Annotated in this window: 37 protein-coding genes and 1 tRNA gene (2 of these 38 running past the window's edge); 11 read left to right on the top strand and 27 right to left on the bottom strand. The window is 46.1% G+C overall.

Annotation, left to right across the window (positions count from 1 at the left end; translation table 11 throughout):
- The 3 genes from KE626_RS10560 to KE626_RS10550 all read left to right on the top strand — a co-directional run.
- Positions 1 to 3,284, top strand: partial view of a T9SS type A sorting domain-containing protein gene (locus KE626_RS10560; protein WP_211972865.1) — the end only. 4,765 nt of this gene lie to the left of the window's left edge; only the last 3,284 of its 8,049 coding nucleotides appear in the window; its start codon lies off the left edge, out of view; its stop codon occupies positions 3,282 to 3,284.
- A 91-nt stretch (positions 3,285 to 3,375) separates the two neighbouring features.
- Positions 3,376 to 3,822 (top strand): DUF4402 domain-containing protein, encoded by a 447-nt coding sequence (locus KE626_RS10555; protein WP_211972864.1) that lies wholly within the window; start codon positions 3,376 to 3,378, stop codon positions 3,820 to 3,822.
- Positions 3,823 to 3,836: 14 nt separating this feature from the next.
- Entirely contained in the window at positions 3,837 to 6,491 is a 2,655-nt protein-coding gene (locus KE626_RS10550; protein ID WP_211972863.1) for a hypothetical protein, read from the top strand.
- 83 nt (positions 6,492 to 6,574) lie between these two features.
- On the opposite strand, the gene KE626_RS10545 is transcribed toward KE626_RS10550, so the two are convergent.
- The 6 genes from KE626_RS10545 to KE626_RS10520 all read right to left on the bottom strand — a co-directional run bounded on the left by KE626_RS10545 (position 6,575) and on the right by KE626_RS10520 (position 23,739).
- Positions 6,575 to 7,498, bottom strand: coding sequence for a PorP/SprF family type IX secretion system membrane protein (locus KE626_RS10545; protein WP_211972862.1), 924 nt, complete (start codon positions 7,496 to 7,498; stop codon positions 6,575 to 6,577).
- A gap of 19 nt (positions 7,499 to 7,517) precedes the next feature.
- A complete protein-coding gene (locus KE626_RS10540; RefSeq protein ID WP_211972861.1) occupies positions 7,518 to 18,089 on the bottom strand; it encodes an Ig-like domain-containing protein in 10,572 nt (3,523 codons plus the stop codon).
- A gap of 9 nt (positions 18,090 to 18,098) precedes the next feature.
- Complete coding sequence (locus KE626_RS10535) at positions 18,099 to 19,262, bottom strand: ABC transporter substrate-binding protein (RefSeq protein ID WP_211972860.1); 1,164 nt, start codon at positions 19,260 to 19,262, stop codon at positions 18,099 to 18,101.
- A gap of 8 nt (positions 19,263 to 19,270) precedes the next feature.
- On the bottom strand, positions 19,271 to 19,867 hold the full coding sequence (locus KE626_RS10530) for a phage tail protein (RefSeq protein ID WP_211972859.1): 597 nt from the start codon (positions 19,865 to 19,867) through the stop codon (positions 19,271 to 19,273).
- A 53-nt stretch (positions 19,868 to 19,920) separates the two neighbouring features.
- Positions 19,921 to 21,120, bottom strand: coding sequence for a Gfo/Idh/MocA family protein (locus KE626_RS10525; RefSeq protein ID WP_211972858.1), 1,200 nt, complete (start codon positions 21,118 to 21,120; stop codon positions 19,921 to 19,923).
- Between the two features lie 384 nt (positions 21,121 to 21,504).
- Positions 21,505 to 23,739: a glycoside hydrolase family 95 protein gene (locus tag KE626_RS10520; protein ID WP_211972857.1), complete on the bottom strand. Its 2,235-nt coding sequence runs from the start codon at positions 23,737 to 23,739 to the stop codon at positions 21,505 to 21,507.
- Positions 23,740 to 24,049: 310 nt separating this feature from the next.
- Here KE626_RS10520 and KE626_RS10515 point away from each other — a divergent pair, with 310 nt between their 5' ends.
- Positions 24,050 to 26,176: a family 20 glycosylhydrolase gene (locus tag KE626_RS10515; protein ID WP_211972856.1), complete on the top strand. Its 2,127-nt coding sequence runs from the start codon at positions 24,050 to 24,052 to the stop codon at positions 26,174 to 26,176.
- A gap of 179 nt (positions 26,177 to 26,355) precedes the next feature.
- Here KE626_RS10515 and KE626_RS10510 read toward each other — a convergent pair whose 3' ends face one another.
- The 4 genes from KE626_RS10510 to KE626_RS10495 form a co-directional block, all read right to left on the bottom strand.
- Positions 26,356 to 27,288 (bottom strand): ADP-ribosylglycohydrolase family protein, encoded by a 933-nt coding sequence (locus KE626_RS10510; RefSeq protein WP_211972854.1) that lies wholly within the window; start codon positions 27,286 to 27,288, stop codon positions 26,356 to 26,358.
- A 93-nt stretch (positions 27,289 to 27,381) separates the two neighbouring features.
- On the bottom strand, positions 27,382 to 28,113 hold the full coding sequence (locus KE626_RS10505; protein WP_211972852.1) for an SDR family oxidoreductase: 732 nt from the start codon (positions 28,111 to 28,113) through the stop codon (positions 27,382 to 27,384).
- Positions 28,114 to 28,211: 98 nt separating this feature from the next.
- A complete protein-coding gene (locus tag KE626_RS10500) occupies positions 28,212 to 29,141 on the bottom strand; it encodes a helix-turn-helix domain-containing protein (protein WP_211972851.1) in 930 nt (309 codons plus the stop codon).
- Positions 29,142 to 29,272: 131 nt separating this feature from the next.
- Positions 29,273 to 29,464, bottom strand: a complete 192-nt coding sequence (locus KE626_RS10495) for a cold-shock protein (protein WP_211972850.1) — start codon at positions 29,462 to 29,464, stop codon at positions 29,273 to 29,275.
- A gap of 465 nt (positions 29,465 to 29,929) precedes the next feature.
- Between KE626_RS10495 and KE626_RS10490 the strand changes: the two genes are divergently transcribed.
- The gene (locus KE626_RS10490) at positions 29,930 to 30,673 is read left to right on the top strand and encodes a hypothetical protein (RefSeq protein WP_211972848.1); all 744 of its coding nucleotides are present in this window, start codon (positions 29,930 to 29,932) and stop codon (positions 30,671 to 30,673) included.
- 20 nt (positions 30,674 to 30,693) lie between these two features.
- Here the strand turns inward: KE626_RS10490 and KE626_RS10485 are convergent, their stop codons facing one another.
- From KE626_RS10485 to KE626_RS10410, 16 genes are all read right to left on the bottom strand, one after another.
- On the bottom strand, positions 30,694 to 33,072 hold the full coding sequence (locus tag KE626_RS10485) for an ABC transporter permease (protein WP_211972847.1): 2,379 nt from the start codon (positions 33,070 to 33,072) through the stop codon (positions 30,694 to 30,696).
- 297 nt (positions 33,073 to 33,369) lie between these two features.
- Positions 33,370 to 33,795, bottom strand: a complete 426-nt coding sequence (locus tag KE626_RS10480) for an SRPBCC family protein (RefSeq protein ID WP_211972846.1) — start codon at positions 33,793 to 33,795, stop codon at positions 33,370 to 33,372.
- A 190-nt stretch (positions 33,796 to 33,985) separates the two neighbouring features.
- Positions 33,986 to 35,161 (bottom strand): sialidase family protein, encoded by a 1,176-nt coding sequence (locus KE626_RS10475; protein ID WP_211972845.1) that lies wholly within the window; start codon positions 35,159 to 35,161, stop codon positions 33,986 to 33,988.
- A gap of 13 nt (positions 35,162 to 35,174) precedes the next feature.
- Entirely contained in the window at positions 35,175 to 36,392 is a 1,218-nt protein-coding gene (locus KE626_RS10470; RefSeq protein ID WP_249207394.1) for an MFS transporter, read from the bottom strand.
- Entirely contained in the window at positions 36,382 to 37,539 is a 1,158-nt protein-coding gene (locus tag KE626_RS10465) for a tRNA wybutosine-synthesizing protein 4 beta-propeller domain-containing protein (protein ID WP_211972843.1), read from the bottom strand. The genes KE626_RS10470 and KE626_RS10465 overlap by 11 nt, the downstream gene beginning before the upstream one ends.
- Before the next feature lie 50 nt (positions 37,540 to 37,589).
- Positions 37,590 to 38,510: a dihydrodipicolinate synthase family protein gene (locus KE626_RS10460; protein ID WP_211972842.1), complete on the bottom strand. Its 921-nt coding sequence runs from the start codon at positions 38,508 to 38,510 to the stop codon at positions 37,590 to 37,592.
- A gap of 137 nt (positions 38,511 to 38,647) precedes the next feature.
- Positions 38,648 to 39,343, bottom strand: a complete 696-nt coding sequence (locus tag KE626_RS10455) for a FadR/GntR family transcriptional regulator (protein WP_211972841.1) — start codon at positions 39,341 to 39,343, stop codon at positions 38,648 to 38,650.
- 62 nt (positions 39,344 to 39,405) lie between these two features.
- Positions 39,406 to 40,038 (bottom strand): patatin-like phospholipase family protein, encoded by a 633-nt coding sequence (locus KE626_RS10450; protein WP_211972840.1) that lies wholly within the window; start codon positions 40,036 to 40,038, stop codon positions 39,406 to 39,408.
- A gap of 37 nt (positions 40,039 to 40,075) precedes the next feature.
- A complete protein-coding gene (locus KE626_RS10445) occupies positions 40,076 to 41,524 on the bottom strand; it encodes a hypothetical protein (protein ID WP_211972838.1) in 1,449 nt (482 codons plus the stop codon).
- A 120-nt stretch (positions 41,525 to 41,644) separates the two neighbouring features.
- Positions 41,645 to 43,240, bottom strand: coding sequence for a RagB/SusD family nutrient uptake outer membrane protein (locus KE626_RS10440; protein ID WP_211972836.1), 1,596 nt, complete (start codon positions 43,238 to 43,240; stop codon positions 41,645 to 41,647).
- Between the two features lie 17 nt (positions 43,241 to 43,257).
- On the bottom strand, positions 43,258 to 46,644 hold the full coding sequence (locus KE626_RS10435; RefSeq protein WP_249207393.1) for a SusC/RagA family TonB-linked outer membrane protein: 3,387 nt from the start codon (positions 46,642 to 46,644) through the stop codon (positions 43,258 to 43,260).
- A gap of 33 nt (positions 46,645 to 46,677) precedes the next feature.
- Positions 46,678 to 47,646, bottom strand: a complete 969-nt coding sequence (locus tag KE626_RS10430; RefSeq protein ID WP_211972835.1) for a FecR family protein — start codon at positions 47,644 to 47,646, stop codon at positions 46,678 to 46,680.
- Between the two features lie 47 nt (positions 47,647 to 47,693).
- A complete protein-coding gene (locus KE626_RS10425) occupies positions 47,694 to 48,293 on the bottom strand; it encodes an RNA polymerase sigma factor (protein ID WP_211972833.1) in 600 nt (199 codons plus the stop codon).
- A gap of 360 nt (positions 48,294 to 48,653) precedes the next feature.
- A complete protein-coding gene (locus tag KE626_RS10420; RefSeq protein ID WP_211972832.1) occupies positions 48,654 to 48,917 on the bottom strand; it encodes a UBP-type zinc finger domain-containing protein in 264 nt (87 codons plus the stop codon).
- 11 nt (positions 48,918 to 48,928) lie between these two features.
- Complete coding sequence (locus KE626_RS10415; protein WP_211972830.1) at positions 48,929 to 50,587, bottom strand: NAD(P)/FAD-dependent oxidoreductase; 1,659 nt, start codon at positions 50,585 to 50,587, stop codon at positions 48,929 to 48,931.
- A 10-nt stretch (positions 50,588 to 50,597) separates the two neighbouring features.
- A complete protein-coding gene (locus KE626_RS10410) occupies positions 50,598 to 51,998 on the bottom strand; it encodes an ATP-binding protein (protein ID WP_211972829.1) in 1,401 nt (466 codons plus the stop codon).
- A gap of 88 nt (positions 51,999 to 52,086) precedes the next feature.
- Between KE626_RS10410 and nfi the strand changes: the two genes are divergently transcribed.
- The 6 genes from nfi to KE626_RS10380 all read left to right on the top strand — a co-directional run bounded on the left by nfi (position 52,087) and on the right by KE626_RS10380 (position 55,495).
- Positions 52,087 to 52,755 carry a deoxyribonuclease V gene (gene nfi / locus KE626_RS10405; RefSeq protein WP_249207392.1) on the top strand — a complete coding sequence of 223 codons (669 nt, stop codon included), beginning with the start codon at positions 52,087 to 52,089 and terminating at the stop codon, positions 52,753 to 52,755.
- A gap of 73 nt (positions 52,756 to 52,828) precedes the next feature.
- A tRNA-Asp gene (locus KE626_RS10400) sits at positions 52,829 to 52,902 on the top strand.
- Between the two features lie 266 nt (positions 52,903 to 53,168).
- Positions 53,169 to 53,915: a hypothetical protein gene (locus KE626_RS10395; protein ID WP_211972827.1), complete on the top strand. Its 747-nt coding sequence runs from the start codon at positions 53,169 to 53,171 to the stop codon at positions 53,913 to 53,915.
- A gap of 66 nt (positions 53,916 to 53,981) precedes the next feature.
- Positions 53,982 to 54,323 (top strand): helix-turn-helix domain-containing protein, encoded by a 342-nt coding sequence (locus KE626_RS10390; RefSeq protein ID WP_211972826.1) that lies wholly within the window; start codon positions 53,982 to 53,984, stop codon positions 54,321 to 54,323.
- Positions 54,324 to 54,525: 202 nt separating this feature from the next.
- Positions 54,526 to 54,807, top strand: coding sequence for a hypothetical protein (locus KE626_RS10385; protein WP_211972824.1), 282 nt, complete (start codon positions 54,526 to 54,528; stop codon positions 54,805 to 54,807).
- Positions 54,794 to 55,495 (top strand): ATPase, encoded by a 702-nt coding sequence (locus tag KE626_RS10380; protein ID WP_211972823.1) that lies wholly within the window; start codon positions 54,794 to 54,796, stop codon positions 55,493 to 55,495. The genes KE626_RS10385 and KE626_RS10380 overlap by 14 nt, the downstream gene beginning before the upstream one ends.
- A gap of 143 nt (positions 55,496 to 55,638) precedes the next feature.
- On the opposite strand, the gene KE626_RS10375 is transcribed toward KE626_RS10380, so the two are convergent.
- Positions 55,639 to 57,671, bottom strand: partial view of a metallophosphoesterase gene (locus KE626_RS10375; RefSeq protein ID WP_211972821.1) — the 3' portion only. 1,057 nt of this gene lie beyond the right edge of the window; 2,033 of the gene's 3,090 nt are visible here — the last part of the coding sequence; its start codon lies off the right edge, out of view; its stop codon occupies positions 55,639 to 55,641.

The following is a 57,671-nucleotide window of genomic DNA, read 5'->3' as shown; positions in this document are numbered from 1 at the left end:
ACACAGCAGGCGTTACCCCGAATACCAACTGGAATATAAACGGGGACCTGCACATCAACGGAGGCGCCATTTTCAACGCTGGCAGTAACACCTTTACGGTGAACAATGATATTGAAAGTAATGGTACGCTCAACGGCGGCACTTCTACGTTTAACATGACATCTCCCTCCGGAACACTCACCGGCAGCGATGGCACTACGTTCTACAATCTTATTATCAACGGCACTGTACTAACGGATGCAGATTTTAATATTGAACACAACTTCACCATCAACGGCGCTTTCGACGCCTCCATCGGAACCCCTACCATGACCGGCGCCACAGCGGCTGTTATCGGGGGAACGGCGAGTCCGTTTAACCTGGCGCAGCTGGAGGTACAGAAGGCAACTACTGCCACCGTTACCCTTGCAAGAAGTTTGCGGCTGATGACATCGCTGGCAATAACCGGGGGCACATTGGATGCCGGAGATTCTACTATTATACAGGATCCGGCCGGGGGCGGATTGCTTTCAATAGACGACAGTACCCGCCTTATTGTGAGAGGTGTTTTTAGTTTGCCCGCATTCGACAGTTACCTGCTGGATACGCTAAGCACGGTGGAATATGCCGGCAGCACACAAACGGTTTCTTCGGCCACCGCCTATGGCAACCTGACTATTTCCGCCGCAGGCACGAAAACAGCAACCGCCGCGCTCACGATCCTGAATGATTTCACCCTGAGCAACGGTACTTTTGTGCCAGGCAGTTTTACCGATACCTTAAGAGGCAACTGGAACATGACCGGCGGAACATTCACCAATACCGGTTCTGCCATTTACTTCTCCGGCAGCGCAGATCAAAGCGTTTCCTCAACAGGCGCTTTCAATCATTTCAAAGTAAACAAATCCACCGGGTTGGTTTCGCTGGCCGCTAACGCTACCATCAACGGCACCTTAACATTTATGGCCGGAAAGATCAGGACAGGAAGTAATACGGTTATCATTCCCGCCGCCGGAACAGTAACAGGTGCAGGGCAAAGTACAGGATGGGTATATGGCCGGCTGCAAAAGAATGTTGCTTCCGGCAGTAATATCAGCCGGCTTTATGAAATTGGTGACACGCTGAATTATACGCCGGCAACCGCATTATTCGCCAGTGTTAGTACAGCCGGGGATGTGCTCGCAACAGTGACTCCAGCTTCGCATCCCAATCTCCCGACATCTGGTTTAAATACCAGCAAAAAGGTGACCCGTTACTGGACGCTCACCAACAGCGGCGCGGTATTTACAACGGCAACAGTAACGCTTAACTGGGTAGCTGCCGATGTAGATGCGGGCGCTACCACCGCCAATTTTAAGGCAGCCAGGTACAGTGGAGGTACATGGACATTACCTGCTGTAAGCGCGCCTCTTTCCACCTCTATCCAGGTAACGGGGCTCACTGCTTTGGGTGATCTGGCGGTGGGTGAATTATCTACCGGTTCAATATGGACCGGCGCCGTCAGCACCAGCTGGTATGTTACCGGTAACTGGTCTTCAGCTGCTGTGCCGGTAAGTACCACCAATGTAACCATTCCCACTGGTCTTACTAACTACCCGCTGATCAATACGGGAACTGCTATTGCGAATAATATAACCATACAGACCGGTGCTACGGTAACAGTAAGCAGCGCCATACTCCGCATAGGCGGTGTAATATCCAATACCGGCACCTTTACCGCCACAGCGGGTACCATAGAACTGAATGGCGCAGGAGCACAAACAATACCTGCAGCAACCTTTGCAACGAATACGCTGAGTAATCTCATCGTCAACAATACTTCGGGTGTATCATTAGGAGGTACGCTTAACATCAGCGGTATATTGAAGATAACTGTCGGACAACTTACCACCGGCGGCAATCTCACCTTACTGTCCACCGCTACGCAAACCGCGCTGATTGATGGTAGCGGTGCAGGACAGGTAACCGGAAATGTTACCATACAGCGGTATATACCATCCGCCTTCGGCTATAAATATTTCAGTTCACCCGTTCAGGCCGCTACCGTTAATGAATTTGCGGATGATGTTAATCTCAATGCCACCTTCCCCTCTTTTTACCGGTATGTAGAAAACCGTACCTCTTCGGGATGGGTGGCTTATACCAGTACTTCCGGCGCGCTCACACCGATGCAGGGATATGCTGCGCAGATGGGGACTTCCAATACGCCGCTTACTGCCGACATCACCGGTGTAGTCAATAATCAAACAGTAACTGCACCTGCGCTCACCAATAATAATCAACCTTATACACAAGGCTTCAACCTGGTAGGCAACCCGTATCCTTCTCCTGTAGACTGGGATGCCGCTACCGGTTGGACACGGACCAATGTGGATAATGCGGTATACTATTTCAATGCCGGTACTGCCGATCAGTATACCGGCACCTACAGCTCATATATCAACGGCGTTTCCAGCGATGGTATCGCCAATAACCTGATTGGCTCTATGCAGGGGTTCTTTGTACATGTGAGCAACGGCGCTTTCCCGGTTACAGGTACTTTAGCTGTTAACAACAATGCAAGAGTGAATAACCTGTCGCCTGTTTTTCACCGTGTTCCGGTAAACTCGCCTATTCTCCGGCTTAGTGCAGCATTTGCTGATGATGGAGGCCCCGCAGATCCGCTGGTGGTATACTTTGACGCCGCTGCCTCCCCATCTTTCGAAAAAACAATGGACGCCCTGAAGCTGATGAATACCGCCACCACGGTGCCTAATGTCTATGCAATGGCCACCGATGGCTCCAGGCTTTCCATCAACGCCTGGCCACAGTATCCCGACAGTACGGATGTGATACCATTGGGACTGAAAACAGAAAGAACCGGCTGGATCACTTTCAATACAGTAGATATTGTGCATATGCCCGACCAGCTGCACATTTATTTAAAGGACGAAGTAACGGGTCATACAGAAGAATTACTCCAGTATTCAAAATACCGGGTCTACCTGGAAGCGGGCAGCTATGAAAAACGCTTCTCGCTCGTGTTCCGCAATGGCCGGGAAATAACACCGCCTTCCGAAGAACCGGTATTCCGTGCTTACAGCACCGGGAAAACATTGTACGGATATTTTGATAAAGTACCTGGTGAAAAATGCCGTATCAGTATATCCAATGTATCCGGGCAGATCCTGTGGTGGCGGGAGGTTACCGGCAACGGACAACAACATGTAATAGGCAGACAATACAGCAGCGGCATCTATATTGTTTCCTTTCATGCAAATGATAAAGTAGTGTCTAAAAAAGTAATTATCATGAATCAGCAATAATTTTTTTGAAATGTATTTTTTTAACGGGATAACAAAACATACAGGTTGGCACCGGTTGGCTGTGATAAGTATATTCGTTTTAACGGGATACGTGAAAACCCAGGCACAGGAACCACCGCCGCGCCCGATTGCCGTATACGTGAATCCCGCACAAGGACTTATATTCGGCGCTTTTTTCCAGGGGCTATCCGGTGGGACGGTGATCATATACCCGGATGGCTCCCGCTCCGTAACAGGCAGCGTTGTGCAGGCCAACCTCGGTTACCCGTTTTCACCCGCCATTTTTGAGATAGAAGCAAACAGGGGAACACTTATTTCAATACTAAACGGACCCGATGTAACCCTCACAGGCAGTAACGGTGGCTCCATAAGTTTACATATAGGGAGCGCCAGTACAGGGAGTTCATTTATTACTACTGCCACCCCACCGGCAAGAAACCTCGTAAAGATCGGAGGTACGCTCACGGTAGGCAGTCCTCCCGCTAATCCATCGGGTAATTATAGCGGTCTATTTAACGTCACGTTTATACAGGAATAATCCGGATACATATAATGAGAGTTGAAGGTGAAAATAAAATTACGAATGGTGTTTACCGCATGTACCGGGCAATAGCCCTCCCGGTCATGCTGGCACTGCTGTTTTTTATTTCCCCTCAAAAAGCCGCCGCGATAGAGCCGGAGCCTGTTTTTTATGAAACCTCTGTCTTTGTGGTGGTACAGGGAATTGGGGGAGCGGAAATATCGGCCATTATCAGCAATGATTCTGCCTATTTATCGGTAACAGACATGTTTAATTTTCTGAAGATAAAAAACACGGCTTCCCCTCACATGGATTCGGTATATGGCTTTTTTATTACGGAAAAAGCGCCCTTCCTGATAGATAAAAAGAATAGCATTATTCGTTACGAAGATCGGCTGATCCCCCTTAACCGGGATGATATGATCGGTACGGAAACAGGACTCTACCTGAGAACCGGTTGTTTCGCCAATGTATTTGGATTGTCGTGCCGGTTTAGTTTCCGTTCTCTTTCGGTTAAACTGGAAAGCAGGCAGGAACTGCCTGCTATCAGGGAAATGCGCCAGGAAATGATGCGCCGTAACATCAGCCGGTTAAAAGGAGAATTGAAAGCAGATACCATCATTGGTCCCCGGAGACCGATGTTCAGCGTAGGTACGGCCGACTGGTCTGTTGTAGCCACGCAGCGGCCGGAGATCAATGCCAATGATACCTGGGTAAACCTGGCGATGGGCGGTATGGTGCTGGGAGGAGAAACCAATGTATCGCTTAATTACAACAACTATGCAAAAAGTCAACTGGTTTACACACATGATAGCAGCAACACAGTAAAACCATTTGATCAGCGGCAGCAGTATTACAGGTGGCGTTATGTTAACAATGACCACAGCGCCCTGCGTCAGATCATAGCAGGAAAGATATTCGCGCCGTCTACTGCTTCTATCTTTGATCCGATTGTAGGCGTACAGTTCACCAATACACCCACCTCCTACCGGCGCTCCTATGGGTCCTATACCTTGAGCGACTATACCGATCCGGGATGGACCGTGGAGCTATACGTAAATAATGCATTGGTAGATTACACCACCGCCGATGCGGCTGGTTTCTTTACGTTCCAGGTTCCGCTGGTATATGGCAATTCAGTGGTGCGGCTCCGCTTTTATGGTCCCTGGGGAGAAGAAAGGTCGAGAGAGGAAAATATCAGCATCCCCTTCAACTTTTTACCACTGCATGAATTTGAATATACTGCCAGCGCCGGTATAGTGGAAGATGGCCACAACAGTTTTTTTTCACGGGTACAAATGAACTACGGCGCCAGCAGGAGCATCACACTGGGAGGTGGTATGGAGTACCTCTCGTCTATTACTAGCGGTAAAGCCATGCCTTTTGTGATGGCTTCCGCCCGTGTAGCGCCTAACCTGCTGCTGTCGGCAGATTATACCTATGGCGTACGCGCGCGTGGTATTATGACCTATCGCATGCCTTCCAACCTGCAGTTTGAATTATACTATACCAGGTATAAAAAAGGCCAGCAGGCCATTATCTACAACTATGTAGAAGAAAGGAAGTTTGTTGTTTCAAAACCTTTTATTTCAAAAGGATTTTCTTTTTTCAACCGTGTTACGCTTAACCAGATCATTTTACCGGAAACAAGGTATACCACGGCAGAGTGGTTGCTTTCCGGCGCCATTTTTCGTGTAGGCGTTAACATTAATACGTATGCCATCTTCCTGAAACCGGAACCTGCCTATGTATATACCAACCTGGCGCTTACCTGCCGGCTGCCGGGCTCCCTGATAGTTACGCCGCAGGTGCAATATGAATACAATAGTAATAGCCTGATGGCCTTCAGATGCGAGCTTGGAAAATATCTTTTCAGACATGGCTATATGAATGTTTCCTATGAACGTAACTATAAAAGCGATATTACCAATATAGGCATAGGCCTGCGTTACGATTTTGCTTTTTCCCAAATCGGGTTCGCTGCCTGGAAAGGCAATAATACCAGCACATTGGTAGAATCAGCCCGTGGCAGTCTCATTTATGATGATAAAACAAAATTTGCCGGTTTCAGTAACCGGACCAGTGTAGGCACAGGAGGCGTGGTGCTGTTGCCCTTCCTGGATCTCAATGGCAATGACCGCCGCGATCCGGGCGAGCCCAAAGCATATGGCCTGAAAACAAACTGCAACGGAGGCAGGATACTACAGAACAGGCAGGACACCACCATCCGGATCGTTAATATGGAACCCTACGAATATTACTTTATTGAACTCGGAAAAAACAGCTTTGAAAATGTGGCCTGGCAAATCAAAAAGCCCGCCATCAGCGTAGCCATAGATCCCAACCAGATGAAGCTGATAGAAATACCTGTTAGTATTATGGGAGAAGTATCTGGTAACGTACTGCTGGAAGACCCCGGCAGCGTAAAAGGCATCGGCCGCATATCAGTTCTTTTTTACAAAAATGATTCCATACCGGTGGCCCATACACAAACGGAATCCGATGGCTACTTCAACTATATGGGATTGCCGCCCGGCGCTTACACCGCCAGGATCGACACCGCCCAGCTGCAGAAACTTGGTATGGCCGCCGAGCCGGTAAAATTACCGTTCAATATGAAGCTTCGTATAGAGGGCGATGTAGTGGAAGGATTAAATTTCCGGCTTCGGAAAATAACAAAGGAATAAAGAAGTTGGTTGAGTACTAATAAAAACTAAACGGCCTGGGTTCAATACAATATCGAACCCAGGCCGTTTAAGAAAAACTAAAACTATCTGAACAGGTGAACGGTCACCCCTATTTCGTAGGCACCGTCCGTATAAGTTTTAATACCTCCCGTTTGCGTGGTGTACATTGCCTGTATACCCAGCACTTTCGCGATATTCACGCCAATACCAGCCGTTACACTTTTGGTGGTATGGTACATGGCCATTACATTGGCAACATCGTTCAGGAGAGATACGTTTACCCCTGCGTCGAAAATATTGTCAAAGCCACGGACACCGCGATAACAAACCTTAGGTTCTATGGAAGTGATGGCTTCACTTATCGCGAACCTGTAGGAAGCTGCTGTAAAGAAAATACCACCACCGTCCGCTTCCTTATCGTCTCCCGTAACCAGGCTTCTTACGTTAGGTACTGATGCCTGTATGGTTAGCTTCTTATCCGTATATGCCATACCGTACTCTGCTTCGAAGTAATCATCCCGGCGGTTGAATGCATTTACAGAAGGATCATTCGGATCTCCGTTCAGGTTCTTATAATCGATGCGTTGTACGTTCCATACCAGCGACAGGCCAAAGTGCAGCTGTTTTTCGGGGCCGGCCAGCGGCAGGTGATAAGCGTAGGTGAGGCCAATACGCGTTCTGTTGATCAGACCTGCCACATCGTTGAAGACGTGTAAGCCTGCGCCCACCCTGTTACCCACAGCATAATCAGCAGAGAAAAATTTAGTAACCGGGGCACCTTCTATCGCATTCCACTGGTTGCGGTAGGCTGCATTCAGGTGTAGTCCTTCTTCAGATCCCGCCATAGCTGGGTTAGCCAGGTACTGATTCTGGAAGTACTGGGTGCCGGATGGATCCAGTAACGCCTTTGCATTACTGAGCGACTGGGCACTGACCTGGCTGTTAATGCCAGCAGCCAATAAAAGGCTGCTGACAATGAACAAACGTATATTTAGTTTATTGCTCATAATAAATAGTGTTACCGGATTAATTTCTGTCTCTGATAATTGTGATATAACCTTTCGCTGTTTTCGCACCACCTTCGATCGTTAAGATGTAGTAGTAAGTGCCTTCAGCCAGCGGGCTGCCATTCATAGTACCATCCCAGTCATTGCTGTAATTCCTGCGGGTATATACAAGACGGCCTGCGCGGTCGAAGATCTTCACTTCATTATTAGGATAGCTGTCCAGGTTGCGGATCACCCATTTATCATTCTTGCCGTCACCATTTGGTGTCAGGAGATTCACCGCATCAACTTTGAAGTCTGTCACTACCGTGATAGTGATGTCGGCAGTGTTGGTACAGCCCAGGTTGTTGCTTGCGGTAACATGATAAGTGGTATTCTGCATTGGCCTTACTTTCAGTACAGCGCTCTGCTGACCGCTGATGATGCCATCGGCATTATCCCACCGGTAGCTGGTACCACCTGTTGCGCTGAGGTTTACAATATCTCCTTTGGAGATGCTGTTGCCTTTATCGCTGCTGATGGTGATGGTGCCCAATGTAGCTACTTCGATATTGAAGGAGCGGCGTAAGGTATCCGAAGCACCGTTTGCAGTACCGCCGTTATCCTTAATGGTAACAGTTACGGCAGATGTACCGGTTGCGCTGGTCTTCAGCTGATAAGTGATAACACCCGCTGCACTTACGCTCAGCTTATCGAAGTTGGCCGCTTTGTCTGTAACAATCGTAAAGCCATAGGTTTGACCCGGTTCTACCGCGGAGGCGCCTGTCAGCTGAATGGTATGTTCCTGACCGTCCGGACAGATCGTTACGTTGTTGATCGCATCGAGGGTCGGTGTCAGGTTCACTGATTTCACCTGCACTGTCACCGGTACGCCAATGCTGGTGTTCAATCCGTCGCTGACAGTAATGGTCAGGGTAACGGTGGTGTTCACCTTGCTATTCAGCTTAACCTGGTCAGCTACCAGGATGTTGCCATTGGCATCTATTGAGAAGGCGCCGTTGGAATCATCAGCAGTGATGGTCCAGTTCTGCAGTGTACCTGCTGCTTCGGTAGCGGTTACTTTACCTACCAGTGTGCCTACCGGGCTTCTTTCCAGTATTCCGAAGGCCAAACCGGCAGTGATAACCGGTGCAGTACCGTCATAAGTCACCGTCAGCGTGTTGGAAGCAGTGTTGCCATTAGCGCCGGTATTTACTGCTGCATCTGCTGGTATGCTGATGCTTACAGTTCCATCGGCGGCAGGTGTAACCAATACGGTGTAAGTGATATTGTTAGCGGTTTGCAGGTTGCTTACTGTTGCGTTTACAGCAGTAATATCGCCGGTAGTAAAGCCTGTTACGGCTTCGCTGAAGGTGACAGTCGCCGTGTACGGAGCATTCACTTTCGCCGCTGCATTGGTAGACAGTGTTACTCCCGGATGTTGTGTATTGACAAATACGCCGGAAGTATTGCCCACGTTGTTCAATGTGAGGATCGCATTATTCGTGGCGTTATCTTTAATGGTGCTGCCATTTAAGTGGAGTGCCGCACCCAATGCGATGCCATCCAGGTCCATATCCCCCGGTTGTACGGTATAGCTGAATGAGAGGCTGTTTGCGGAAGCGACTGTGTAAGCAGCTTTCACAACGCCTGAACCAAGTACAACATCCAGGTAAGGAGCACCGCCTGTAGTATTGAGGCTGATGTTTTCACTGAAGGATACTGTGAAGTTCAATACATCACCTGCTTTATAGTAACCATTGGCAGGCACGGATACTCCACTTACTACAGGCGCGGTAGCGTCGTAAGTAAAGTTGAGTGTATTGGAAGCAGTGTTACCATTGTTACCAATGTTCACCGCTGCATTGGCAGGGAGCTGTACGCTGACAGCGCCATCCGCACCTGGTGTTACGGTGAGGGTATAAGTGATGTTGTTTGTTGTTTGCAGGTTGCCGGCAGTACCGTTGGTCAGGGCGAAGTCGCCTGTCGTCAAGCCGCTTACCGCTTCACTGAAGGTGGCCGTTACCGTGAACGGAGCGTTCAGCAGCGCGTTGGCTGTAGATGACAGTGTTACCGAAGGACTGGCTGTATTCACTCTTACACCGGTGGTATTACCAACGTTGTTCAATGTCAGTACCGCGTTGTTGGTAACAGCGTCTTTTATGGTGGCGCCATTCAGCACAATTGCTCCTACAGTAATGCCATCCATATCCTCATCTCCGTTCACCACAGTATAACTGAAGTTCAGTTCTCTTGCTGTGGAAACGCCGGTATAGGCTGCATTCACTGTAGCGGTACCGATAGTGAGCGTGAGGTACGGGTTACCACCTGTTGTGTTCAGGATGATATCTTCATCGAAGCTAACGGTGAAGTTCAGCACCTCGCCTGCCCTGTAATATTTATCTGCCGGTACTGTTACGGAAGTAACAGCTGGTCCGGAGATGTCATAAATGGTGCTTACAGTGTTGGAAGCTGTATTGCCATTGCCGCCAATATTTGCAGCTGCGTCGGCAGGTACGTTTACACTTACTGCACCTTCTGCGGTTGGTGTCACCACTACGCTGTAATGCGCGTTGTCGATCACCGTTACAACACCCGCTGTACCATTTGTAACAACCACATCTGCGCTGGTAAAGCCGGTCACGTTTTCGCTGAAAGCGATATTAACAGTGAACGGTGCGTTTATTGTTGGAGCAGCCGTAGTAGTTAAGGTCACTGTTGGGTGAGCAGTGTTCACCAATACGCCGGAAGTATTGCCAACATTATTCAGTATTAATACCGCATTGTTGTCTGCCACATCTTTTATGATTGCTCCATTCAGCGCCAGCGTACCAATCGTGATGCCGTCCATATCCATATCACCATCCTGTACGGTATAGCTGAAGTCCAATGCGTTTGTACCGTTAGCGCCGGTATAAGCTGCATTAACAGTTGCAGTACCGATTGTGATACCCAGCGTTGGTGTACCACCGGTGGTATTAATGAGTACGTTTTCACCGAAGGTAACAGTGAAGTTCAACACGGTGCCTGTTTTATAATAACCATTTGCAGGAACTGCCACAGCTGTAACTACCGGCGCAGTACCATCATAGATATTGCTCAGCGTATTGGAAGCAGTATTACCATTGGTAGCGCCATTTACCGCTGCATCGGCCGGAACGCTGACGCTTACAGGGCCATCAGCCACAGGCGTAACCAGTACGGTATACGTAATATTATTTGTAGTAGCCGGGATACCAACTGTTGCATTTACTACACTGAAGTCAGCTGCGGTAAATCCTGTTACAGCTTCGCTGAAGGTGACCGTCACCGTGTACGGCGCATTCACTATTGAAGGCGCTGCAGTAGACAATGTTACCGCCGGATGCTGCGTATTAACAAATACAGCCGAAGTATTACCTACGTTATTCAGTGTGAGGATCGCATTATTCGTAGCGTCATCTTTAATGGTACTGCCATTTAAGCTGAGCACTGCACCCAATGCGATACCATTGATGTCCATATCTCCCGGTTGTACGGTGTAGCTGAATGACAGGCTGTTTGTGGTAGCGGTAGTATAAGCGGCTTTCACAACACCTGAAGTAAGTACAACATCCAGGTAAGGAGCACCGCCCGTTGTGTTGAGGGTGATGTTTTCACTGAAGGACACTTTGAAGTTCAATACACCACCTGCTTTATAATAGCCATTGGCAGGAACAACTACCCCGTTTACTACCGGCGCGGTAGCGTCGTAGGTAAAGCTGAGCGTGTTGGAAGCAAGGTTCGCATTGCCTCCGATGTTTACAACGCCATTGGCTGGCAGCTGTATACTTACCGCGCCATCCGCACCAGGTGTTACGGTGAAGGTATAAGTGATGTTGTCTGTCGATGATAAACCGGAAATTGTACCGTTGGTGACAGAGAAATCACTTCCGGTCAGTACAGTCACCGCTTCGCTGAAGGTCGCTGTTACGGTGAACGGCGCGTTGACCAGCGCGGTAGCCGTAGAAGACAGTACTACTGTAGGATTGATAGTATTCACTCTTACACCGGTGGTATTCCCGATATTATTGAGTGTCAGTACCGCATCGTTGGTAGCAAGGTCTTGTATGGTGGCGCCATTCAGTATCAGCGTACCTACGGTGATACCGTCCATATCCAGGTCTCCGTTCACTACAGTATAACTAAAGTTCAGTTCTCTTGCTGTGGAAACGCCGGTGTAGGCAGCATTCACAGTAGCGGCGCCAACAGTGAGTGTGAGATAAGGACTACCGCCTGTTGTGTTCAGCGTGATATCTTCATCGAATTTAACGGTGAAGTTCAGTACCTCTCCTGTTGTATAATATTTATTCGCTGGTACTGTTACTGAGGTAACAGTAGGTTGGGTGATATCATAAGTGATGTTCAATGTGCTGGAAGCAGTGTTGCCATTGCCGCCAATGTTTGCTGCCACATCTGCAGGGATGTTTACACTTACCACCCCTCCTGCGGTTGGTACCACCGTTATGCTGAAATGCGCATTATCGATCACCGTTACCGGGCTTGATGCGCCATTTGTAACAGTAACATCGGTGCTGGTAAAGCCGGTCACGTTTTCGCTGAAGGCGATATCAACAACGAACGGTGTGTTTACATTGGAAGCGGATGCAGTGGTGATGGTCACTGTTGGGTGCGTGGTGTTAACCAATACGCCGGAGGTATTGCCAACATTATTCAGTGTTAATACGGCATTGTTGGTGGCAACATCTTTTATGGTTGCACCATTCAGTGCCAGTGTACCCACAGTGATGCCGTCCATATCCATATCTCCATCCTGTACGGTGTAGCTGAAATCCAGTGCATTTGTTCCGTTAGCACCAGTATAGACTGCGTTAACAGTTGCAGCACCAATCGTGATACCCAGTGTAGGTGTACCACCGGTGGTATTAACAAGGATATTTTCGCCGAAAGTAACGGTGAAGTTCAGCGTGGTACCTGTTTTATAATAGCCGTTTGCAGGAACTGCCACCGCTGTCACCACCGGAGCGGTACCGTCATAGGTATTGCTGAGCGTATTGGAAGCAGTGTTGCCATTGGTGCCAATATTTACTGCTGCATCCGTCGGTACGCTGATACTTACAGGACCGTTGGCTGTAGGCGTAACCAGTACCGTATAAGTAATGTTATCAGTAGTGGTTGGAACGCCAACTGTTGCATTTGTTAAAGTGAAATCAGTTCCCGCAAAACCTGTTACTGCTTCGCTGAAGGTGACAGTCACCATGTACGGAGCATTTACGATTGCCGGTGCTGCGGTAGACAATGTTACCGTAGGATGCTGTGTATTCACAAATACGCCTGCCGTACTGCCAACATTATTCAAGGTCAGCACTGCATTGTTGTTAGCAACATCATGAATAGTACTACCATTCAACAGGAGGGCATTTACTGCAATACCGTCCATGTCCATGTCGCCATTCACTACGGTATAACTGAAGTTCAGCGCATCCGTACCTGAAATGCCGGTATAGGCAGCATTTACAGTTGAGGCTCCAATGACCAGGCTTAACTGAGGATTACCGCCGCCGGTATTCAGTGTGATGTTTTCACTGAAATGAACGGTAAAGTTCAGCGTGGTACCTGCATTGTAATAACCGTTCGCCGGCACATCTACTGCTGTAACTGAAGGAGCAGCAGCATCATAGATGCGCGACAACGTATTGGATGCGGTGTTACCATTTGCCCCTATGTTTTCAGCCACATCTGCTGCTATATTCAGCGTCACCGTGCCATCGACAGGCGGTGTAACCTGCACGGTAAACACCATATTATCTGTAGTAGACAGAGCACTGAGATTTGCGTTGGTTGCGGTAATATCGCCGATCACGAAATTGAATACCGGTTCGCTGAAAGTGATCGTCGCGGTAAATGGCGCGTTCACTATAGCTGGTGCAGCGGAAGTGATGGTTACAGAAGGATGCGTTGTATTTACAAATACTCCTGTAGTAGGCGCTACGTTGTTCAACGTCACATTGGCATTGTTGGTAGCAGCATCCTTAATAGTTGCACCATTTAAATTCAGTGCATTCACAACGATACCATCCATATCCATATCGCCGTTCACTACGGTATAGGTAAATATCAGTCCGTTGCTACCTGAGGTACCGGTGTAAGAAGCCTGTACAGGGATAGCGCCGATGGTAACACGCATCGAAGGTGTACCGCCGGCAGTATTCAGCAGGATATTTTCACTGAAATTAACAGTAAAGCCTAGTGTTTCGCCCGCCCTGTAATACTTATTGGCTGGTACTGTTACAGCGGTAACCGTTGGAGCCGTAGCATCATAGACAAGGTTCAGTGTATTGGAAGCCGTGTTGCCATTATTGCCGATATTCACCACTGCATCTGCCGGTAAGCTGATGCTTACAGGGCCGTCGACAGCAGGCGTCACCAGTACGGTATAAGTGATATTATCTGTAGTGGTTGGAACGCCAACTGTTGCATTTACCACGCTGAAACTGCCTGCGCTGAGGCCTGTCACTGCTTCGCTGAAAGTAGCGGTAATATTAAATGGTACATTGGCAGGATTAGCCGCAGCGGTAGATAGCGTTACTGTTGGGACAGATGTATTTACGCGCACGAGTGTTGTGTTACCAACATTATTCAGTGCCAGGTTGGCGTTGTTGGCAGCATCATCCCTGAGGGTGGCGCCGTTTAATGCCAGGCTGTTTACATCAATGCCGTCCATGTCCATATCACCGCTCTGTACAGTGTAACTGAAGGCCAGCCCGTTCGTGCCGTTAGTGCCGCTATAAGCAGCATTGACTGTTGCGGCGCCGATGGTGAGAGCCAGTGTAGGATTACCGCCGCTTGTATTCAGCGTGATGTTTTCGCTGAAACGAACAATGAAGTCCAGGGTAGTACCTGCTTTGTAGTATCCGTTTACAGGAACTGCTACGAAGGTAACTACTGGAGCGGTACCATCATAGGTATTGTTCAGCGTATTGGAAGCAGTATTGTCGTTGTCGCCGATATTTACCGCAGCGCCTGCCGGTACGCTGATGCTTACAGGACCGTTGGCTGTAGGCGTAACCAGTACCGTATAAGTAATGTTATCAGTAGTAGTTGGAACGCCAACTGTTGCATTTGTTAAAGTAAAATCAGTTCCGGTGAAACCTGTTACTGCTTCGCTGAAGGTAATAGTTACCTGGTACGGAGCATTCACGATTGCCGGTGCTGCAGTAGACAATGTTACCGTAGGATGTTGTGTATTCACAAATACGCCTGCCGTACTGCCAACATTGTTCAATGTCAGCACTGCATTATTGTTAGCAACATCATGAATGGTGCTGCCGTTTAACAGGAATGCACTGACTGCAATGCCGTCCATATCCATATCTCCGTTTACAACCGTGTAGCTGAAGGTCAGCGCATCTGTGCCTGAAGTACCGGTATAGGTGGCATTTACCGTTGATGAACCGATAACGAGGCTTAGCTGAGGATTACCTCCACCGGTGTTCAGTGTAATGTTCTCACTGAAATGAACGGTGAAGTCCATGATGGCGCCTGCTTTATAATAACCATTAGCCGGTACATCTACTGCTGTTATGGAAGGAGGAGCAATATCATAGATGCGCGACAGCGTATTGGAAACGCTGTTTCCATTAGCTCCGATATTCTCGGCTACATCTGCTGCCACATTCAGCGTCACCGTACCATCAATAGTTGGTGTAACCAATACGGTATGGGTGATATTGTCCGTAGTGGACAGGTTGCTGAGGCTGGCGTTGCTCGTGGTGATATCGCCAATTACAAAATTGGATACTGCTTCACTGAAAGTGATAGTAGCTGTATATGGCGCATTCACAATAGCTGGCGCTGCGGAAGTGATCACTACAGACGGATGTGCCGTATTTACGAATACCCCGGTAGTAGGCGCTATATTATTCAGTGTAAGGTTAGCATTGTTGGTAGCCGCATCCTTGATTGTTGCGCCGTTTAATGTCAGGGTATTTACAGCGATACCATCCATGTCCATATCACCATTCACCACCGTATAACTGAATGTCAGCGCGTTAGGACCGGAAGTACCGGTATAGGTGGCCTGTACCGGAATAGCACCAATAGTAAGATGCAGGGAAGGTGTACCGCCTGTAGTATTAGGCAGGATACCCTCGCTGAAATTAACCGTAAAGTCGAGTGTTTCACCCGCCCTGTAATACTTATTGGAAGGTACTGATACGGATGTAACCGTAGGAGCAGTAGCATCATAAGTATAAGTGAGGGTATTGGAAGGCGTATTCGGATTTCCACCGATATTAACAACAGCATTTGCCGGCAGACTAATATTCCGGGTGCCATCGGAAGATGGTGTCATCAACACCGTATAAGTAATATTGTCAGATGTTGACAGCGAGCTTACCGTCGTAAACAACACATTGAAATCACTCACGCTGAGCCCTGTCACTGCTTCGCTGAAGGTAGCTGTAACGATAAATGGCGCGTTGGTAGGCATGGCCACAGTAGACAAAGTTACCGACGGTATAGACGTATTTACGAACACATTATTGGTAGGATCAACGTTCTGCAACGTGGTAGATGCATCGTTACCCAATGCATCTTTGATAGAACCGCTGTTGTTTTGTAACGGTGTCTGTACGTCGATACCATCCATATCCATTTCGCCCGGCTGCACGGTATAGCGGAATGTTAATTCAGTTGTACCGGTACCACCAATATAGGGCGCCTGTACTACGGTACTACCTATCAGGAGATTGATATATGGAGTACCCGCGGTCTGATCTACAATGGCCGCTTCGTTGTATCTCACTTTGACGTCGAGGTTGTTACCAGCTTTGTAGTATCCATTTGCTGGAACGCCCACACTTGTAATCTGGGGACCAGTGGCATCTATAACCCATGAATAGCTGGCCGGTGTAGCATCTATATTACCCGCCGGATCAATAGCCCTTACCTGGAAGGTATGGGACCCATCTGCCAGCCCTGTAAAGGTGGTTGGTGAAGTAACCGATACAAATGGAGTGGCATCTAAACTTCCTTCGAAGGTGCAATTAACTTCATCGGCGCTGAACGTAAAGCCGGCAGCACCTGAACTGGATGGATTGGGAGGATTCGAATTAATTGTTGTATTTGGCGCCACACGATCCAGGATGATACTGGCATTATAAATAGTAGTATTACCGGCAGCATCTTTCAACCGTACATCCACCGTTCTTGTACCGTCGGTTGCAGGTAATGCGATGGCTTTCGTTGTTGCAAACGCTTCATCTATACTATATCCACCACCATCGAGCGAAAAAGCCATTTTCAACGGAGGATTTGCATCATTGCCGGTTAGGGTCAACGTTACATTTACATTGTTGGTTATTGTAGCGCCACCGTTGATGAGGATAGAGCCGGTAGGCGGCACTTTGTCGACAGTATATACCTCGCCGGTGAAAGGCGCGTTGGCAACTAAAGGTGTGATACCAGTTCCATTTACATTCAGTCCAATAGTACCAGATCCTGTGCCGGTGTTGACCGTCACAGTATAGGTAGTACCGCTGCCTGTTACCCCTGTAATAGATGCGCCGGTGACGCCGGTAGTAACGAGCGTGAACGAGCTGGTGGTTACGTTTACAGCAGCCGCGCTGAAGGTGACAGTATAAGTCACAGATGCTGCGTTGGTAGGATTGGCTGCAGCCCTTACAACGCTTGAAACGTTGATGGTGGGAGGGGCTAATTTAACAATCTCTGGTGTGGTTCCATTACTATTTGCAAAAATATTTCCATTAGGCATCACCACTAATCCCCATGGATGATCGTTTACGTCGTAGCGAAGCTGGTTATAGATCACTAGTCCCGTTTGGGTTGGATCAGTGTATTTTACCACTTGTGCCACGTTTGCAGTACTTGTAGCCTCATTTGCATAGAGGTTGTCTGCTGCATCCACCGCCAGCGCTGTAAATCCCCTGTTGGTAGCTAATTGAGTAGCCGCGAATCCGGGAGCGGTCAACTTAATAAGACGCCCACCGGAATTTTCATGAAAGTCTGTCAGGAAAATATTCCCGTGAGAATCGGTCACGAGGCCAGAGGGATAAGTAGTAGACAATCCTGAAGGTAAAGTGAGTCCGTCCCAAACAACTGTACCTGCAAGTTGTTCCGCACCAAAAGGATATCTGACCACCTGGTAACTATTTGTTCCATCATACTCAAGGGAGAGCAGGTTATTTGACTGGTCGATTGCCAACGCAGCATAATAATCGCCGGAATGGATGACGGTAGGGCTGTTGTTCGCCGGAGCCGGTAACTTAACAATGTCCCATCCGGAAGCACTATTAAGACTGGTTACAAAAACATCTCCCAGGGTGTTGATAGCAAGTCCGATAGGAGGTACCCCATTATCCTGCTGCAAACCGCTGTAGAGGACCTGGGCAGCTCCCGTACCGTTGGTATATTTTACCAATTCATAGGCTGTACCGCCCGCATTGGAGCGAACAACGAACAGGTTGCCACTCTGGTCTTTGGCCAGGGCAGTATATTTCCGCCCGGTTTCCACGGACGTCTTTGTATACTGTGCAAAGCCTTTAAAGCCAGCCAACATGAAGAAAAGTACCAGCAGGATCCTGCCGATACCTCGAGTAGATATGTCGTTCATATAAAACTGTTAAATGCAGAGAAAAGGGTTTTGCCAGCCGGTCAGTGATTCGTTATGAATCATTTCAAATTCTTTCGCATCATAGCGCATGCCTGCTCCCTGATCAAGAATTAATTTGTTTATCTTATTATTGGTAGTCGTTATTTTGAGAATATTAGCTGCAGGCAGGGCAAAGCCCGATGCCGGGTAAAAATTCTTTTGTCCTCTGGGGCCTTCAATCGTACCGGTGCGGAGTTGCTGTTTTACAGCTTCCCAATCTTTTTTGCTGGCATATGGCAGCAATTCCCGCCATATTAAACCTGCCTCATAACCCATCAATGCATAGATATTGGCCGGCTGTTGTGCCGTACTTTCGAACTTCTTTACAAATAGCTGATTCGCCTTTCGCTGGTCTTCACGCATCCACATCATGGATGTATAGATTTCCAGGTCAATGTGTTTAATGTCTTCCAATATATCATCATAAGCCATTGTTTCATTTACCAGCAGTGGGATCTTTTTATGGAAACCGCTTTGGATCCATTTTTGGAGAAAACGTGTGCCCATGTTGCCGGCAAAGATGGCGTGTATATATGGTGGGGGGTCTTTGGCAAGTTTTGTAAAGAGCTCGTCCAGCTCCATTTTTTTTGGATCATTCTCATCGTACGGTAATACCGTAAAACTCATCCGGGTACTGCCTGCTGCCGTTACACCTTCTCTGAATGCACTATGCAGGTGATAACCCGCTTCATATAACGGCATGATCAAGTGGCCTCCATCTCCAAAATGGCTGTGCGCCCACTTTCCCAATGCATACTCCGATTGCCACAACTGGTGCGACGCGTAGAATACGTCAGGACTGAGATAAGGGAAATGAGGAATATACTCCCCCATGTCAAAAAAGAAAGCCGGTCTTTTCGCATTCTCCACGAGTGGGATAATATCCGGCGCTACTTTATAGCTGATCAAACCAGACAATATATCCACATTGTTGAAGAAAAGCAGTTTGCGGGCAGCATCAACAGATGCACGAGCGCTTCCCATATGGGTATACTCTGATGTAAACTGCACGGTTCTTTGCCGCAGAGGATCTAATCCCATACCCAGCAACCACCCTGTTACCAGGTGAGCGGACCAGGCAGGATATACACCTGAATAGGGAGTAAGGAACCCAATAGAAAGCGCTGATGGCATATAAGTTCTTAGTTACGGCTGGGGAAGATACCTTGTATGGCAATGATATAGTTCATACCAAGGTAAGGGTTCATGATGCTGAATGGCTGACTGCCGCCTGCGATGCCAACGTTCACCGTACCTGTTACATTAGTGGTAGGCGCAAGGAAGGTAGTATTGTCGGGAGCTGCATAACCTTTGATCTGCTGGGCAGTTGGACCAGCACCAAAAACCGGCAGCACAGCTGGTACTACGGTACTACTGGGCGTATTGGTGGTAGCAGCAACAGCACTTGCAGCCTGGGCCACAGATGCCGAAGCAATAGTACCCGTATGATTGTGTGCAGGCATGTTGGTGATCACCAGCGTGGTATTGGGTGTACCGGATATTTCACCCAGGTTAATGTTAGGCAATCCGGGGCCTTGGCCGGTACCCAGCGGGAAACGGCCTCTCAGGTCCGGCAATCCGAAAGTGGTTTGTCCATTACCGCCGAACGTGGTACCTAACAGGGAGAATAACGCGGTGTTCTGAGCAATGCTCATAATCTGACCCCAGCAAAGCGCCCAGCTTCTTGGTGCGAAATTGCCGGCAAATAGAATAATCGCGGCTAATAGCGGTTGATCCATAGATTAAATTTTAATGAGGGTTTATTTTAATAAGGGTTTATTCTATTGAGGGTTTAATTTTCATACCGGGGTTTTCTAAATTTCGGAAATTGCACCGTTGCTCCTCCACCCTGTACAGAAAGTGCGGCCATCGGCGCGATGATGCTGTTGGTAGCAGCCGTATATACAGACAGCTCATCGCGCTGCTGCATTACACCTGCAAAATCCTGCAACGCCATTGCATAACCATTGCCTTCCTCTACCTGTTTGTAACGTGAAAAATCTGTCTGCTGTGTATATTGATGTATATAGGGTTTTCCATGTTCCCAAACCTGGTTAACAGGATTATTATCTTTCAGATAAATGCGATTGAAGAGATCTACCCAGGAGCCATTGCTGCCATTCACATGGAACCCAGTGGATACAGGCTGCGTTTCTCCCGCATCCATTTGCAGCCATACCTTTTGTCCCTGCTGGGTGGTGAGACAAATAGCACTGACATCTCCGGAAGCAAAGAACAAACGTGTATGCTCTTTTTTGGGAAGAGGTTTGTTAATCACGTATTGCTGCTTTTGCTGTATTACCTGCAGGGATACGTATGTATTCTCCTTTTGCAGGCCAAGTATCCTGGCAACTGCTGCTGCCGGGTAAACGGGATACGACAGCGCCGTCTTATCATGTGTGGCTGGCAGTACATGGTGACTGGCGCCGGCATGTATGGATTCCAGTTCACCGAAAATTCCCTGGTGCGCCATATTGGTTATGGCCAGCAGGTCTGATCGGTAACTATGCTCGTCCAGTGTGAAATATTGACAACGTGTGCGCTCACTGATACGAACAATATCCTGGTGTTCTTCAAAGGTAGTCCCCATTATGGAACCGCAGGCAACATGCTTACCGGCCAGCATCGCTGCTTTCGCAATACTGTAGTGCCGGTGCCAGGGCGCCGCAATAACAACAGCGTCAATATCCTTGCGGGAGAGTAACGTTTTGTAATCGTTGTGGTAAATGTCCGGCTGAAAATAACCTGCCTGGTTAAATAGTTCCAGGCTTTTGTTGATGGCAACAGGATCGGTTTCACAAATTGCTCTTACATCCAGATCTTTGTGTTGGAGTGCCTGCTTCAGGTACTGCTGTCCCCAGGGACCAGCACCTATGAACGCGATACGAAATTTCGACTGTGCTCCGGCCGTTAGGTAAGAGGGCAGAAAGGTAAATACAGGAGATAAAATAGCGGCATTTTTTAAGAAATGCCTTCTGCTTTGTATATGCATAAGGATAGATTCCTATGTTTGGTATCTTATGATACAACACGAAAAAGTGAGCTCCCAAAAATAGATGTAAGGTTAGTCCTCGCTAAAAGACAGAAATGTTACGTTTCGCTATTGGTTGAACGGTCTTCAAAAGATTAGGGTTAAAACTCGTCACGAATACACCCGGCAAATATATATCTTCTTTTTTTTAGCAACAAATACTTTTTTAATATATATTAAACATTATATGAAATGAGATGCCGATCTTCTGCAGCCGCCACTTCCAATGGATGAGTTTTGTCAACATTTATTAAAAATATAAAGCCCGCTGATGCGGGCTTTATATTTTTAATAAATGTTGACTATTTCAAAAACGTACTGACCAATTGTGAAGATAAATACTGCTTATCCTTTCTTCGCCTCCACCTGTATCCTTTCGCCATTTACCCGAACCCATACTTTCTCCTGTTTAGCAGCAGTAATGTTATACTTTACAACTTTCCCGTTTTTCCAGGTGCAGTCAACTGTATATCCGCCGCGGGCTTTCAGTCCCTTGAAAGATCCATTGGCAGCCCATGCGGCAGGTATACCCGGCAGCAAGTGAATTTCGCCGGTATGACTTTGCAGCAACATCTCCGCCACCGCGCCGGTGATACCGAGGTTACCATCTATCTGGAATGGCGGGTGGGTAGTAAAGAGGTTGGGCATGGTGTTATAAGTAAGTAGTCCGCGTACCATGATGCCTGCCTTTTCGCCTTCGCCGAGACGCGCCCAAAGCGCACAACGCCAGGGCCATGTCCAGGAGCGGCGGCTATCGCCCACAGTGGACGCTACAGTGAATGGCGTGTTTTCACTTTTCCCGTAATTACCACTGCGGCTCCGTAAAGAAATAATGGCGGCTTTCGCCAGGTCCGGGCTAAGCGTCATACTGATCTGGCGGCCGGGATATACAGCAAACAGGTGGGAAGTATGCCGGTGCTGATCATCCGGATCGTCCCTGTCTTCCTGCCACTCCTGTAACTGCCCCCATTTGCCGATTTTATTTGGCGCAAGATGCGCCTGCATATCTGCTACTTTTGCCTGGTATGTTTCATCAATACCCAGTGCCTTTGCAGCATCCAGGTAGTTTTGAAAAAGATCCCATACCAATTGCTGATCATGCATCACACCATCTTCCCGGGGACCGTGCTCCGGTGACCAACCATTGGGTACCATCAGCTTACCATCCGGCATTTTCTTTAATCGGTCTTCCCAAAATTCACACACTTCTTTCAAAATAGGATAAGCAGTTGTACGCAAATAGGCTTTATCCATTGTAAAGGCCCAATGTTCAAACACATGCTGCGCGTACCATGCACTGGAAGGAATATTCCATTCCCAGCCATTGCCACCAAAAATATTCTGACTGGTACGGGCCGTCCAACCACGCACATTTTTTCCAAATGCTTTTTGGGTAGCGATTCGGCAGGGCTCCAGGGAAGCCTTCACAAAATCAATTAAAGGCAAATGACAATCCGATAAATTGGTGGATTCCACGCCCCAATAATTCATCTGGATGTTGATATTATTATGATAATCACCTGCCCATGGCGGCGTGTTACTGTCATTCCACAAACCCTGCAAATTAGCCGGCAGTCCGCCTGTACGCGAAGAACTGGCCAGCAAATAACGGCCATACTGGAATAAGGTTTCTTCCAGGTCAGGGTCAACAGCGCCTGCAGCATATTTTTCCAGTCGAACATCAGTAGGCAGCAACAACACATCAGCATCCGTTTTCCCAATATCAATGGAAGCTGCTTTAGTAAGGCGGGTAAGATCTTTTGTATGGCGACTGACTAACGTTTGATAGCTGTTTTTCCGCGCGTTACTTATTTCCTGTTTAACCAGCGGCGCCGGATCTGCCCCGCGCCAACCGGACTGATAATCTGGTTTATAATTGGTACGCGCATCGAGATAAATGGTAATAGTATTGCATTTTTCAAACACCCAGGTATTACCTTCTACCAAAATATTACCTCCCTCATGGTCAATATGCATGTTGGCTGCATACTTCAGATGGTTGGGCATTTCATCCATAAAACCCAATCCATCAGCATTAGCAACGCTTACCGCTCCCTGTGCCGACTGCATCGAAATTTTACCCGACAAGGCGCCCTTTTTACTGGCGGTATACCTGAACACCATTACCTGGTCAGGATGGCTGGCAAAAGCTTCCCGATTATAACGGATGTCGCCTATTTCAAAAGAGGTAGTATGAACACCAGTCTGAATATCGAGTGCGCGATAATATCCGTTTGCAGCGTTAGCCTGATTGAAATCAACAACAAACTCACCAAAGTTCCGGTAGGAGCCAAAACCATGATCACCGGTTTCATACTCACCATCCCAGTTATTATCACCACCCCATAAACTCTGTTCATTAAACTGTACCCTTTCCTTTTTAATCCCACCAAATAACATGGCTCCCATTCGCCCATTGCCAATGGGCAGGGCCTGTGTTTCCCATTTCTCTGCGGGTTTCATATACCATAAGCGGTAGCCGGATCCAATACCTGTACCGGCGCGTGCCTGCAGGGAAGTAACAACCAGGGAAAGAAACAAGAAGATACAACAGAGAAGAGGAACAAATAGCTTTCTCATTTTACGATTTTATCACGTGTTTTAAACATTGCAAACGGCTAAATATACGCTATTGACATCGTTAATATCGCCAGTATATTAACAAACATCGATGTTTTATTTGCATTGCACAAACAGATTTCGGGGGTCATAGATATCATGGTAATTTGCAACATAAAAAACAAGGCAGAATCTTTATTAATCATTGTTTACCTGCCATAATGCTGATATCTTAGCCAAAATTCTCCAGGCCATCTATATTCCTGGGAAGAGTGAACAATGAACAATTCTCTTTTATATTTTATTCCGGTTATTTCAGAAAAATGAACAAATGAAAAAACAATTAACCTTAGCGTATTTCCTTAAGTATTTTTCCGTTCGCTGCTTACAGCTTTTACTGTTGCTCCTGCCGCTTCGCAGCGTTTTTGCACAGAGCCGTGTTAACGACATACCATTCACGATACCGGCTGTACATGCCTGGCAGGGAGATACCGGCAGTTACATCATTCCTGCACATGTAAAAATACTGCTGAGCTCAAAGGATCAGCAAGCCCTTCAACCTTACGTAACGATATTCAAGAACGATCTGGCAGAAAAGTATCCCGGTTTACCGGTCAAAGTAGAGGTCAGCGAAAACCCCGTTCCTCAGAAAGGAGATATCTTATTTACAGTTACAACCGATACTGCGCAAGGGCCAGAAGCCTACCGCATGGTAATTGACAACAGCATCCGTATCAGCGGACAGCCCAAAGGCTGTTTCTGGGCAACAAGAACAATACTCCAGCTCCTGGAACAATCGCAGCAACACAGCATTCCACGGGGCAACATCACCGATTTTCCCCGCTGGCCGGTAAGAGGATTCGTATTGGACGTTGGCCGGAAATTCTTCTCCATGGCGTTTCTGCGTGAGTACGTAAAGTTCATGTCTTATTATAAAATGAGCGACTTCCATATACACCTGAATGATGCTGCGTTCAAACAATTCTTTCATAACAACTGGGACAGCACCTATAGCGCATTCAGGCTGGAAAGCAGCACTTACCCTTCCCTGACGGCAAAGGACGGACACTATACCAAAGCCGAATTTATTGCGTTACAGCAACTGGCCGACAGCTTCTGCGTGAAGATCATCCCGGAAATAGACGTCCCTGCCCATTCGCTCGCTTTCACCAAAGTTTTTCCTGAAATTGGCAGCAGTAAATATGGTAAGGATCACCTCGACCTCTATAATCCAAAAACTTACGAGGTGATAGACAATGTATTCAAAGAATACCTGCAAGGCCCTAACCCGGTGTTCAGAGGCGATGAAGTACATATAGGAACTGATGAATACAGTAAAGCCGAATCAGAACAATTCCGCAGTTTCATGAACCACTATATCGACCTGGTACAACAGTATGGCAAAAAAGTAAGGCTGTGGGGTTCACTCACCAACAATAAGGGCAATACACAGGTACGTACCAAAGGCGTTACCATGAACCTATGGTACAATGGCTATGCCGATCCAAAGGAAATGCTGCAACTGGGATACGACGTTATCAGCACACCCGACGGATGGCTTTATATAGTGCCCGCTGCCGGCTATTACTACGACTATCTTAACACCAAAAATCTTTACAATAAATGGACGCCCGCTGTTATCGGCGACCAGGTATTTGATGAAACCAACCCCCAGATAAAAGGCGGATCTTTTGCTGTATGGAATGATCATGCCGGTAATGGTATCACCGAAAAAGATGTGCATGACAGGGTGTTTCCAGCTATGCAGGTGCTCGCAGAAAAAATGTGGACAGGCAAAGAACAACGCTTGAGCTATGATACCTTTTCCAGGCATGCAACAGCTATTGGCGAAGGCCCCGGCCTGAATATACGCGGTAAGCTGAACACCGATTCCCTGCTGCCGCTGTCAGCATCTTCTGCAGATAAAAACAACCAGCTGGTTTTCCATCATGCTGCTGCAGGAAAATATAAAGGCCGACAGGCAGTTCATTTAGAAGCTTCGGATAGCTACGTCAAAACAAATACGATTGGTATCGGTTACGACTATACGGTATCTTTTTATGTATGGCCTGAAAAAAATAATAAGCCCGATGCGGTGCTCTTCTCCTCACAAGATGCAGTAGTAAAACTAAAGCAGCAAACAAGCGGAAGGCTGGGCTTCTCCAGGGAAAACTATCATTACTCATTCAATTATACCATTCCTGAAAATAAATGGACGCATCTGGTGATAATTGGGAATAACAAAGGTACCTCCCTGTATGCAAACGGCGTATTAGTGGAAAAAATGGAAGGACGTGTACAACAGTTCCCTGAATCCAAAAGCAAAATAGCCATCGTACAAACTTTGTTCTTCCCGTTGCAATATATCGGAGGCGCTGGCAACAGCTTCAAAGGTTACATCAGCGATCTGAAAATTTATAATAAAACCCTGTCGGAAAAAACAGTAACAACATTATAGTTAACGGTTGATACCGGTTCTGCTTATCAACAAAAAAAAGCCGGGGCCAACAGTGGCTCCGGCTTCCCAAATAACCGTATATTTAACATCGGGATAAACCGGCAGCGGCGCCATATTCCCCATTATCCAGGAACATATATCCCTAACCGTTAGTAGCAATTATATGAAGTACCTTCTTCTTATTGCCCTGCCGCTGCCATTCGTTCCGCCAACATATCAATATCTTTTCTCCGTGCCAGCTGATTGATCCACTTTCCAGGAATGCCATCCAGCCCATATATCAACCCTGCCAGTCCGCCTGTAACCGCCCCTGTGGTATCCGTATCCCTGCCGAGGTTCACCGCTTTCAACACCGCATCGGTATAGTTATCTGTTGTCAATATGCACCAGATACTGGCTTCCAGCGTATGCAATACATATCCGCCGCTACTGATGGTAGACTCAGGGGCAAACTGCAGGTCTTCTTTTAACAGGCGATTGAATTTTGCTATTTCACCAGGATGGATACCCACCTGTTGAATAAAACCGGGAAGGGTTTGCTGGAGAGACAGAAATACTTCCAGTTTGTTCTTTCCCCCGAGGATTAACCGGGCAAATTCCAGATAATAAAAGCAGGCAATGACGGCACGCATATGCCCATGTGTAATCGAAGAAACCAGTTTTGTGAGTTCAAATCTTTCTTCAACGGGTTTATTCCTGTGATAAAATAGCAGGGGTAAAATTCTCATCAGCGAGCCATTCCCATTTTCATCTTCATAAAATCCTCCTGCGGTTGCTGGTGCGGCGCCGTTCTTCAGCCGGTAAATCGCCTCCGAAGTGGTGATACCGATATCAAATACTTCTCCGTGCGGCGTCCAGAACTGATGGTATCGCCAATTCACAAAATTCTGCGCGATCAATGACAGGTCAAAACCAACAGTTAAAGCATCCGCCAGGCAAAACGCCAGGGAACTATCGTCCGACCAGGTGCCGGGTGGTTGGTTATGCGATCCATAACCGCGCATGTCGGTTACAGGCGATTTACTAAGGCTGTCTCTTTCTCTGAACTCCACTGGTACGCCGAGCGCATCGCCCACGGCCAGGCCAAATAAGGCCGCTTTTATCTGATCCATTTTTTGGGTTTATCGCATAAAAAATTTCCCCGTTGCCAGGATCATCAAAGATCCTGGCAACGGGGAAATATACTTCAATTTATCCGGCTTTCACTATCCTGCGTGACCATTCAACCGGTTAAAAGCGGCAGTTACTTCTTCCGGACCGGCCTTTGCCATTGCTTCACTGAAACCAAACGTCAGTGCTGTTTTACCATCTTTCAATTGTTGAAATATGGCGTTGATAAAATCACTTACCGGCGGCGCTGCATCATGCAATCCTTTTCCACCGAGGTCAGTATTTAAGGCAGGAGGAATCATTTCAATCACTTCAATATTCCTAGATTGCAGGAGGTACTGTGCAGAACGGGTGAAGGAATGAAAAAATGCCTTTGTAGCGGAATATACCGGCACTTTTGTAAACGGTACGAAAGACAAACCAGAGGTAACGTTGATAATCGTATCCAGGGACGCTAATTGAACAAAGAGCGCGGTTAAATGAACAGGTGCCTCAATATTTGTGCTGATCTCTGTTTTGGCACGTTCATAAAAACCGGGATCGTCTATCTTCATCCAATGTTGAATACCGGCGTTATTTACCAGGACATTTACATCCGGGTGATGCTCAGCTACCCAGTTGTAGAGTCCCACTCTTTCTGCTTCTACCGCTAAATCACAAACCCTTGTGATCACTGCAGGAAACCGGGTGGCCACTTCTTCCAAAGCGGATGCGCGTCTTCCGCAGATAATAACGGTATTGTTTTCCTGGATAAATCTTTCGGTGAGCCCTAAGCCAATGCCGCTGCCTCCACCTGTAATCAGTATTTTATTGCCTGTTAGTTTCATGGTTGTATTGTTTAAAATCAATACAACAAAGGTCAGTGAACCGGCGATATTTTCATTTGCAAATATCAATCTGATGTTTGCAAAATTCAAATCAGGGATCAGCCCCGGAAAGATAGCGGCGACAGGTGGGTTTGTTTACGGAAGAAGTTGGAGAAATGGGCAATTTCTTCAAAGCCGAGACAATAGGCGATTTCGGAAATATTCCAATCCGTTTGTTTGAGCAGGATTTTGGCTTCCTTGATCACCCGGCCGCTGATCAGGGCAGTAGTGGTGTTGCCGGTGTTTGTCCGTAATACTTTATTAAGGTGGTTTACGTGTACCGACAATACATCAGCATAATCCTTTGCGGTACGCAAACGTAATTGTTGTTGGGGTGATTCGATCGGAAACTGTCTTTCCAGCAATTCTATAAACAGCGAAGTAACGCGGGCAGCTGCATTGTGCGCCGGGTATTGCGCAGTAGCGGGTTGCAGTTTTTGTCCGTAATGTATGAGTTCCATCAGGTAATTCCGCAGCAGATCGTACTTATACCCGTAGTCAGAAACCAGCTCTTTCTGCATTTTGCGGAAAATAGCGGCTATTTCATCTTTCTCTTCTGGGGTAATCCTGAACACCGGGTAACCGCCTGGCTGGAAGATCGGGAGTTCGTCCAGTACCACCCCGCTTTTAGAGCGGGTCATAAACTCGTCGGTAAAAATGCAAAAATGTCCGGACTGGTTATAGTCCTGCGGTACGTAATGATAAGGTACTTTAGGCGTAGCAAACAATAAGGCATAGTCTTCAATCGCTATCACTTTATCTGCATACTCCGCTATGTTGCGACCGCAAATAAGACTTATTTTATAATAGGCCCGGCGATTATAAGGCATAGGACCTTTGTCCTTCATCCGTTCTACCAGGTCGGCAATATTGAAAACATTAAAATGACCGATTTCCCGGGTGATGCCATCGGGCAACAGGTAACCGGGATCCCCGCTTCCTGCAGCGGCAGTTTGCCTGTAAAAGTCGTTAAGCGTTGCGATGTCCATTGGCAGGATTTGTAAAATTCAAATTTACAAACAAAAACGCATTTTGGGGGAAGGGCGTATCAGCTGCAACCAGGCACAAAAAAAAAGTATGCCATCCGGCATACTTTTTCCAATGAGTAAGATATATAAAATTAGATAACTTTTACGTTAACTGCATTTAATCCTTTTTTACCATTTTCTACTTCGTACGTTACTTTGTCGTTTTCACGCAGCTCGCTGGTAGTACCAGAAATATGAACGAAGATATCGGGGCCACCGTTAGATGGAGTAATGAAACCAAATCCTTTGGTTTCGTTGAAAAATTTAACTGTTCCTTGTTGCATTATATTAATTTATTAATTGGACCCAAGTTACGCTTATATAGTGAAACACCCAATTAGTTTTCCATCTTGCCCCTGCTGAGGGGATTTTCAGCGCCCGATAATATAAATATTTAGTAAAATATATCAACGCCGCCTGCTGCCTGTTTTTCAAAGGTAAGGCAGTCGAAAACACTTACTGGGAGCGAATATACCAGGAGTCAGTTCATTTATCACCGCGCTAATATGACGCCAGTGGTGATATAATTGCTACAAAGGGAGCTGTACCTTGCAATTATTTCAAATTCAATCAATTAGAAGAAAAAGAAGAGAAATGTCTCAAAAACGTTAAATCTTCCATAAATCCCGCTAAACTCCACATGCCGTCTGACATATAATTTTTTTTCATCATCCACAAGTGCTATTTATATTGCCGGATGATCCTTACAGCGGGCATTTATTATATTCGCGACGTTAAACCAAATAACTATGTATTCTGACTCCATTTTCATTTTGTTAATCCTGGGCGGCGCGGCGTTGCTGATATTATTGATTGGTCTTGTACTTTCTATCCTTGTATTCAGGACTAAAAGCCGTGCCATGGAAATCATTGCGTGGGTTTGCGGAGGGTGCTGGCTTGTACTCGATCAGTTGATTATATACAGCGGTGACCTTGGCATAAACGGGACATCCAACTACTTTATTTATCCTGTATTCCTCATTTTCTTTTTACTATTGCAATACCGGTCCAATACAGCGGAGGGAAACAACCTGAAAACCCTGTACATCGCCAAATCGGTCATGATACTGCTGATGCTGAGCACCCTCCATTCCCAGGTTATCAATATGTTTCTTGAACGCAGGTATATTGATTACGCTGATTCCAGGTTTACCCGCATCATACCCATTGCAGGTTCCATTGTGAGTATTGCCGTAATTACCTTTGTTACCTTCAGATATTTAGTACGTACCCATGCTTCTGTACAGAAAAATGAGGTATTCAAAAATGCTATTGTATTTACTGGTATTACTTATTTAATAGCAGATGTGATAAGTCACCTGCTGTTTTTGCTCCAATATGCCAGGCATGTTCCCGTCGGATCTTTCTTCAACGTTACCATGTTGTCCATGCAGCTAATATACTTCCTGGTAGAAAGCCTGTTAGCCGCCGGTATCGCAGCTTTGATTTATAAATCGAAACAGGAAGCAGGGCCGGCGCAAATAAAAGACTAACAACACGTGATGGCATGTCACTATTCTGCTTTCAGGTAGCGTACCGGGTTCGCCACTGCTGTTTTAATGGCGTGAAAGCTCACCGTTAATAACGTAATCGATGATATAGCGCCGATGGTAACCAGGAATACATCTGCGCCGATGTGAATGTGGTATGCAAACTGATCCAGCCAGTTGTTCATTCCCCACCACACCAGCATAAACGCGATTACAACGGCGATCAGCACGAGTTTGAAAAAGTCTTTCGACAGCAGCAACGTTAAACCGCTCACAGAAGCTCCCACTACTTTACGGATACTGATTTCCTTTTGTCTTCTTTGAGCGGTAAATGCAGCCAACCCAAATAAACCTAAACAGGATATAATAATCGCCAAACCTGCAAAGTAACGGGATAGCCGGCCAATGCGCATTTCGGAAGCGTACAACACCTGGTAATCGTCGTCGAGGAAGCGATACTCAAACGCCATCCCCGGGTTAAACTGCTGGTATGCTTTTCGAATGCCCGCAAGGGTGCTTTCTTCTGTACTACCATTTACTCTCACCATAATATTGGGCATTGCCGGAAATGACTGGAAAAAACATGGACCAACAGATTGATACAACGATTCAAAATTAAAATTTGCTGCTATTCCTACTATCTCCCGGTCATTTCCCCAAAGCTTAATTGTTTTACCTACAGGATCTTTTAATCCCATACTTTTAACCGCTGTTTCGTTGAGTACAATTTCTTTCTGCGCATTACTGTTAGGGGAAAAATTGCGCCCTTCTTTTATGCTGATGCCAGCGGTTTCGAGGAAATTGTATCCTACCTCCAGGTTGGAGAAACCAATCTTTGTGTTCGGATCTTTCCCGGACCATTGCAGCGCAGACGTGCCACCATGGGCGCCCATCAGGTTATGATAATAGCTGGAGGCATTCACCACACCGGGTATACTTTTTAGTTCATTTACAAAAGCAGCAGCATGACTCAACGAAGCAGAATCTTCCTGCAACGGAATTTCAAAATGAATAAGATGATCCCGGTTATATCCCAGGTTCTTTGACTGTATATAACTGAGTTGCTTGTACACGATCAGTACTGCGGCTATAAATACAACAGATAAGGTAAACTGGAATACCACCAACCCTTTGCGTACCATCACCTCGCCAAAAGAAGTATTCAGTTTTCCTTTCAACACCGATACGGGGTTGAAACCGGACAGATACAACGCAGGATAGCTGCCAGCCACCAGGCCTGTCAGGAGGGTGATACCGGTTACCGCCAATAGCATATCGGCCGTTATATGCAGACTTAGCTGTTTGCCCGTAATATCATTAAACACCGGTAATAACAGGATCACAAAAATGATAGCGAGTACCAATGATAAAAAACTCATCAGCATGGATTCGCCGATATATTGCATCACCAGGGTACCACGGCTGGCGCCCATTACTTTCTTGATACCAATCTCCTTCATCCGGCGGGAAGCCCTGGCGGTAGACAAATTCATAAAATTGATACAAGCAATCAGGAGGATCAGTGCTGCAATAATGGAAAATATTTTTACATAGGTAATCCGTCCGCCGGCCTGTACTCCATTTTCATATTTTCCATAGAGATACTGATCTGAGAAACGTGTCAGGAAAAGATCAACGTCGGCATGCTTATCTTTCTGCCGCACAAAATCCCTGATCTTATTATTGAGTTGGGTGATGTTTGTATTGTTCTTTACAATGACAAATGTGTAAGGATCCTGGTTCCCCCAATATAGCAAATTAGGCCGTTTTTCCAGCAACAGGTCGTAACTAAAAATGAGATCAAACTGCTGTGTGGCAGATGGCGGATTACTTTTAAATATGCCTGAAACAGTAAACAGCCCGCTAAGCTCACCGTTATCCCACTTCAATGATTTCCCCACCACACCGTTGGTAGTATTAAAAAATTTCCTGGCTATCTCCTCCGAAATAACTACACTGTATTTATCGGAGAGCACCTGGTGCTTATTACCTGCCAGCAAAGGCATCGTAAATACATTAAAATAATCCTTCCCCGCATACTGTCCGCTTGCTTTAATACGGGTATCACCGTTGGTCATCACACCTTTAAACGGAAACCATTGCGACGGAAGTACCGATACACTATACTCCACTTCCGGCATCTCCTCTCTTAATGTTTTTGCTAACAAACCCGGCGTATAGGGCATGGTTTCAATACCGCTGTTACCTTTTGCGTTCACCAGCACCTGGTATAGCTGTTTATCCTTTTCATTAAATTTATCCACATTTCTTTCATCACTCACCCATAACCATAGCAACAGAGAACAGGCTAAGCCTGTGGATAACCCTACCAGGTTAAGCAAAGTAAACTGCTTGTCTTTCACCAGGTTTCGCCAGGTGATGCGGATATTTTTTCTGAACATGTGATGGTCATTTAAAAGCGATGACGATGCTACTTATGAGTTGCCGCTGATGCAAACTACGGATTTCCATTTCCTCAAATACGATACCTGACATCCAGCTACTGAAAATCAATATTTTATATTTTCCGCATTGTTCATTTTCGAAACAATGGCTGTCCGTTTCCGGTCATACGAACATAAAAAATGCCGCACTGATACGATGATCTGTGCGGCTGTTGAAATATATATAAAGGGGTTATTCAGCAGAGAAACAAGCCTGGTAAAGCAGCCAGCTTAGCGGCTTTCGCAAAACGTATCTTAAAGCGCCTCTGTGTAGTTTTTGAAGTTATCCAGGATAGCCTGCCAGCCTGCCTGTTGCATTTCCACGCTATTTTCAGCTTCGGCATCAAAGGTTTCTATTATTTTGGTAGCATTGCCTTCGCCTTCAAAAGTGATATGTACTTTCCTGCCATCGCCCATGGTGTAGGCAATTATTTCATTTGTTTTGACTTCATCGTAGATGCCGCCGAAGTCAAATCCAAAGCTGCCATCTTTTGCTTCCATACGTGTGGAAAAAGTACCGCCGGTGCGTAAATCATTTTCTGCTTTTGGAACGTGCCAATCGGCGGAGGCGCTGCACCAGTTAACGATATGTTCTGGTTTTCCCCAGGCATCCCAAACTTTAGCAACAGGTGCATTTACAATAGCGGATACAGTGATCGAAGTTTTTACTGCAGTACTCATTTTATTACGTTTTAAAGTTTTTGTGTTTGTTTGTTTTGTTGATGCAAACATACCATGAGTACTTAAAATGCAGGAAGGGGGATTACGACAAAATAGTGTATACTTTGCGACACTCTTTGCCCGATAAGCGCAAAAAGGCCGGCTATGATCTGCCAGCCTGTATTTCACCGCCTATGGTAAACCTGGATACCTATTTCCATTTCACGGTAGTGAAAACGATCGAGGAGTAATGATCTTTTTCATATAAGATGCCTATCTTTTTCTTTTCCAGTTGCACGATATCGGAATAGGCCGCGTAGGCATAGCCGGCTTTTTGCTGTCCGTTACCTTTGTATATCACATATTGCCGCTTCCAGGTTTTTCCCTCATCAAAACTGATGCGAAGCGTGAGGTTATCTCTTTCCAGCGTATCGGCGGCATTACAAAATGCCAGTATATTCTTTTTGCCGGCGCGTCCTACATTTAAAATACTTCCCTGGCATACCGGATCTGTTAACTGCAAATCGCGATAAGTAGTGTCCCAGGTAGCGCCACCATCGCTGCTTACAGATATTACGCGTGCTTTTATATCCTGCCGGTTCTGATTGCGGCTGTTCATCATCAGTTTACTGTCCGACAGTTCCACGGCCATAGATTCATTACTACCGGGAAATGCAATGCTGTTACCCAGTTTAAATGTTTTGCCATGATCATCGGTATAATAACCATGTGCCACATAATGCGCCGCATGCGCCACCGCAGGGCCGGCGCTGTGATTAGCCGCTATAAAAATTCTTCCCTTAAAAGCGCCTTCCCGGAACTGCATCACATGCCCGGGCGTGTTGGCGTAATAGCGCCAGTCGTCCGCAAAATTAAACGCCGGGTCTGTTTCCGGTTGTTTAGGCCGGTGTATCTGCAAGGTAATATCTACCGGCGCATCCCAGGTATGGCCACCATCTGCCGAGGTTTTGTAGTAGCAACGCTTGATACCTTTTCCTTTGATGATATCAGACTCTTTGGTGGTACCTGTATTATAAAAAAGAAATATCCTGCCGCGGGGAAAGGCCGGATCCGTAAGATCTACTACCGGCCCGGGGTTGCTGAGCTGCATTTGTCCATCTTCTGCTACCACCTGTAAGGGCGACCAGGTTTTACCATGATCACTGCTTCGCTTCATCACCATGTCAATATCTCCATAATCACCCATACCGTTTACCCGGCCTTCACAAAAAGCCAGCAGCTCGCCATTGGGCAAACTGATAATAGCAGGGATACGGAAGGCTTTGTAGCCATCTGCTCCCGACACAAATACAGGCACTTCTTTTTGTTGCGCCTGCGATGACAGTATGCCTGTCAATAATGCAATGATCAAGAAAAATTTCTTCATAGTCATGATACCATTATACTTTTTCATCGGCAGCCGGCCGGAGAAAAGAGAGTTGAATAATTAATGCGATCAATACCACGCCAGCCAGCATGGCAAAGCTTTTGCCCAGGTTACCTGCATCAGTTGATTTACCCAGCAGATCGGTGATAAATGCGCCGGCAAATACGCCGGACATGTTCAATAAACCATAGGCGGTAGCCCTGTAACGGGCCGGTACAAACTGGCAGAGTATGGGCATATTATTGGCGTCGAACATACCGAATCCAACGCCAAATAACATAGCAGCACTCATCACATATAACAGGCTATGCCCCAGTCCCAGCAGCAGCAGTGCAGGAATGGTGAGCGATAAACCAATGGCGCTGGTATAGATACGGCCACGGATATTTGTTTGCGCCCATTTATCCGATAACAGCCCGCCGGCGATAACGCCTAAAAAAGAAGAGGCTGCAATAGTAATGGTGGATAGGGGTCCCGCGGCAGACATGTCTATCTGTAACCTTTCGGAAAACAGGGTGGGTAACCAGTTCTTGATGCCCCATCCCGGGAGACTCGGAACCGCAAAATAAAACAAGAGTATCCAAAAAGAGATGTTGGTCAGCAAAAAGCTTAGGCCTTTCAGTAACGGCGGTTGGGAGACTGCTGCATGGTCGTCACGGGTATTGGCTTCTCTCAAAAACAATATCAATACCAGGGCATATCCCATGCCTATGATGCCGAAAGTATGAAAGGTGGCATGCCAGGAAAACTGTGCGGCAATAGTAGCGCCGAAGCCGCCCAGGGCCGATCCCATATATAAGCCGGTCATGTGGATGCCTACTGCCAGCGATCTTGTGCGGGAGCTGTGGAAATCGGCGATAAGCGATAAACCCGCCGGAATATACAATGCTTCGCTGATACCCATGACCGCCCTCAGCCAATACAGCTGTTGAAACGTGGTGGCATATCCCATGGCAAATGTAACACCGGACCATACAAACAAACTGCTTACGATCAGCCATTTCCGGTTGAACTTATCCGCAACCAGGCCGGATACAGGACTCATCAGGCCGTATATCCAAAGGAAAATCGCCATCAGGTAGCCGAAGCGGGTGGCCGATTGCAGCGCAGCAATATCTGTTTGCATAGAAGGCCGCATGGTCGACAACATTTGCCGGTCCATATAATTGAGCAGTGCTACTACCCACAACAGCCCTACCACTATCCATTTATAGCTGCGGTTATTTTTCATGGCGATCATTTATTTTACCGGAAATAATCTGTGGGGTGCGTACGCCGGCCCTGATTTCTCCGGCAGGAATAATGATATCACCCTGCCACAGCACAGCGGTGGTTGTTACCGGTCCGGCTATGGTAAGAGGCGACAATCGGGCACAACGGCTTGTGGAGGTATTATACAACAGCACTTCCCTGGTAAACCCGGGATGCTGATTTAGTAATGCGTTTCTTTCTGCCAACAACGTTTGTTTACTTGGTTCATTTTCTTCCCGGCTGATGACCGTATTCAGTTTTTCCACCTTACTGAATACATCTCCCTTATCACCACTACACAATAAAATACCGGTGGGCCCGATAGCAACGCCGGTACCTGCGCTCACGGCATAGGGAAGCGGAGCCACTGTTTGCCATTGCCGGGTGGAAAAATCGAAATGGTATACTGTATTGAAAATGTCGCTGATCGCGTTGGCATTTTTTCTTCTTCCGCCTAACAGGTAAAGCCCGTTCTGTTGCACAGCTAATACGGCAAAAGCAGCAGGAATGGGTATATCGGGCAATGTTTGCCAAACTGCACCGGGTTTTGATATATCCAGGGAGAAACACTTCGCGGAAGTGCCGGCGGGCGATTCGCCTCCTGCCACATATATTGTATGTGCGCTGTAAGCTGCTGCTGCATTGGTGAGTGGCAGCGGCAAAGCAGTCAGGCGGGTAAACTGAATATCATTTGCAGGTGGTTTACAGGTTAACAATGTCACCTGGTTGCTGATGCCGCTTTCATTTTCTCCGCCAATGTATACCAGTCCTGCAGGCGTGGTCACATTGACGGCATATGCCAGCGGTTGCGGCAGCCGCTGACGGCTCACCTTACCGGGAGCAATGGCGCCTGATGCAGTATGGTGAAAAAGGTAAATAACGTCATGGTACTTTTTTTTGCCGCCGTTCCAGGGCATGCCTTCCGGGAAATTGGCGCCGCCGGCAACCACCAGCACGTTACCACTGATCCCGGTAACAGGGCCGGCCACACCAGGCTGCAGCTCCTTTCCCGGCGCCGGTGGCAAGGCTGCTGCCACCGACCATACAATGTCCGGTACTATTTTCGTTTGTGCGTTTATGTTAGTTACCATTGCAGCCATCGTTAAAATATAAAGCAGCTGTTTCATGAACGCTGAAATTTTGTTGTTGAAAACCCGGTCAACCCATAACCGCTTTTCTATTGTGCGGATGCTATCTTTTGAAAAAAGGAAATGGCGTCCAGTTCCTTGTACAGCAGATCATACTGTGCCGTGCTGAAAGTAGTCAGCGGCAGGCGGCACGGCCCGAGGTTCCATCCCAGCATTTTCATGATGGCTTTTTGTGCCGGGATAGGCGGATACTTTGCAAAAATCCGGATCACTTCTACCATAAATGCGTGTTGCTGTTGGGCCGACGGGATATCCCTTTTTTCAAAATACGCTTTTGTTTGGAGATACAGCGGAGCAGCAAAAGTATAGGTGCTGCCAATGGCCCCCTTTGCGCCAACCGACAATGCCGGCAACAACAGCTCGTCGTAACCGAATAAGACATCAAAGCTGTTGTTCCTGAAATTAAGGCAGGACTGGTATTCATGAATGGTAGCGGACGTATACTTAATACCGGCCAGGTTGGGTATGAGCGCACCTGCTATTTCCAGGAATGCGATCATGTCCATACCTATGCCTGTTAACGTGGGAATATGATAATAATAGAAGGGCAGTTGCGGAGCCGCGCCGGCAATATCGGCCATGCACAGCGCCAGGTTTTCCACCGAAGTGGGCTTAAAATAGAAAGCAGCTACCGATGAAAAAGCATCTGCCCCGATAGAAGCCGCGTGTGCGGCCAGTTTCCGGGCTTCGGCGATACTGCTGTGTCCTACATGCACAATGATGAGCAGACGTTTGTTTGCTGCTTTTACAAATGCTTCAGCCACCTGCATTCTTTCTTCCGTAGTCATATTGGGGCCCTCTCCGTTGCTGCCGCATACAAATATGCCTTTCAGCCCGTCTTTCACGAGCTTATCCGTTAATGCCGGGATCAGCTCCAGGTGCAGGGAACCATCCTCGTGAAAAGGAGTAAAAGCCGCTGCTATCAGTCCTTCGATATGTTGATACTTCATGTTATTTTGGTTTGGAAACAGTGTTTCAGGCAATAAAGGCGAACATTCAACAATACTATTAAATACTTATGTCCTACATATTAAAATTGCCAAAAAAATTCCAGACCGCAAAACATTCCTCTAAAAAAAAGCGCTGATTACTTCTTCAGTTTTTGGAAATGGTGTTCCAGGTGTTCGCGCATGCCTTGCCTGAATTGTTCGCGGGTACCGGTTTTGAGCAGGTTTACCAGGTCGAGGTGACTTACTTTTCCGCCGATGGGTACTTTTTCTTCATTGACCAGGTGGCCGAAAATGGGGAGCAGCATATTCTGGAAGCGCTGCAGCGTGCGATTGCCGGTCATCTGGTAAATTTTGCCGTGGAAATCTACCTCGTGTTTGATCCGGAAGTTTTGTTTAGTACGGGTTGCCTTCTCCTGCAGTGCTATCTTTTCCAGTTCTTCTATATCTTTTTTTGTTTTCCGGAGAAATAAAATATCTGCCAGTCCCATTTCCAGCGTAAGCCGCAGCTCGAAGATATCCTGCAGGGTAGTATCATCAATGATCAGCGGGTCCATTACCCTTTCCATTGATCCCAGTATATCAGGACTGGACAGCACCATTCCCCGGCGCTTTTTGGTTTCTATCAGGCCCAGCATCCGCAGGCGGCTCAGGGCTTCCCGCAATACGTTCCGGCTTACGCCCAGGGCGGCAGTGAGCTCCATTTCTTTGGGCAGCGCATCTCCAGGTTTAAATGATTTTCTTTTGAGGTATTCCAGCAGTTTTGTTTCTACTTCATCTGCCATTGTTTTATGGCTCACTTTCTCAATATCGATATGTAAGTTCCCGATCTCCATATAACCCGTATGCGGTATTTTGTTTAAATGTACTACAAAATAACAATCCCGGATAAAATCGGTTACCTGGCAGGTGCCGATTCCAATAAATGACGCGTATGCTCCAGTCCTACTGTGTAGATATCTTCCAGCCGGTTGAACTCAAACATACCAAAACGCCCCAGTGCCTCCGGCTCTATAAAGCGGCTGCACAGCAGTTTGTTTTTGAGCACCGGCTCGCGGATAGCCAGGTGCAGGGTACGTTCCACATTGGCCAGGAAACCGTTGGCGGGGTTATAAGGCGTCAGCGGATTTACGTGTACGCCAATGATATCGCGGTACTGCCCCAGCAGCGGTTCTATGGGCAGGTTACCCGACAGGCCGCCGTCGACATACTGCGTACCTCCGATTTCCACCGGGGGAAACAGCAGCGGCACAGAAGATGCTGCCAGCACCGCAGGAATCAACGCGCCTTCGCTGAAAATAGTTTGATCGCCGGTTAAAAAATTAGTAGCGAATATTTCCCTCACCTCATCGGTGTTATACCCATCACAGATAAAAGCAGCAGCGATAGATCCTGCGCTGGTAGCGGAAATAGCTTCCGGGAAAATATGCTGTTCTGCAAATGCTTTTAATACGCCAAGGTGAGCGTAGCCACGGGCGCCACCTCCGGATAAAACAAATGGTCGGCTTATATTCGTTGCAGGGTTATTCATCCGGCTAATATAAAGAACACCGGCAATCCGCGTTGCATTATTTTTTACGCATGATAATATATACCGGGCTTTCACCCACGGCAAGGGTAACCGAATGTTTGTCTTTCTTCTTCCAGTCTGCCGCAGGCGCCGCACCATCAGCGGTAGCCATCACAGCCACTTTCTCCGGCAGTGATGGTAAACTATCCAATACAGCATTTATCACCTGTGGCTGATAGTTGTTTTTCTGATGCGTACTGGCGCCTGTAGGTGACCAGGCCACCCAAACCAGCGACTTCGGATCATGGTCTTTTTCAAATTCAAATACATACAACGCTCCTTCCTGCTTTGTTACGATCCGCCGGAAGCGATAGTCGCCCAGGGTTTGATACAGCTGCCTCACTGCCCAGAAAGACATCTTCGGCTGGAAGTTGCGTGTAATCCCGGAAGCGGCATGAAAAGAAGCTTCATCTTCATCGTTATAAAAATAAAGATAGGCGCGTTGTACATCGCGGGTAGCAAACATCAGGAAGGAACGCACCAGGTATTGCGCCTGCTGCAGATCGCTGGCCCCCTGCCAGTCGAGCTTCAGGGCCCAGTCCTTGCGCCGCTTCATCGCTTCCGGCGTACAGGCATCATACCCAAATTCCGTTATCCAAATTTGTTTCCCCCCGGCCTGCCGGTTACGCCAGGCTATTGCTTCGTCTATTACTTTCAGGTATTGCAGGGAAGTATCTTCCGGAAAACTCCTGTTCCAGGTATTGGGGTTGGTAGCAGACTTTTCCATAGTGGCGTACGTATGTATGTTGATCACATCATACAGTGGAAGAATTGTTTGATCAGCATACATGCGATCTAATCCCATCGCATAGTCATCGCCCTTACCTGCTGCCACAGCGGGTGTTACAATTTTCAGCGCCGGATCACCCGCACGGATACCCTCCGCCATTTTTGTAAAAAGCGTTTTAAACAGCGCGGGGTCAAACCTGTTTCCCGGTTCATTGTCAATTTCAAAAGAAGTACCCAGCTTTTCCTGTCCGGAGGGACCATAGTAGGCAGCCATCGCTTTTCCATAATCATATGCCCACTCCTCATGTCCTTTCCAGAGCTGCCGGTAGCCGGGAGAGCCCAAACCAAATCCGAGGAACTGTAAACAAATATCCGTTTCAAAACCGCCTGCTTTCCAGGGGCCATACACGCCTTCTTTCCAGTTGATATGGTTGATTGTTACCGGTATGGAAAACGAATCACCAATAGCTTTTACATCCCAGTCGATATTATGATAACTGCGTACCAGCCGGCACACCTGCCCGTATAATGCAGGTTTAAACGTTACATGTCCGTTAATACCCATAAAGTCCCTGAACAACGGCTTTGCTCCCACCCGGAAGGTATCGGGCATTGCGGGTATTTCAGGGCGCTGTTTGGCACCGGGCGCAGTACAGCTGATGATTACACCGGCAAGGCAGAGGAAGATGTTGGCAAACAGTTTGTTTTTTTGGTTCATAACGGGGGGTTATTGTTACATAAAGTAACAATAATTTCCAGGTAAAGGGAAGGGGAAATACAAAGGGGACGCCTCATTTAATTTTGAGACATCCCCTGTTATACAATTGTTGGTTAAATATTACCAGCCTGGTGTTTGTTTATAAGCGCCATTGCTTTTTGCAATTTCGTCCGGATTCATAGGCCATGCCATATGTTTGTTAGGATCAAAATTACGCTTTGGCCATACCTGCTGGATAGTATAGGGAGAAGCGGGATTCAATTTATCTGTGTGAATACGGCCGTGAAGCGGTGCATTGATCATCGCATAGTCGCCCCATCTTTTCAGATCCTGCAGTCTGTCGGTCCACTCGCAGGCAAGTTCCACCCTGCGCTCATGTTTCAGATCATTCATGGTTGGATTAGGGATTGATACCAGCCCAACGCGGTTGCGCACTTCATTCAGCGGACCAGCTGCTTCGCCGCTCTTGCCCAGTTGAATCAATGCTTCTGCTTTGAACAGCAATATTTCTGCATAGCGCATCAGCGGCAGGTTCAATGCGGTGGTAGGATAATCGCCGCTCTGGTTGATATTGGGATTGCTGCTGGGTTCATTGTTCTTTCCGTAGCTATAAGGTTCCATGTATTTGTTCATCTGGAATCCCGATAAGCTATTGGTAGAAAAATAAGCGCGTTCCACGCCGAAGAAAGTAAACTTATCCCCGAAATTGAGGATGGTAACGTCACGCCGTGGATCGTTGGCTTCGTACGCATCAAACAGTTCTGCGGTGGGTTGAAAATATCCCCAGCCGTTGTAAATGCTCCAGCCGGTATTTTCCAGTACTACACCGGGAAATTCAGAACCGCCCTGTACACCGGAAGTCACCGACCACATATATTCTGAGCTCCAGTTATTGGCAATGGAGAATACAGCTCTGTAGTTATCTTTGCCGCTTCCTTTGCCGGTAAGGAGTGCGCGATGCCCTTCTGTTTTGATTTTATCGCACAAAGCAGGGATCAGTGCCCATTTTGATTGATCATACTGTGCCCAGTAGGCGTATGCTTTCACCATATATCCCCAGGCAGCTGCTTTATGTGCCCGGCCCTGGTTGTCGGCGCTGTAGGTTTCGAACAGCGGCAGCAGATCAGCTGCTTTCTGCATGTCGCTTACAATCTGCGCATAGTTATCTGTTACAGATTTCAACTGCGGTGCAATACGTTTTCCGAATTCAGGATTTTCGGGACCATCGAAAGGTACGCCCTGGTCTTTATGTCCCCAGAGATAAGCGATCCAGAAGTGTGCAAAGCCCCTGATAAAATAGGCTTCGCCCAATGCCTGGTTGCGTGCGCCTTCCGTCGTGTTTTTAGACGTAGGTACACCTTGTATTACCTGGTTGGCCCTGTTCAACATTTTATACAGGTCATTCCAGCCTTCGGTCATGTATCCTTCTCTTCCGCTGGGGATGAAGTTCTTGATATTTTCCCCATTTGCTTTTGCCCTGCCCACGATGAGGTCATCGCTGGCATCCTGCATCCAGAAGAGATCGCGGCCCCAGGTAGATTCATTACGCATGATCACGTACATGTCTGCTGTTGCTTTTTTCAGATCGTTATCGCTCTGCCAGAAGTAGGCGGTGGTAGGTGCGCCGTTCGGCTTGGTGTCTACCCATTTGTTGCAGGCGCTGCTGCCCGTAAGCATAGCTGCCAATATGATGATATGATTGATTCTCGCTTTCATAATACTTTTTTGTTTGATCAGAATTTAACATTGGCACCGATAGAAAACACGCGGGAGATCGGGAATTGTCCGCCATCCAGTCCAAAACCGCCTACTTCAGGATCCATACCGGTATACTTGGTGAAAGTTAGTAGGTTATCACCGCTGAAGTATACACGCAGTCCCTGGTTCCAGCTCATTTTCTTAAAGGTGTAACCGATGAGCAGGTTCTTTAATCTCAGGTAGTTACCGTTTTCCAGGTACCAGTCGGAAGTAGTCTGAAAGTTTGTGTTTGCATCAGCCGCAGAGATAATAGGAATATTGGAACCTTTGTTGGTAGGCGACCATGCATCCAGAATTTTGTCCCAACGGTTATAACCTTGTTCTGAACCGCTTAAGGTAGTCATCTTAAAGGCATTGAATAGCTTTACGCCACCTACTCCCTGGAAGAAGAGGGTCATGTCAAAATTTTTCCAGTTAACACCGGCGGTAAAGCCGTAGGTTACTTTAGGAAAAGCGTTACCCATGTAAACGCGATCGTTGTCTGAAATTTTACCATCGCCATCCTGATCTACAAATTTCAGGTCACCTGCCTTAGCAGATGGTTGTATCATGGTGCCATTTTTCGTATAGGCTTTAGCTTCGTCGTCCGACTGGAAGATACCGGCTGTTTTAATCAGGTAATAAGAGTAATAGGGTTGTCCTACGGTTGAACGGAAGGGTGTTAAAACGCCACGGAAGGCATCATCATGTAACCAGGTAGAATTGGGGTTGTTATCAATAGACACCACATTATTTTTTAATGTCGCGATATTGGCTCCCACGGTGTAACCCACTGTTCCGATATGATCGTTCCAGGTTGCGGCTACTTCAAATCCTTTGTTACCGATTTTTCCCTGGTTGATCATCGGAGGATCTATTCCGAAAGTTTTAGGCCATGCAGCAGTTTGCTGCTGGATCAGGTCATAGGTAATTTTGTCGAAATAATCTGCCGTAACATTCAGTCGTTGCTTCAACATGCTGATATCGATACCCAGGTCTTTTTGCTCGGAAGTTTCCCAGGAAAGTGTTGGATTAAGCAGGTTGGACATTGCCAGGGAATTGGTGCGTGGTGCGCCGTTACCGATCTGGTAAGTATAATCGGGCGACAATTTAGCATATCCATAGTAGTGTGCAATAGAACCGTAGTTACCAATTCTTCCCCAGCTGGCCCTTACCTTGAGCAAATTCACTGCGGCAACATTAAAGAAAGGTTCAGAACTGATTTTCCAGGCGGCAGTTACACCCGGAAAGCCTTTACCACGGTATCCTTCTGCCAGTTTACCGGCAATATCATAGCGATAGCTACCGGTTACAAAGTAGCGGTCGGCCCAGCTATAAGCCAATCTTCCAACATAAGAAGCTGATCTGTCTTTCCATTCATCATCAGTTGGCTGGGTACGATCAAAAACGCTTGCATTGGTAAAGAACTGTGCCCAGGATGCTTCATTTTCGAAGGTCATGGCAGCAGCGGTGAAATTGCGGTGAGAGGATTCCTGGGCGGTGATGGAAGCCATCGCACCGATATTGTGTTTATTAATGATTTTATTATAGTTCAGTGTATTTTCCCAGATCCAGCTATAGTCTTTATCGGTGGAGTAAGACAATTTATTTTGCTCACTTGGTTTTCCTGGTTCTGTTCTTTTTGGTTCGAAATTTTTCCACAATCCTGTGGTTTGGCGATAGGAAAAACGTGTCAGGTAATTCAGTCCCGGCAGGATGTCTGATACGGTTACTTCTGTAGCAGACTGCAGGTCACTTTTCTTGTTATAGGGCTGGTTCCGGAGCAGGGTAGCTACGGGATTTACCGCATCGCCGTATATCCCGTTGTAGGCGCCATCACGCGGGCCTGTTCCGCCAAATGTTCCGTCGGCATAGTAGGGGGTGGCAGAACGCGGCATGTAGATAGCCGAGGTAATTACGCCGGTATAGCCGCTCGCTGTTTCCGCATCCCTGTTATCGTTGTTATTCCAGAAGATATCCTGGCGGAGTTTTACGTGTTTATTAAACTCGTAGTTGGTATTAAATCTTAAGGAAATATTTTTATTATAGGTGTTCAGCAAAGTACCTTCTTCATTCTCGTAGCGCGCCTGGAAGAGGGTAGAAAATTTATCTCCGCCGGCATTTACGCTGATGTTATGTCGCTGGATTAAACCGGTACGGAATATTTCTTTCATCCAGTCAGTACGGGTTACCGCGCCATATGGATTCTTTGCAGGATCCCAGCCTTCCAGTGGCTGACGGCCGGCATTTTGTTGTGCAAGATTGGATACCTTGGCTTCGTCTTCAGCAGTGAGTGATTCGAGGGTACGCCATGCGTTTTTGGCCCCTATAAAACCAGCGTATTGTACAGAAGGTTTTCCTTTGGTTGCCTGACGGGTAGTTACCAGGATAACACCTGCAGAACCGGAGAAGGCGCCGTAAATAGCCGCAGAAGCAGCATCTTTCAATACGGTCATGGATTCCACATCCGCCGGGTTAAACGGTGCACCGGGCACACCATCTACCACGTACAAAACGTTTTCACCATTGCGTGATCCCACACCGCGGATAACTATTTTATTAGCGTCGCTGGTATGGCCGCCATTGCTTACTACGGTAACACCTGGTACGCGGCCCTGGATCATATTTGCCACATCCATTACCGGGCGTTCCTTCAATGGCTTCATATCAGAAATGACGGATACGGCAGCAGAAAGGTCGCCCTTCTTTGCGGTACCGTAACCTAATACCACTACTTCATTTAACCCGCTGCTGGCTATTTTCAGGGAAAGGTTCAACGTTTCTGCGTTACCTGCCACCATTTCCACCGTTTCGTAACCTACATAGCTGAATGCCAGCACTGACTTTTCATTTTCGACGGCAATTTCATACCGGCCGTCAACATCGGTCACTGTCCTGGTTTTGGTGCCTTTTACCCATACTGATACGCCGGGTATAGGTTCTTTATTTTCTGTGGTAATTCTACCGGTAATTTTATGAGTAGCTACCTGGGTAGTTTGTGTTACGGGATCTTTTTCTGCTTTTCTCAGCAGGATAGATTTATCACTAACACTGTATTCGATGCCTGATTTATTCCGGAGCAGGTTCAGTGCTTCGTTCAGGGTAATGTTATCCGGTTTAAAATCACTGACGATGATTTTATCAAAATCCTGTTTTACATAGTTGAATGTAAAAGTGCTCTGGGAGCCAAGGGCAGTCAGTACCTGGGAAAGAGAGGCACGTGAAATATCCAGTTTTACTTTTTCGTTCAAACCGTTTTGCCGGGCGTATCCGAGTGTTGCCGGCAAAAGAGCGCATCCCATAATAAGGAATCGTTTGATCCGGGATGCAGCGGGCCCGCTTCTGCGGGAGTGCTGATCTGAAATGGTAGACTTCATTTTCATGTGTTAAATGTTTTCGGGAGTGTTCGCACGTGTTTAATAAATGGTAACCTGTCTTTCGGAAATACGATATTGTTTACGACTGATATAACATAAGTTGTCGAGCATCTTTGTGAAGCTTTCCTTCTTGAACATAACGGAGATGTTTTTGTCGGCGCCCTGTACATTTTCCCAGTGTACGCTGTAGCCAAAGCGGGTGCACAGGCGCATAACAGCGTCTCTTAACGGTAGGTCCGTAGCGCTGAAGGCGCCATCTTTCCAGGCCGCAACTTTAGCTGGTTCGGTTTCGCTCACGCCCATTTTCCTGTCTTCATTATTATATACTGCTGCGTAGCCGGGCTTTAATACTGCAGGTGTGGTGTTACCTTTTACAGTATTTACTTTTACTTTTCCCTGTACCAGCGACACCCTTGTTAAACCTTCGCCTGCATAGGCTTCCACGTTAAACTGTGTGCCCAATACCTGGATATTCAGGTCGCGGGTGCGGATGGTAAAAGGTTTACCGGTTTGTCCCTGTACTTCAAAAAAGCCTTCGCCGGTTAACTGTACGCTGCGTGTTTGCCGGTTAAAATCTTCCTTCCAGCGCAGGGATGCAGCGGCATTCAGCCAGATGTGTGAGCTATCCGGCAGTACTACGAGTTTGGGGGCGTGTGTATCGTTGGTGACTACAACAAATTTGTCGGCAAAGCCGGCAGTTTTCTGACCTGCCTGGTGAAGCCACCAGTACCCTGTTCCGGTGAGCAGCAATAAACTGGCTGCGGCCGCGGTCCATTTTGTGACAGGGCGTTTCCACCAGGCTATCCGAACAGGCGTAAGCTTGCTGCGGAAATTTTCCAGGAATTGTTGCCGGGCAAGAGTTGCATCTGCAGCAGGCATACCTGCTGCATCTTCATTGCTTAAACCGTCATACCAGCTGTCTAATATCGCCAGTTCTTCGGGTGTGCATTTGCCCGCATAAAATTTTTCGAGGAGGGCTTGCGCCTTTGGATAATTTTTTGGTGCCATGTATAGTAGAATACCCGCAGACCAAAAAATGTTAACTCATGTCAAGGTTAAGAAATTGTAAACAGCAAAAAAGAAGAAACAAGGCTGGCAGACAATGCCGGATTTTCTTTGATATGTGCTTTTACCTGTTTTAGGGCACGGCTATATAATACGCGTGCGGATGCGGGGTCGATACCCAGTTGCTGTGCTATTTTCTGATAGGAGTAATGATAGTTTACCCGGAGTACAAACAGCTGTCGCTGGCTGGGAGAAAGGATCTCCAATGCTTCGTTAACAATGGCTTCCTTTAATCCGCTCATCTCCTGTTGCCCCAGTGCGTCGGGTGTTTCGAGTGTATCTGTTAATAATAATTCCAGCTTTCTCAGGTGGGCCTGGTAACGGCCGTTAGTGCGATAATATTTAAAGATGCGGAACTTCAGCGCGTTGAGCAGATAAAACTCCAGGGTTTCATCTTTGGGCACGTCTTCCCATTTCTCCCAGAGGGAAAGCAACACATCCTGCACGATGTCGAAAGCATCGTGGGCATTGGTTTTGGCTACTGCAATACCGAGTAATTTATCCCAGTAAGCAGCTACTGATGCTTCAAAGTCCGCCTGGCGCGCAGCGGCGGATGTATAAGTGAACGATAAATTGTTGTGCCCGGACATAAATGGAATATAACAGTCCCTACAAATGTAATTGCCTAATATTACGTGGATATTAACTCTGATATTTCCTGGCTGATACTTCCTGTTAAAAATCGATTTAGCTTAGACGGCTAAGCGAATGCATCTCCCTTGATTCCTTCATTATATATAAAAAGAAAACGGCTGGTATTGTGTTGATTTTAAGTTGAATTTTACGTGGACAGGTTGGTATACCCTATCATACGGCGATCTTATATGCTCGTTAGTGACAGCAATATAAATTTACTTTTCGAATATGAAAAAAAAGCTTTTAGCCATTAGCTTTTAGCTTTTAGTAAATGCGGCGAAGATTAAATGTGATGGATATGATGAAGACAGGTGTTAATATTCCGCGAAAGACTGATCCACATTGCACCATAGCCATTGCTCCCCTGGTTCGGCGGAGGCAATCACCGGGTGGCCGGTGGCATGGAAATGCTGTGTCATGTGTTTGGCGGGAGAATCGTCGCAACAAAGTGTTACACCACAGGTTTGACAGGTGCGCAGATGCACCCATTCCCCGTGATGTTTGATACACTCCTCGCATACATAGTCTGACCCAACTTTAACTTCAGTAATAGCTTTCAGATGTGAACAAATTGACATAACAATAAATTTTAAACTTCTGCCAGATATTTATGTACCATGCTGATACTCATAGAGCCTTCCCCTACTGCGGAAGCCACCCGGCTCATAGCGCCTGAACGTACATCGCCGGCAGCAAAGATTCCCGGGCAGCTGGTTTCCAGCACGTAAGGCTCCCGGTCCAGCTTCCACAACTTACCAAAATAATCGAATGATTTCATTTCCCTTCCGGTTTGCACATAACCCTTTTCATCTTTAATAATAAGATCACCCAGCCAGTCGGTATAAGGTCTTGCGCCAATAAATATATATAGCGCGTCTGCCGGCACTTCGGTTACTTCTTTTGTTTCCAGGTTTTCTATTGTAAGCTGTTCGAGTCTGTCGGATCCCTTGGCAGCCACTATCTCCCGCTGACTCAATACCGTGATATTGCTGATAGAACTGATCTGGTCAATCAGGTAGGAAGACATGGTAGCTGACAAATCTTTTTTCCTGATGATGATAAAGACTTCCCTGGCAAAGCGGGAAAGGTATACAGCTGCCTGGCCTGCGGAGTTGCCGCCGCCCAATATATACACACTCTTTGCTTTGCAGGATGCTGCTTCGGTAGTAGCAGCCCCGTAATAAATACCGGCGCCGGTAAATTGTTCAATACCGGCAGTATCCAGTTTACGGTAGTCAACCCCCGTAGTAATCACCACTGCGCGGGTATGTATTTCTGTTCCGCTTTCCAGGCATACAATTTTATAATCTGCCTTCAGCTTTATTTCCTTCACGGACTGGGGCGACAGGAATTCTGTGCCAAACCGGGTAGCCTGCGTAATAGCGCGACGGGTAAGTTCCGCCCCGCTCAGCCCCGACGGGAAGCCGAGGTAATTTTCTATCCGGGAGCTGGTGCCTGCCTGTCCGCCTGGCGCATGACGCTCTACCAGCAAGGTTTTTAGTCCTTCGGAAGCGCCATACACAGAAGCTGCCAACCCGGCCGGGCCGGCTCCTATAATCACCACATCATAGATTTCATTCTTCAGCGTTGGATTCAATCCAATCCTGGCAGCGATATCGATAATACCAGGGCAGGACATAATTTCCCCGTTTTCAAATATCACGATGGGGAGGGCGGCAGTATCCAGATGATTGATCTGCAGTAACAGCTTTCCTTCCTCACTGGCAGCATCAACAGAATGATAAGGAATCAGGTTACTGGCAAGGAATTCCTTTATCTGGTAAGCCTTGGAGGAATAAGGATGTCCCAGCACCTTAATACCCTGGAATTCCGGCCGGTAGTTATTCTGCCAGTCATCGAGCAGATCGTTCACCACCGGGTACAATTTTTCTTCCGGCGGATCCCATGGCTTCATGAGATAATAATCCAGTCTTAATTCATTAATAGCTTTTATAGCGGCGCTGGTATCGGAGTAGGCCGTCAGCAATACTCTTTTTGCAGCTGGAAAAATTTCAATGGCCTGTTGCAGGAAATCAACGCCTTCCATTTCGGGCATCCGTTGATCCGAAATAAAAAGTGCTACGGTTTCATTACGGTTTTTAAGTTCTACCAAGCTTTGTAAAGCTTCGTTGGCAGATAAGGTGCTTAGTACGCGGTACGATTTTCTATAGTAGGCTTTCAGGTCTTGTGTAATGGCATTCAGCACCTGTTGATCATCATCTATTGCAAATATTATAGGCAGACTCATATTTTCTAAGTTAGTTATTTTCTATAGGAAAAGAGATGGTAAAAATTGTTTTCCCCGGTACCGATGTTTGCTTTACGGATCCATGGTGTCGTTGCATGATCTGCATCACCACATCCAGTCCAAGCCCGGTGCCTTTTCCCATCTCCTTGGTTGTAAAAAAAGGTTCAAATATCCTCGATTGTATATCGGCCGGTATGCCAGGACCATCGTCCATAATGGTCACATGTACGCATTGGCGGTCTTTGGACGTAGCAATTTCCAGCCGTCCTTTTTTATTTGTTTCCATGGCATCGATAGCATTATCCACCAGGTTAGTCCATACCTGGTTCAGTTCTCCGGGCAATGCTTTTATTTTTGGCAGCGTGGCATCAAAATTTTCCACCAGTTCAATATTTCCTTTACGTAAGCGGTAATTGAGCATGGCCAATGTATTCCGGATACCGTTGTGGATATCTATAAACTGCCGGTCCGGTTCCTGGTCCATATAGGTGTAGCTTTTCACCGACGCCACCAGGTCGGAGATCCTTTTGGCCGACAGCTGCAGATCGCCCACCATGCGGTTAGCCACCAACGCGCTGTGTATCCACGAACAGATCACCGGCAAATGTTTTGGCGGAAACTGCTGGCTGAACGTTTCCAGGGTGTCGATATCCTGGTTGTATTCTGCCAATATCTCTGCTATTTCCAGTTGCGGTATGCCTTTGCTATCCAGCCAATCTTCCACCTCCGTGGTTTTATCGGACAATTCCATCAGTCCCAGCGGTTTTTCCGGCCGCGCGGCCTGCATCTTCAGCAGTTGATCCACCACCAGCTTTGCCTGGGCTTCCGTTAAACAAACAGCCGCCATTTCCCGGAATATAGCAGGGCTGTTCCGGATATTGGCATCCAGCGCAGCGGCACTGCGGGTAATGGCTGCCACGGGATTATTCAGCTCGTGTGCCAGTCCTGCCGATAATTTTCCCAACGCCATCATTTTTTCATCCTGCTGCTGGGAGGAAGTAGTTTCCCGCACCCTGCTGGTCATGATATGCACCAGCGCTTCCGTTAGCTCGTAGTGCTTTTCTATATTCGTTTTCAGCTTATCGGCATGACAGGAGATCACGCGGGTATCTTTCAGGCAAAGTCCATTTCCTGAGGCATTTTTTATCCGGGAAAAAGGCAACCATCCCGTGATGCTCTCGTCGTTCAGTTCAAATATTTCGCGGTAATGACCGTTCACAGTAGCAGAAATACGGACCTTCCCTTTAATAACGATGGTGGTATTCACTACCGGGTCACCGGCTTTAAACAGGAGTTCTCCTTCCGGCACATTTCTTTCTTCCGACTGCGCAAGCAGCCAGTCTAACTGTTCCAAAGGAACATCCTTTAATGCCGGAATATTTTTTAACTGAATAGCTGTAATGGGTTCCATAAAATCGGAATTGCGGTACGTCTCAAATATAAGCTTTCAACGGACAATAATTTCCTGTAGCTTTGAACGCACCTATAAATCGCTATCCATGCTCACCGAAGAAGCAGCCATTGCCATACAGGAAGAACTGCGGCCACGGGTTATCACCACCGACGTATTACCGGATCCCATCAAAATTATTGCGGGAACAGATGTAGAATACGACAAAGATACCAACCTGATTGCCGGAAGTATTGTGCTGCTGGACTATGATACATTACAGGAAGTAGCCGTCGCCTCCCATTGCATGGAGGTTACTTTTCCGTATATACCCGGCTTATTTTCCTTCAGGGAGATGCCATCACTGTTACGCGCCTACGAAAAACTGCCTGTTCACCCGGACCTTATCATTTGCGACGGCCAGGGCCTTGCCCACCAGCGTCGTTTCGGGCTTGCCTGTCACCTGGGTGTAACGATTAACAAACCCGTTATCGGCTGCGGCAAAACAAAGTTAACCGGTGAATATACCGATCCGGGGGCAGCACGTGGCAGCGTGGCGGCATTAATGGATGCAGGTGATCATATCGGCAATGCACTAAGAACACAGGACGGCATTAACCCGGTATTTGTATCCGTTGGTCATAAAATTTCGCTGGCTACCGCAACAGACATCGTGCTGAAAATGTGCGCCCAGTACAGGTTACCGGAAACTACCCGGTTGGCGGATCACCATGCACGGCTGGCATTACTGGAGCATAAAAAGAAAATATTTGGTTAATTGGAATTATTATTTATATATTTGCAACCCCAAACGGGGAATACAGAACGGCTGAAAAGCTTACCTGTAGGAAGGATCGGTAGTTCAGTTGGTTAGAATGCCGCCCTGTCACGGCGGAGGTCGCGGGTTCGAGTCCCGTCCGGTCCGCAAAATCTCGAAGGAACCCGCGCTAGTCGCGGGTTTTCTATTTTAAGTCGAGTATTTAGTCGAGTTCCGATTAATTCTCTCCTGATTTTTTATGATACCTTATTAAGGTTAACTATCACTTACTAAGATACAAATATTATTACGGACTTTTACCGTTCCTCGCGCCAGTAGTAAGACCCGACCAAAATAGATTGGGAAAAAGTGTATTCATTTCCGTATATTTATAATACCCCAGTATTTTTTTGTTAACTATAAAAGGAAGTGAAATGAGAAGTTTGAATTTGAGGCGGATACAATCCTTTGCCACGTTTGATTTACCAATTAACTACCATTACATCTACTCCCGGTTCCACAAAACGCATGAAGATCATTGCTCTTCTTATGCAGTTTGGCCCACCGCAGCTACGCGTCACAAACTGATTAGTGGTTATTGGGACGATGTTCTACGACACTACTTACTATTATTAGGTGTAAGTACACTTTTTGTTGTCCTCTTCAATAGTCCATTGATTTTTACAAAAGGCATTTATCTTGGTATTTTATTTATGATTGGCGCACTTGCTTATGTGCCACTCTATTATTTCATCTACAGGCCTACCTTCAATTGCGACTTTCTCCCAAAACTTGAAACTGCAATAATCGCCTTTGAAGGAAAGGAACAGGCCTGGTTAGAGAAATGTAAACAGGATCAATTGTCAAATCGTGCATTGGTGCTGCTATTTTATGTTCTGGAAAAGACGAGTAAATTAAGTTTCCTTTCGCCAACCGACAGATGTGCGGATCAATTGCACCAAATTTTTGGTGTTAGTCCTAAAGGGATGAAGAATGAACTTGAGCTGATATTCAAGAATGATAAACTGGTCAAACCAGACTCAAGACATTATTTGGAAGTATTTAAAAGCTTTAGCGAAACCTATACCCTTTTGGAGGCAATGCAGTTCAATGAAGGAATTCAACATTTGAAGGAACTGGAACTACGCCTTAAAAAACGCTTCTCACCGAAGATTTCATAAAAACAAGTATACTTAACCCGTTATTTCTTCGCTTAAAATCCATATTTGGGATCTAAATCAAAAAATATGGAAAACAAAAAAGTGAAGATTGAACAAGTGGAAGCGCCGATGTTATTCCCTATTGAGCCAGAGCAATATTGGCAACAGCTCAGGATGTTAATTCGTGAAGAAGTTAATAGTCTTGGTTCTAAACCAGCTCCGGTTCCAGCTTATGAAACACCCGGACTTGCTTATAAACCACTTTATAAAATAGACGAGGTTTGTAGTTTGTTTCGTGTCACTAAACCCACTATTTATGACTGGATAAAACACGGTCAGTTAAAGCGGTATAAAATCCGGTCGAGAGTATACTTCCTTTGGAATGATATACAAAGGCTATTAACGCCTGAAAATCCAGGAAGCAATTAATGTAGCTTTTCGACTGAAGAATGGCAAAATTCTTCAGTCGAAAAGTCTTAGTTCTTATAAGTTAAATGATCCATTAAAACCGACACAACTATCTAATAACCAACGTTATAAAAGAAGTAAATATCAAGACTTTCGAATTGGAATTAAGCGCCAATTTTAGTACATTTACATGAGATTTTTAAACTCCTTCATCTATTTATACATGACAGATTTTGAACATGAAATAGCCGTCCAGAACAAAAAATTTGCTATTACTATTGATCGCTTAAGGAAAAGAAATTTTAGTAATAATCTTCCTTTTCTGATTTTATCTGATAAGCTACCTGAAGGACAGGCTTTCTATGAATTTGCTGATGGCCACATCGAGATTCAGGAAGTTTTTACAGTAGGCGCAGAACTTGAAACAAAGCTTATTCGTCGTTTATCTGACAGCGAAGCCATTGTGATCAGAGAAAATTTCCTAAAAAAAAATGGATTACTCTAAACCAACCCTAATCGTCATTTCCGGGCCTAACGGAGCTGGTAAATCCACGCATATCGAATCGATGTTACCCGACTTATTTGAAGGTGTCCGTCCCTTTGACAGGGATATGACACGTACAAATTTTGAGAAAGAACTTAAAAAAGAAGGTCTGACAGCAGAGCAACTGACTATTCGCTCCGCCGAAATGATGGAAAACTTCCTGATTTCAAAAATGGACGAAGCGATTAAGGCTAACCAGCCCTTTGTATTGGAAACGCCATTATCACATCCCGACTACTGGAAATACATAGATCGCTTTGATAATAAGGGATACCAGATTCAACTCAATTACCTATGCCTGGACAAAGTAAAAGATTGTGAAACACGCGTCAGGCAAAGAGTTAAAGAAGGCGGTCATGCTGTAGATGCCAGAACCATTAAAGGCGTTTACGAAAAGAATTTGGAGCATATCAATAATTACAAGGATACCTTTAAAGTTATATGCCTGTACGATGGTTCAGAAAGACCTGAGATATTGGTTAAACTCGAAGACAATCAAGTAGTATTGGCGCTTGAATCTGCATTGAAGAAAAATTGGATTAAAAACGGGCTACCCTCCATCTATGAGATGGTCTCGGAGTATTTGCTTGCCCAAGGTAAAGCTGCGAAAAAAGTTCCTGTTGCGAAAAAGCAAGGGAGAAAGCTATAGATAATTCCCTTAAAATGCTTATCTTTTTCCTTCCAATACAGAAAATGCTACATAATGATAATCATATATTTAAATGAAGTCACACACAAATATACTTTGTACATGACTCCATTTAAGTTAAGATCATGAAAAGTCAAAAAAAATCAAGAAGTACTTCTTTTAATTAAATTCTTCCTTTGTTTATTTGATAACAATTTTTGCAGATCATTTACGTCTGTCTTATTATCAATTCGCAATTGAGCAGCTTGAATTTTCAACTTAAAAAACTGCTCTAATTCGGGTTTCTTAAACGCTTTAAAAGCTAAATAAAAGTTCAGTTTAAATAGGGTGGCTATCTTTAAAGGAGCAATTGTTATATTTTCAAAAACTCTGTCAATCTGTGATTTATGAGAATTTATGTCCAAATCTACATACAGGAAATATAACATAAAAAGCTTATACTGCTCCCCTTTAGGGTTTTGTTCTAACTCAATAATTTTATTTTCGACTATTTTCTTCAGATTTAGATGTCCAACGCCATCGTACAACAATGACTGCATCAATACCGGTATCATCCGCGCCATTAATTGCAAGATCTCTTCCCCAACAATAAAATCTTGATTTGCTCCATCTTGGTTAAGATTCTCTTGTTTAGCACGAGTTCCATATTCATCAATAAAATAAAAGCCCAAGTAACAATAACAGTCTAATATATACTTAAAAACTTCATTTATGAGGGCTGTATTCTCAATGCTATCTAAATTCTTAAAGACTCTCGCTAGTATTGAAATATACTTTTCCAGCAATTCAAAATTTATATAGCTTACATCGATTACTTCTTTCACATGAACTTCTGAGTTAGCTTCAAGCGGCCTTAAGGTATCGTATATTTCATCCTGAAGATCATCTTTAATAGGTGCATTTACAAGCAGCTCTTTTATATTTTTAGCAAAGTCGTTCGCATTGCTAATCTGCAAAAGCAAATTATCGTCAACACTGCCGGTCGCTTTAAATTTTTCAATTACTGGATCGAATACCTTCTTAGTTTTGTTGTACACATTAATTAAGAAATCAACGTCATTTCTATTAAACCCTGAATAAAGTTCCAATTCATTCTTAAATGACAAATACATAGAATCATTATCCACTATCTCTTTTCTAAAAGAAGGATGGTCTCTTAAGTAATAGGCTAAAAAATATTCGAATATTCCATTTAACCTAAATGTGTAATAGCTACCTTTTACCCTTAGAATGCCTACATTTATTAGGTAGTCTAAAATACTTTTGGCATCGGTTACAATCCTTGGGTTTTTCTTTATTGATTCATCGATAAAGTTAATAACCTCCATATAACTAGCGCCGTAGTCATTGTCCTTATAGTTAACAAATAAAAAATATGAAATTTGGCTACATATGGCTTTATACTGTTCAAATTTCAGATCAGATTTTTCAAAAATAAATCTTTTTTTATTAAGTATTTCGTCAACGCACGCATCTAAAACACTGAATAAATTCTTATTGTAATCATCTTGGTTTTTCTTATAAATCAAGAGGATTAAAGAAACTGTCCAATAATTCAATGGCAATTGCAATTGAGTACATATATTTGTAATCTTCTCTAAAAGTTCATTATTATCATCCACCAACGACTGCTTCCGCGTAAAAAGTCGAATTTCCTTCCTTGATAAATTTTTAAAAAAGATTCTATTATAGTCAAGACTATCTAATTCCTCGATAAATACTCGGGATGCCATATATTCAGAGCAAGCAACAAATTTAACATTAGAATTTGCTCCCAGGAAGGATAGAATAGCTAAATGGATATTACTATTAGGAGATAAATTATCGATAAGAAAAAGTATCTTGCTATTATTTATAAGCTCATTAGAATCTGCATTATTCAAATTATAATATCTCCCGAATTCCTTTGCCAAATCAAATCGAGAAGGATCAACTGAATCGAATTGTTTATAATCAATATAGAAAGGGATTATTCCTTTAAAAGAATAGTCTTTTAATAAGCTGAGTTGCAAATATTTCAGTAAAGACGTTTTACCACATTTATCCTTTCCAAAAATTAAGTAGTTTGCATCAAATGCAAGTATCTTTTTATAATCAAAATTATGGGCAATACTGCCATTCTCTGTTTCAGCATCTGATCGGCTGCTTAATACTGGATCGGTAAATGTTTCAATAA

Source organism: Chitinophaga hostae, from assembly GCF_018224885.1.
GTDB classification, from domain to species: domain Bacteria; phylum Bacteroidota; class Bacteroidia; order Chitinophagales; family Chitinophagaceae; genus Chitinophaga; species Chitinophaga hostae.
Note: the sequence above shows the minus strand (reverse complement) of the source record. Positions and strands in the feature narration are given on the sequence as shown.

Excerpts from the sequence above, each read along its gene's own strand:
- KE626_RS10550 (WP_211972863.1), top strand. The coding sequence starts at position 3,837 with ATGAGAGTTGAAGGTGAAAATAAAATTACGAATGGTGTTTACCGCATG.
- KE626_RS10545 (WP_211972862.1), bottom strand. The coding sequence starts at position 7,498 with ATGAGCAATAAACTAAATATACGTTTGTTCATTGTCAGCAGCCTTTTA.
- KE626_RS10540 (WP_211972861.1), bottom strand. The coding sequence starts at position 18,089 with ATGAACGACATATCTACTCGAGGTATCGGCAGGATCCTGCTGGTACTT.
- KE626_RS10535 (WP_211972860.1), bottom strand. The coding sequence starts at position 19,262 with ATGCCATCAGCGCTTTCTATTGGGTTCCTTACTCCCTATTCAGGTGTA.
- KE626_RS10530 (WP_211972859.1), bottom strand. The coding sequence starts at position 19,867 with ATGGATCAACCGCTATTAGCCGCGATTATTCTATTTGCCGGCAATTTC.
- KE626_RS10525 (WP_211972858.1), bottom strand. The coding sequence starts at position 21,120 with ATGCATATACAAAGCAGAAGGCATTTCTTAAAAAATGCCGCTATTTTA.
- KE626_RS10520 (WP_211972857.1), bottom strand. The coding sequence starts at position 23,739 with ATGAGAAAGCTATTTGTTCCTCTTCTCTGTTGTATCTTCTTGTTTCTT.
- KE626_RS10515 (WP_211972856.1), top strand. The coding sequence starts at position 24,050 with ATGAAAAAACAATTAACCTTAGCGTATTTCCTTAAGTATTTTTCCGTT.
- KE626_RS10510 (WP_211972854.1), bottom strand. The coding sequence starts at position 27,288 with ATGGATCAGATAAAAGCGGCCTTATTTGGCCTGGCCGTGGGCGATGCG.
- KE626_RS10505 (WP_211972852.1), bottom strand. The coding sequence starts at position 28,113 with ATGAAACTAACAGGCAATAAAATACTGATTACAGGTGGAGGCAGCGGC.
- KE626_RS10500 (WP_211972851.1), bottom strand. The coding sequence starts at position 29,141 with ATGGACATCGCAACGCTTAACGACTTTTACAGGCAAACTGCCGCTGCA.
- KE626_RS10495 (WP_211972850.1), bottom strand. The coding sequence starts at position 29,464 with ATGCAACAAGGAACAGTTAAATTTTTCAACGAAACCAAAGGATTTGGT.
- KE626_RS10490 (WP_211972848.1), top strand. The coding sequence starts at position 29,930 with ATGTATTCTGACTCCATTTTCATTTTGTTAATCCTGGGCGGCGCGGCG.
- KE626_RS10485 (WP_211972847.1), bottom strand. The coding sequence starts at position 33,072 with ATGTTCAGAAAAAATATCCGCATCACCTGGCGAAACCTGGTGAAAGAC.
- KE626_RS10480 (WP_211972846.1), bottom strand. The coding sequence starts at position 33,795 with ATGAGTACTGCAGTAAAAACTTCGATCACTGTATCCGCTATTGTAAAT.
- KE626_RS10475 (WP_211972845.1), bottom strand. The coding sequence starts at position 35,161 with ATGAAGAAATTTTTCTTGATCATTGCATTATTGACAGGCATACTGTCA.
- KE626_RS10470 (WP_249207394.1), bottom strand. The coding sequence starts at position 36,392 with ATGAAAAATAACCGCAGCTATAAATGGATAGTGGTAGGGCTGTTGTGG.
- KE626_RS10465 (WP_211972843.1), bottom strand. The coding sequence starts at position 37,539 with ATGAAACAGCTGCTTTATATTTTAACGATGGCTGCAATGGTAACTAAC.
- KE626_RS10460 (WP_211972842.1), bottom strand. The coding sequence starts at position 38,510 with ATGAAGTATCAACATATCGAAGGACTGATAGCAGCGGCTTTTACTCCT.
- KE626_RS10455 (WP_211972841.1), bottom strand. The coding sequence starts at position 39,343 with ATGGAGATCGGGAACTTACATATCGATATTGAGAAAGTGAGCCATAAA.
- KE626_RS10450 (WP_211972840.1), bottom strand. The coding sequence starts at position 40,038 with ATGAATAACCCTGCAACGAATATAAGCCGACCATTTGTTTTATCCGGA.
- KE626_RS10445 (WP_211972838.1), bottom strand. The coding sequence starts at position 41,524 with ATGAACCAAAAAAACAAACTGTTTGCCAACATCTTCCTCTGCCTTGCC.
- KE626_RS10440 (WP_211972836.1), bottom strand. The coding sequence starts at position 43,240 with ATGAAAGCGAGAATCAATCATATCATCATATTGGCAGCTATGCTTACG.
- KE626_RS10435 (WP_249207393.1), bottom strand. The coding sequence starts at position 46,644 with ATGAAAATGAAGTCTACCATTTCAGATCAGCACTCCCGCAGAAGCGGG.
- KE626_RS10430 (WP_211972835.1), bottom strand. The coding sequence starts at position 47,646 with ATGGCACCAAAAAATTATCCAAAGGCGCAAGCCCTCCTCGAAAAATTT.
- KE626_RS10425 (WP_211972833.1), bottom strand. The coding sequence starts at position 48,293 with ATGTCCGGGCACAACAATTTATCGTTCACTTATACATCCGCCGCTGCG.
- KE626_RS10420 (WP_211972832.1), bottom strand. The coding sequence starts at position 48,917 with ATGTCAATTTGTTCACATCTGAAAGCTATTACTGAAGTTAAAGTTGGG.
- KE626_RS10415 (WP_211972830.1), bottom strand. The coding sequence starts at position 50,587 with ATGAGTCTGCCTATAATATTTGCAATAGATGATGATCAACAGGTGCTG.
- KE626_RS10410 (WP_211972829.1), bottom strand. The coding sequence starts at position 51,998 with ATGGAACCCATTACAGCTATTCAGTTAAAAAATATTCCGGCATTAAAG.
- nfi (WP_249207392.1), top strand. The coding sequence starts at position 52,087 with ATGCTCACCGAAGAAGCAGCCATTGCCATACAGGAAGAACTGCGGCCA.
- KE626_RS10395 (WP_211972827.1), top strand. The coding sequence starts at position 53,169 with ATGAGAAGTTTGAATTTGAGGCGGATACAATCCTTTGCCACGTTTGAT.
- KE626_RS10390 (WP_211972826.1), top strand. The coding sequence starts at position 53,982 with ATGGAAAACAAAAAAGTGAAGATTGAACAAGTGGAAGCGCCGATGTTA.
- KE626_RS10385 (WP_211972824.1), top strand. The coding sequence starts at position 54,526 with ATGACAGATTTTGAACATGAAATAGCCGTCCAGAACAAAAAATTTGCT.
- KE626_RS10380 (WP_211972823.1), top strand. The coding sequence starts at position 54,794 with ATGGATTACTCTAAACCAACCCTAATCGTCATTTCCGGGCCTAACGGA.